Source organism: Kitasatospora sp. NPDC085895 (assembly GCF_040702125.1).
GTDB lineage: Bacteria > Actinomycetota > Actinomycetes > Streptomycetales > Streptomycetaceae > Kitasatospora > Kitasatospora arboriphila.
Map to the genome: position 1 here is coordinate 1 of NZ_JBFBJY010000068.1, position 47,763 is coordinate 47,763.

A 47,763-nucleotide genomic window follows, 5' to 3' on the forward strand; every position below is an offset into this window, starting at 1 on the left:
TCTTCGGCGGCCCGGACCGGCGACCCCGGATCCCGGCACCCCGCACCCCCGCACGGCCCGCTCCCCGCACCCGGGAAGCGGGCCGTCGCCATACCAGGACACGGCCGCGGGCCGTCAGCCGTGGCGGCCGGCGAGGACGGGACCGAGCTGCGTCCGGGAGCGGATGCCGAGGACGGCGAAGACGTTCCGCAGGTGGTGTTCCACCGTGCGGGGGCTCAGCGACAGCTGCCGGGCGATCTCGTTGTTGGTGGCGCCCTCGGCGGCCCGCCGCGCGATGTGCGTCTGCTGGGCGGTGAGGGCGGTCAGGCCGCGGCCGCGGGCGGAGCCGTCGTCGGCCGGACCGTCCGGTGCGGTGCCGGCGGCCCGCGGTTCACCCCGGGCCTCCTCCGCCCACGGCTGGGCTCCGCACCGCTCGAAGCCGTCCAGCGCCTCCTGCAGGTGGTGCCGGGCCCGCCCGGGGCGGTGTCGTTCACGAGCGCCGCCGCGGCGGAGTCGGGCAGCGGGCCGAGTGCGAGGTGCGGCGGCCCGGCGAGGTGGTCGGCCGGGGCGGGCGGGCCGCTCGCGTCCGGCCGGTCGGGTGCGGTGCCGTGGTGGGTGTCGGCCGTGAGCAGCAGGGCGGTCGCGCAGTGCGGGTTGAGGCGGCGGGCGGTTACGGCTCCTCCGAGCTGTACACACCTTCGAGCACGACTGGAACCAGTCCAACCGGACCAGTGCCGCGCAGCTCGCGGCCTACGTCGACCAGGTCCGCGCCAAGACCGGCGCCGCCCAGGTGGACCTGGTCAACCACTCGACGGGCGGCCCGGTCACCCGGACCCGCATCGGCTTCCTGACCGACCTGTCGGTGCTGGCGCAGGTGCGCGGATTCGTCTCGGCCTGACCCGCGCGCAGCACGTCCCGCCCCTCCGGGTGCCGCGGCGCCGGCCACGGCACCCGGAGGGGTGCGCCGCGCCGTCCGGGTGCCGGGCGGCGCGGCGGGTACAAGGGAGTGATGCGCGATCTGTGGATCAGGACCAGGAGTGCCGCCCGCCGGTGGATCAAGGACCCGACCGTCGCCCTGTACCTGCGGGCGACGGTCGCCGCCACGCTCTCCTACGCCGTCGCCGTGCAGCTCAGTGCCGAGCCGGCCCCGCTCACCGCGCCGCTGACGGCCCTGCTGGTCGTCCAGGTCACCGTGTACTCGACCCTCAAGACGAGCATCCGCCGGGTCAACTCGGTCATCGTCGGGGTGCTCATCGCGATCGGCTTCAGCGCGGTGGTCGGCCTCTCCTGGTGGAGCCTCGGGCTGATCATCCTGGCCTCGCTGGTGGTCGGGCACTTCGTCCGGGTCGACGAGTTCGTCAACGAGGTCGCGATCAGCGCCATGCTGGTGCTCGGCGTCACCCGCCTCGCCTCGCAGGCCTGGGACCGCGTCCTGGAGACCCTGATCGGCGCCGGGGTCGGCCTCGCCTTCAACGTCGTCTTCGCACCGCCCGTCTGGGTCGACACCGCCGGCGAGTCCATCGAGGACCTCGCCCGCCGGGCCCGTCAGCTGCTGCTGGAGATCGCCGAGGAGCTCGGCGGCCCGGCGCCGGTCGAGCAGGCGGCCGCCCGGCTGCACGAGGCCCGCCGGCTGGACCAGGCGATCGCCGACGTGGACGCCGCGCTGCGCCAGGCCGAGGACAGCCTGCGGCTCAATCCGAGGGTCAGCGAGGGACTGCTCTCGCGCATCGTGCTGCGCACCGGCCTGGACACGCTGGAGATCTGCGTGGTCGTCATCCGGGTGCTCACCCGCTCGCTCACCGACCTGGCCAAGCGCCGCAACGGCGACGAGCGGCTCTTCCCCTCCGACGTCACCGTCTCGCTGGGCGAGCTGCTGGAGCACGTCGGCGGCGCCCTGGTGAGCTTCGCCGTGCTGGTCACCACTCAGGTCAGCCGCAGCGCCGAGGAGGCCGAGGACCGCCTCACCGCCGAGCTCGCCGCCGCCTGGGCGGCCCGCGAGAACGTGGCGCACCAGCTGCTGCGCCACGTCCAGGAGGACCCGGAGGCCTGGCAGCTCTACGGGTCGGTGCTCGCCGAGATCGACCGGATGCTCGACGAGCTCGCCCTGGAGCACCGCTCGCGCCGTCTGATGGAGGAGCTCGACCGGGCGTCGATGGCCAACGCCGAGCGGATGGACCGGCTCGGCCGGTTCGCGGGGCTGCGCCGGCTCGCCCGCGGCGAGCGCCGCCGGACGGCCGGCCGGAAGGCCTGAACCGGCGCCCGAGGGGGCGGGCCGCGCGCCTTGAGGAGTTCTTAGGGTTCCGTTGAACCTCCGCTCAGACACGCCTTCTTGACAGGTATAGACCAGTTTGGTTGAGTCCTCGTCAACCCCGCAACGGCGGCCCGGCACCCCTCTTCCGACGGTGTCCGCAGGCCCGCGTGCGCGGTCCCCTCCGTCCTCGATCCCGTGCGGCCCCCACCGCACCAAGGGGTGATCACGTGTCAGTGAAGCACCGTCTTCCGGCCAAGCGCCGGTTCATCGCGGCCGCCGCCGCGGGCGCGGCCGCGATAGGCCTCGCCGTCCTGATTCCCACGTCCGCCTCGGCCGGCACCTGTGCCTCGGCGTGGAACTCCTCCTCCGTCTACACCGGGGGCATGTCCGCCTCCTACAACGGCCACAATTGGACCGCCAAGTGGTGGACCCAGAACGAGACCCCCGGCGGCGCCTCCGGCGTCTGGGCCGACAACGGCGTCTGCGGCGGCGGTGGCGGCTCCACCCCGACCCCGACCGGCGGCGGCAGCTGCGACTACCCGGCCTGGGTGGCCGGCCGCACCTACACCACCGGCACGGTCGTCAAGTACTCCAACGGCAACCTGTACCGGGCCACCCACGACAACCCGGGCTACGACCCGACGATCTCCACCTGGTACTGGGAGCCGTACGACTGCTCCGGCGGCGGCAGCACGCCGACCCCGACCCAGACCTCGAACCCGGGCGGATTCCCGGTCAGCGAGGCGCAGTTCAACCAGATGTTCCCGAACCGGAACTCCTTCTACACCTACGCGGGCCTCAAGGCCGCGCTGAGCGCCTACCCGGCGTTCGCCAACACCGGCAGCGACACGGTGAAGAAGCAGGAGGCCGCGGCCTTCCTCGCCAACGTCAGCCACGAGACCGGCGGCCTGGTGTACGTGGTCGAGCAGAACACCGCCAACTACCCGCACTACTGCGACTCCTCGCAGCCGTACGGCTGCCCGGCCGGCCAGGCCGCGTACTACGGCCGCGGCCCGATCCAGCTCAGCTGGAACTTCAACTACAAGGCGGCCGGCGACGCCCTCGGCATCGACCTGCTGCACAACCCCAACCTGGTGCAGACCGACTCCTCCGTCGCCTGGAAGACCGGCCTCTGGTACTGGAACACCCAGTCCGGCCCCGGCACCATGACGCCGCACAACGCGATGGTGAACGGCGCCGGCTTCGGCGAGACCATCCGCAGCATCAACGGCAGCCTGGAGTGCAACGGCGGCAACCCGGCCCAGGTGCAGAGCCGGATCAACGCCTACCAGAGCTTCACCCAGATCCTCGGCACCGTCCCGGGCAACAACCTGAGCTGCTGATCCACACGCACACGTGACACGGGCGGGGACCGTACGGTCCCCGCCCGTGTCACGTCCGTGCGTCCGTACGGACCGGCTCAGGCGCGGGCGTGGCGGACGTCGATGTTGCCCCAGCGGGTCCGGGCCCGGACCTCGACGGTGTCCTCGGCCTCCTCCGGCGGCGTCGCGTCGGAGAGCGAGTTGCGGACCTGCCCGCGCTCGGAGCTGACGTCCAGCCAGGCGGCGGTGCCCTTGCGGATGCCGACCTCGATGGCGCCGTAGGCCGTCTCCAACTGGACGGCGCCGCTCGCGACCTCGGCGACCCGCAGGGTGCCGTGGGCGGTGGTGGCGGTGACCGGGCCCTCGGCCCGTGCGATGTCGATGTCGCCGTTGGCGCCGCTCACCCGCAGCTCGCCGAAGGCGGCGCCGACGGTCGTGCTGCCGTGCGAGTTCTTCAGCACGGCCGGTCCCTCGACCGTCCCGACGCGCACGCTGCCGGAGCTGGTGGTGATCTCGGCGGCGCCCTGGACCCGGTCGACGGTGATCGAGCCGTGCGAGGCGGTCAGCCTGAGCGGCCCGGTGGTGTCCAGGCGGACGTCGCCGGCGGAGGTCTTGACGCGGACCTCGCCGAGCCGGCCCTCGCCGAGCACCTGGGTCCAGGAGCCGGTCACGTCGACGTGCGAACCGGCGGGCAGTTCGACCGTCACGTCGACGGCGCCGGTGGGCCCGATCAGTGCGCGCTGCTTCGTCCTGACGGTCAGGACGCCGCCGGCGAAGGTCACCTCGGCCTGCTCGGCGGCCCGCACGTCCCGGTCCTTCTTCGGGTCGAGGGGCAGCACCTCGACGACCGTCTCGGGGCGGTCGCCCGCGGTCAGCCGAACGGAGCCGGCGGCCACGTGGGCGTGGGCGGAAATCGGTTCGGGAGTGTCGTACGAAGGCATGGCTGTCCCGTCCTCCTGGCTCGTCAGGACGTCCCCGCTGGTGGGACGCGGTCTGGGTGAAGTGGTGCGGGTGGGGTGCTGCGGGGCGGTGCGGGGGTGGGGGCTGGGGTCAGCGCACCCAGCCCGTGAAGCTCTGCCCGACGCTGCGGGTCCGCTCCGCCGTGCGCGGCGGCGTGCCGCCGTCGAGCGCGGCCGAGACGGCCCGGACGAGCCAGGCGTTGACCGACAGCCCCTGGCGGGCCGCGGCCTCCTCGGCGCGCGTCTTGAGGTGGGCCGGCAGGCGCAGGTTGACCCGGGCGGTGCCGCCCTCGTCGCCGTCGGCGGGCGGCTGCGCCGCGAGCGGTTCGACGGGCGCGGCGGCCGGCTGCGCGGGGCCGCTGCCGGCGGGCGGCAGCGTCACCACGAAGTCCGGGTCCAGTCCGCGCAGCCGTACGTCGACCGAGCCGGGGGCGAGCTCGCGGGTGATCTCGTCCATCGCGGCGGAGAGCACGTTGAGCATCGTCAGGCGGGTCGCCGACTCCAGGGGGGCGGTGAGCCGCTCGGCCAGCTCGCGGGCCTGGTCGCCGCCGGCCTCGGCGGCCACCGCGAGTTCGCGCCGCAGGGAGTCGACATACGGAGTGAGGTCCATGACGCCATAGTGGCACCATCATGGTGCCATGTGCAAGTCCTCCTGGCCCCACCTGCGTGGTTGGTCGGCGTCAGACCATCCTGACCTGCGGGAACGAGGGTGGCGCGAGCCTGACCGCGGTGATGTCGCACGATGGTTGAGCCGCTTCCGTGGTGCCAGCATGGCGTCACATGGCGCCATTCGGCGTCACGCGCGAAGCGTCGGCCCGGATGTGGTGAGCTGGAGGGGCTGCCCGGCGTGGACCGGGCGGCCGTCGCCCCGCCGGGAGGCCCGCGTGAAGCCGCGCACCGTGACCGCACTCGCCCTGCTGCCCGTCCTCGGCGCGGCCCTCGCCGGCTGCGGCTCGTCCACCCCGGCCGCCAGCGCCACCGCCACCGGCTCCCCCGGGGCCTCGGGCGGCGCGGACGCCACCACGGTCGCCGACCGGTTGAACACGCCGTGGGGCGTCGCCCGGCTGCCGGACGGCGCCCTGCTGGTCGGCTCCCGGGACACCGGGCGGATCCTGCGCATCGACCCGAGGACCGGCGCGCGCACCGACATCGGGACCGTCCCCGGTGTGGACGCCTTCGTCGAGGGCGGACTGCTCGGCCTGGCCCTCGGCCCGAACGGCCGGCTGTACGCCTACTACACGGCCGCCGACGACAACCGGATCGTCAGCTTCGCCTACGACCCCTCGCGGCCGACCGGCGCGCAGCTGACCGACCCCGCATCCGTGCTCACCGGCATCCCCAAGGGCGACAACCACGACGGAGGCCGGATCGCCTTCGGCCCCGACGGCCTGCTCTACGTCGGCACCGGTGAGACCGGACGCTCCCAACTCGCCCAGGACCGCAACTCCCCGGGCGGCAAGATCCTGCGGATCACCGCCGACGGCGCACCCGCTCCCGGCAACCCCTTCCCCGGCTCCCCGGTGTACTCGCTCGGCCACCGCAACGTGCAGGGGCTCGCCTGGGACGCGCAGGGACGCCTGTGGGCCTCCGAGTTCGGCCAGAACACCTGGGACGAACTCAACCTGATCGAGCCCGGCGCCAACTACGGCTGGCCGGTCGTCGAGGGCAGGGCCGGCCGGTCCGGGTACACCGACCCGGTCGTCCAGTGGCGGCCGGCCGACGCCTCGCCGAGCGGCATCGCCTACGCCGACGGCGCGATCTGGACGGCCGGGCTGCGCGGCCAGCGCCTGTGGCGGATCCCGGTGAACGGCGACGGCACGGCGGGCACCCCCGCCGCCGTCCTCGACCACACCGCCGGGCGGCTGCGGACGGTGGTCGCCGAGCCGGACGGCACGCTGCTCGTCACCACCAGCAACACCGACGGCCGTGGCGACCCGCGCCCGGGCGACGACCGGATCCTGCGGTACCGCCCGAGCTGACGCCGGTGCGCCCCGTCGCGGGCGCTGCGCCGGCCGCTCCGCCGCGGGACCATCGAGTGGGGTCCGCCGCGGGGAGGTGCCGCATGGAGGAACCGGCCACCCGGGTCGCGCACCCGCCGGGCGGGCCGGTCCTGCCGTACGCCGAGCAGGGCGATCCCACCGGGACGCCGGTCGTCCTGGTGCACGCCGTCGGCGACTCCTGGCGCGCCTTCGGGCCGCTGATGGCCAGGCTGCCCGCGGCGCTGCACGTGTTCGCACCGAGCCGGCGCGGGCACGGCGGCGCCGACTGCCGGCCGGCGGGCTACCGGCCCGCGGACTTCGCGGCCGACCTCGCCGCCTTCCTCGACCTGCTGGGCATCGACCGGCCCGTGCTCGTCGGCGCGTCCAGTGCGGGTTTCACCGTCCGCCGGTACGCCGCCGAGCACCCGCAGCGCGTCCGCGGGCCGGTCCTCCTCGGCACACTCGCGCTGCTGGCCGACAGACCGGAGGCCGTCGCCGTCCGGGACGCCGTCTCCCGGATGACCGAGCCGCCGGACCCGGCCGCCGTCCGCGCGATGGTGGAGTCGGTCGTCGCCCGGGCGCTGCCGCCGGACTTCGCCGACCTGATGGTGCGGGAGGGCCTGCGGGTGCCGGCCCGGGTGTGGCGGACACCGTCGACGGGCTGTTCGGCGAGACCGGGCTCGACGGCTTGGAGCGGATCACCGCACCCGCCCTGCCGATCCGGGGCGACCGGGACGGGATCCTGCCGCGGGCCGACCAGGAGCGGCTGGCGGCCGCCCTGCCGCGCTCCGAGCTCCTCGTCCACGAGGGCTCGGGCCACGTCGTCCAGTGGGACGACCCCGGGCGCACCGCCGCCGACCTGGCCGAGTTCGTCGCGACCCGCTGCGGTGGCGGTGTCGTCGGCGGCGGCGGTCAGGACGCGGCGTAGCGGAACCAGTCGAAGTCGGCCCGGGTGGCCGTCGGGTGCGGCGCGGTGGCGTACAGGCCGAGGTGGCAGCCGGTGAACCCGCCCGCGTGCCGGCTGCTGAGGATGCGCCCGTCCACCGTGCCGAGCTCGGCGGCCGGGCCGTCGGCGGGCCCGCAGCGGAAGGTGTACTGCTGGCCGCGGGCGACCGCGCCCAGCACCAGCGGGCCCGAGGCGAGCGGCAGTTCGGCCCGGACGGTGTCCCGCGCGCCGTCCCGGACGGTCAGCCGGGCGACCCGGCCGCCCGCGCCGTCGCCGTCCACCAGCAGCCGGACGTGGTGGTCCGGGTCGTAGTACGCCACCAGGCCCGCCTGCTCGCCGGGTGTGGCCGGTGCGAAGTCGAGCGCCGCCTCGGCGGTGAAGTCGGCGTGCTGCTGGCGGCGGCCGACGAAGCTCGGCGTCACCCGTTCGGCGAGGGTCTGCGGCAGCAGTCGCAGCCGCAGGTGGCCGGGGCGTTCGTCCAGGCTGTGGAAGGCCGCCCGCGGGGTCCGCAACAGGCTCCAGTGCGGGCCCAGTTCCGGCGCGTCGAAGTGGTCGACCGGGCCGGGCTCCGGCCAGGGGTGCGGCGGCAGCGCGATCCGGGTGGACTCCTCCAGCCGGCCGCTGCCGGGGTTGACCACCGGCCAGCCGTCCTCCCAGGCGACCCGGGCGACGAAGGTCTCCCGGCCGAGGTTGGCGTGCCCGCCGCCGCCGTACGGCCGGGAGGCGAGCAGCAGCGCGTACCAGTCGCCGGCCGGGGTGCGGACGAGGTCGGCGTGCCCGGCGCCGGTGACGGGGTGGCCGAGCCCGAGGTGGCGGTGGGTCAGCACCGGGTTGCGGGGGTTGTTCCGGTACGGCCCGGTGAGCCGGCGGCTGCGGGCGACGGTGACGGCGTGGTCGTGCTCGGTGCCGCCCTCGGCGAGCACCAGCACGAAGTGGTCCTCGTGCCGGTACAGGTGCGGGCCCTCGGCCCAGCGGGCGTCGACCAGGGCACCGCGGAAGAGCACGTGCTCCTCGCCGGTGAGCACGCCCCGGTCGAGGTCGATGCCGCGCAGCCAGATCTCCGTCCGGCCCTCCTCGTCGGTCGGGCGGGTGCCGAGCAGGTGGGCGGAGCCGTCGTCGTCGAAGAAGAGCGACGGGTCGAAGCCGGGCGCCCCGGGCAGCCAGACCGGGTCCGACCAGGCGCCGGCCGGGTCGTCGGCGGTGAGCAGGAAGGTGCCGTCCTGCTGCAGCCCGTCGACCAGGGTGCACACCAGGTGGAAGCGGCCGCGGGCGTGGTGCAGCGAGGCGGCGTAGAGGCCGCCGGAGGGGCGGACGCCGTCCAGGGCGAGTTGCCCCGGGCGGTCCACGGCGTGCCCGATCGACCGCCAGTGCGCCAGGTCCCGGCTGTGGAACAGCGGGAGGCCCGGGAAGTACTCGAAGGAGGAGGTGACCAGGTAGTAGTCCTCGCCGACCCGGCAGACCGAGGGGTCGGGGTGGAAGCCGGGCAGGACGGGGTTGCGGGCGTCCTGGTGGCGCGGTGCGGTCCGGTCCCCGGGTGCGGACATGGGTGCCTCCGAGAGTTCGGGCGGACGGCGGACGGCGGACGGTGCCGTGGGTCATGGGGGTCATGGGGTCATGGGTCGAAAAGTTTCGGAAATGTTTCCGATCGGACCGGTCCGACCGTACGGCGGCGGTTTCGCCGCAGTCAAGGCCCGCCGGGGCGGGCCGGCCGGTCCCGGACGGAGCGCCGCCGGAGCCGGCCGAGCGTACGTTGGAGGTGCGGCACCGCTCGGCCAGCCGCCCCCGGTAGCAGGAGGTGCCCGATGGCCAACCCGGAGAAGGGCATTCCGGAGAACGGCGGCGGGGAGTTCGACCCCACGAAGGCCGAGGCCTTCGCCGGCCGGATGGTCGACGTCCTCAACGGAGCCGCCCTCGCCCTGATGACCAGCGTCGGCCACCAGGCCGGCCTGTTCGACGCCATGGCCGGCTCCCCGCCCGCCACCAGCCCCGACCTGGCCGCCCGCACCGCGCTCGACGAGCGCTACGTCCGCGAATGGCTCGGCGGCATGGTCGTCGGCGGCATCGTCGAGTACGACCCGGCCGACGGCACCTACCGGCTGCCGCCCGAACACGCCGCCTCGCTGACCGCGGCCGCCGGCCCCGACAACCTGGCCGGCATCATGCAGTACGTCGGACTGATGGGCGAGGTCGAACAGCAGGTCGTCGGCGCGTTCCGGCACGGCGGCGGCGTCCCCTACTCCGCCTACCCCCGCTTCCAGGCGCTGCAGGCCGAGGAGAGCGCCCGGGTCTACGACCTGGCCCTGGTGGACACCATTGTGCCCCTCGTCCCCGGCCTGACGGACCGCCTGCGGGCCGGCATCGACGCGCTCGACGTCGGCACCGGCCAGGGCCACGCGCCCGTGGTCCTCGCAGCGGCCTTCCCCGAGAGCCGCTTCCACGGCCTCGACCAGTCGGAGGAGGGCATCGCCGTCGGCCGCTCCCAGGCCGAACGCCGCGGCCTGGCCAACGTGACCCTCGCCGTCGGCGACTCCACCGGGATCGCCGGCACGTACGACCTGATCACCGCCTTCGACGTCATCCACGACCTCGCCGAACCGGCGGCCACCCTGGCCGCGATCGCCGCCGCACTGCGCCCCGGCGGCACCTTCCTGATGGGTGACATCGCCGCGTCCAGCCGGCTGGAGGAGAACGTCGGGCACCCCTTCGGCCCGGCGCTCTACTGCTTCTCCGTCTTCTACTGCATGACCACCTCGCTCAGCACCGGCGGCGCCGGACTCGGCACCGTGTGGGGCGAGCAGACGGCCCGCCGGATGCTCGCCGAGGCCGGATTCGGCGAGGTCGAGGTGCGGTCGGTCGAGGGCGACCCGCTCAACGTCTACTACGTGGCCCGCAAGGACTGACAGCCCGTCCGATCCGGCCCGACTCCCCCCGTGTGGCGGCGCGCCGCGCGGGCAGACGCCTCCCCGGGGCCGGCCGCCGCGGCGGCCCGACCTGCCCGACGCACCGTCAGCCGCCCGGAGGAGGGCCACCGATGAACCCGACCGTCCCGCAGCACCTCTCCGTCGCCGAACTCGCCGCCGAAGCCGCCGAACTGCTCCGCGTCGCCGCCGACGCCCCGCACCGCGGCGGCGGCCCCGGCCTGCTGCACACCGCCGAGGCCGCCGAGGCCGTCGGCGCGCTCGCCGGCCTCACCGCCCGGCTGCCCGAGCTCCTCGACCGGCTCGAAGCCTTCCTCAGCAGCGAACAGGCCGCCGGCCGGATCGCCCCCGACCCGGCAGGCACCGACGCCTACGACGCCATCCGCACCGCCCGGGACGCCCGCGAGCAGCTCTACGAGGCCAGCCGCACGGCCGCCCTGCTCGCCGAGTCCATGGCCGCCGCCGCCGGCACCCTCGCCCCGCTCGGCGGCCCCCGGACCGCCGGCGGCCCCACCCTCCCGCACGCCTGACCGGCGGGCCGCGCGCTGCCGTGCCCGGCCCTGCCGACGCAGGTGCCCGGTGCGCCCTCCGTCGTCAACCCCCGTCCGCGGAGCGTGCCGGGCGGCGGGCAGAATGGCCTGATGAACGGGGACGGGGACACCACGACCGCAGGACACGAGCCCAGACCGCCGCTGACGGCTGCGCTGAGCGGTGCCGAACTGCTGCGCTGGTACTGGACCCTCGAAGAACTCACCGCACTGGCGCGGGAGACGGGCGTCCGCCGGGGCGGCGGCAAGCCGGCCCTGACCGCCCGGCTGGCCGCCGTGCTGGACGGCGGGCTGCTGCCGGACGCGCCGCCGTCGCGCCCGGCCCGGACGGCACGGCAGCTCGCCGCGCCGGTCGACGGCGACACCGTGATCCCCGCCGGCCAGCGCTGCAGCCAGGTGCTGCGCGCCTGGTTCACCGAGCAGATCGGGCCGTCCTTCCACTTCGACGCGCACATGCGCGCCTTCGTCGCGGAGAACGCCGGCCGCACCCTCGCCGACGGCGTCGGCCACTGGTACGCGACCCGGGCCGAGGCGGCCGAGCCGCAGGAGGTCGGCGCCCAGTTCGAGTTCAACCGCTTCCTGCGGAGCTGGCACGCCGAGCACCCCGCCGGCACCCGCGCCGAGGCGCTGGACGCCTGGCGGGCGCACCGCTCCCGCCCCCGCGACGCCGCGGCCCACTGAGCGGCCGTCAGGGAGCCGGCGGGGAGGTCCAGTCGGCCGCCACGTGACCGAGCCGGACCCGCTGGGGGTGGTCGCCGACCGGTGTCGAGGCGGTCTTCCGGCCGGTGGCGAAGTCGATCGCGGTGATCCGGTCGGCCCCACTCTCGGAGATCACGCAGGAGGCGCCGTCCCCGCTGACCGTCGCCCAGTACGGCTTCGAGGCGGCGACCAGCGGGCCCTCCTTCAGGGTGGTGCGGTCGACGACCGTGGCGTAGTCGTCCATCGTCCCGGCGACGCACAGGTGCGCGCCGTCGGGGCTCATGGCCAGCCCGTGGTGCCGCGAGTCGTTGACCCAGGTCGTGCGGTCCGGGTTCGTCGCCGGGTTTCCGGGAAGGTCGGCGACCCGGGTGATCCGGTCGGCGGCGACGTCGTACTCCAGCACGCCGTTGAAGAACGACACCTGGAAGTAGAGCATCGAGCCGTCGGGGCTGAACGCCACCGGGCGGACGGCGTCCGAGAGGTCCTGGCGGCCGATCGCGTCCAGCCGCTGCCGCATGTCGATCACCTTCACCTGGCGGAAGGTCTGCGCGTCGACCACGGTGATCCGCCGGTCGCCCTTCGTCCAGTCGAGCCACGGTGCGTCGAGGGCGGTGGTGACCTCGCCGATCGCCATGTTCCAGATCCGGGTGCCGCCGTCGGTGAAGACGTTCTCGTGCGGCTTGTCGCCGGTGGCGAAGGAGCCGAGCTGCCGGCCCGTGCGGATGTCCAGCACGTGCACGGTGTCGGCGGTGGAGGCGGAGACCGCCACCCGGGTGCCGTCCGGCGAGACCGCCATGTGGTCCGAGCGGTAACCCGACACCGGGAAGCGCCAGTTGATCCGTCCGGTGGCCAGGTCGACGGAGACCACGTCGGCGAAGCTCGGCCGGGAGACCACCACGGCCGAGCCGTCCGGCGTCGAGTACATGTCGTCGACGAACTGGTCGTGCCCCTCGCCCGGGCCGAGCCGCACCCCGAGGAAGTACGCCAGCTTCACCGGGTTGAGGTAGATCTCGGCGAGCCGCTGCGCCTTGTCCGGTACGACGTCGATCCGGCCGATCCGGGCGAGTGCGCCGGTGGACTCCACCACGTCCGCGGTGCCGTCCCAGTTGTTGCCGACGAAGAGCACCTCGCGCAGTCCGTCCGCCCGGGCCGCGGCCGTGGCCGCGGTCGGCAGCGGGGTGGCGCCGGCGCTCGCCGCCCCGGCGGTCAGGGCGAGCGCGGCGCCGGTGGCGAGCAGGGCTCGGCGCAGTCCGGTGCGGCGCGGTGCGGTGGGGCGCGCGGGTTGGGCGGGGGAGCGGTGGGCGGGTCGGGGCATCGTCGTTCCTTCCGGGTGGTGGTCCAGGGAGGATCTGAAAACGAGCACATTCAGATTTGCTACTTGAAAGTAACGACGGGTGGGTGTCCCGACAAGACGGCGGGCGCGGGAAAATGAGGGACCGTCGACAACGGGGGGTGCGGTGACAGGCAGGCTGAGGCAGCCGACCGGGCGGTACGCGGGCCGGTCCGCGGAGGACCGGCAGGCCGAGCGCCGGCGGCGGTTCCTGGCCGCGGCGCTGCAGCTCTTCGGCGACGCGCCGGGCTACCGCTCCACCACGGTCGCCGCGCTGTGCGAGGAGGCCGGGCTGTCGAGCCGTCAGTTCTACGAGGAGTTCCGCACCCTGGAGGACGTGCTGGCCGAGCTGCACCTCCAGGTCAACGACTGGGCCGAGCAGGCCGCGCTGGAGGCCCTCGCCGAGGCCGGGGGGCTACCGGTCGCCGAACGCGCCGCGGCCGTCTTCGGCGCCTACGCGGCGCACGTCACCGGCGACCGGCGCCGGCTGCGGATCACCTTCGTCGAGATCATCGGCGTCAGTCCGCGCATGGAGCAGCAGCGGCTGGCCCGCCGCTCCCGCTGGGTCGACCTGCTGTGCACGGAGGCCGCGGCGGCCGTGGCCCGCGGCGAGGCGGTGCCGCGCGACTACCGGGTCGCCGCCGCCGCGTTCATCGGCGGGGTGAACGGTTTGCTGCACGACTGGGCCGAGGGCTGGGTGGAGGCCACCCTCGACGAGGTCGTCGCCGAACTGGTCCGGATCCTGCTGGGCATCCTGGACGCGCCGCCGCCGGCGGCCGGCTGACCGGCCGGCCGACCGCCACCGTGCCGGCCGCCGTCGAGGTGTGGCGGGCCTCAACCGTGTGCGGCCGCGTGCTCGGCCGGTTCGAGCAGGGTCTCCAGGTCGTGTGCGGCCTCCGCCGCGCACAGTGCGGTGGGCGGGGCCGGGCCGGCGAAGGCGGCGGCCGTCCTGCAGTTCCTCAACGGCATCACCGGGACCCATCGCGCCCACTCCCGTCGCCGGGTCCCCGGGCGGGGACGTCTTCGACGGTGAACCCGTACCCGGATACCGGATGCAAGCGTCGGCCGGCCGCCCGCACCGACGCCACCTCCGCTGCTCAGCGTGACAGTTGGTCGCCCATTGTCGGTCAATTGGGACATTTCAACCACTCTGAGCTCACCGTTTGTGATCGACATGGCCGGGTAGGCGGGCCAGAGTCTTCGTCGGACGGATCCTCGATGCCCGACGGATCGACGACGGGGACAACCACCTCCGTAGGACACACCATGAAGAACGCCAAGCTTGCCGCAGCCGTCAGCGCGGGCTACCTCCTCGGGCGCTTCCACAAGGCCCGGTGGGCGATGGCCCTCGCCGGGGCGGTTGCGGGAAAACGCCTGACCACTGATCCCGCAGCGCTGCTCGGCGGCCTGCTCGAGTCGTCGCCCCAGCTCCGGCAGCTGGCCGGCAGCGTCCGCGGCGAACTCGCCGACGCCGGACGCAAGGCGGCGGTCGCCGCGGCCGGCAACCGCGTCAACGCGCTGACCGACTCGCTCCAGCGCCGGACGGAGTCCCTGCGTTCCGGTTCCTCCGGCGACTCCGGTGACGAAGCGGACCACGAGGAACCCGAGGACGAGTACGAGGAGGAACCGGAGGACGAGGAGCCGCAGCACGACGAGCCGGACGAGGACGCCTCGGACGAGGACACGTCGGACGAGGACACGTCGGACGAGGACGACCAGGCCGAGGAGGCCAAGCCCGCCCGGTCGCGCAGCACGGCCAAGGCATCCACGGGCCGGGCCACCCGCAGCACGGCCTCGCGGGCGACCTCCGCAGCCTCCGAGGGCGGCCGGACCGCGCGCGGGACGGCACGCAAGACCGCCTCCGCCGCCAAGTCGACCAGGCCCGCCGCCAAGAAGACCGCTTCCGCGGCCCGCGGCGCCGCGAAGAAGACCGCCTCCCGGGCGAGCGGCACGGCCAAGAAGGCGGCCGCCTCGAAGAGCACCGCGCCGAAGAGCGCGGCCACGAAGACGGCGAAGAAGGCCACCGGTACGGCCCGTAAGACGGCGCGCAGCACCACAGCACGGAAGCGAGCGTGATGGCGATGGCCGGCACCTCCACGGACCGCGACGGCGGCGGCATCGGTGCGCTGCTCGACGAGCTGCCCACCGACCGCCTCAAGGACCAGGCCCGCGAACTCGCCACCGCACTGGGCGAACGCGCGATGGTCAAGGCCGGTGACAAGATCGGCGACGTCACCGACCGGCTGCTCGACTACGTCGAACACGGACCGGCCGAGAAGATCGGCGAGAAGCTCGGCGGGGGCGGCGGCGGTGTGTCGCCGATGAAGATGATGTTCGCCGCGGGAGCCTCCGGCGTGAAGCAGCTCGTCTCCAACAAGCTCACCGGCGGGGGCAAGGGCAAGGGGAAGGGCGGGGGCAAGAAGCTCAAGCTGACCAACATCGTCGAGGACGTCGAGGTCGGCGTGCCCGTCCGCGTCGCCTACAACCAGTGGACGCAGTTCCAGGACTTCCCGAAGTTCACCAAGCGGCTGGAGTCGGCCAACCAGGAGTCGGAGCAGAAGGTCTCCTGGAAGGCCGGGATCTTCCTGTCCCACCGCACCTGGGAGTCCACCATCGTCGAACAGGTCCCCGACGAGACCATCGTCTGGCGCTCCAAGGGCAACAAGGGCCATGTCGACGGCACCGTCACCTTCCACGAACTCGCGCCCAACCTCACCAAGATCCTGATGGTGCTCGAGTACCACCCGCAGGGCCTGTTCGAGCGCACCGGCAACATCTGGCGCGCCCAGGGCCGCCGTGCCCGCCTGGAGCTCAAGCACTTCCGCCGGCACGTCATGACGCACACCATCCTCGACCCGGACTCGGTCGAGGGCTGGCGCGGCGAGATCCGCGACAGCAAGGTGGTCAAGTCCCACGAGGACGCCCTCAAGGAGGAGGAAGAGGCCGAAGGCCGCGAGGGCGAGGAGGCTCCGGAGGACGACCGGGGCGCCGAGCAGGACGAGTACGAGGACGAGGAGCCCCTGGAGGGCGAGGAGAGCGACGAACCGGAGGAACCCGAGGACGAGTACGACGACGAGGAGGAGGACGAGGGGGACGAACCGGAGGAGTCCTACGACGAAGAGGACGAGGACGAGGACGAGGAACCGTACGAGGACGAGCCCGAGGACGAGTCCGACGCCGAGCAGGACCGCGGCGAGGACTCCTACGAGGACGAGCCCGAGGACGAGCCCGAGGACGAGGACGAGGACGAGCCCGAGGACGAGGAGTACGACGAGGACTCCTATGACGAGGAGGAGCCCGAGGAGGAGGAGCCCGAGGAGAACGAGGAGCCCGCTCCGCGGTCCCGCCGCAGGGTCCCCGCGGGGAGCAGGTGATCCACCGTGTCCGCCGTCGCCATGCAGACCGGCCGCTGTCTCGACCGCCCCCCGGCGGGCGGTCTGCCCGACGTCCTGGACCTGATCCTGGACAAGGGCCTGGTCATCGACGCCTACGTCCGGGTCTCCCTGGTGGGCGTCGAACTGCTGACGGTCGACGCCCGGATCGTCGCCGCCAGCGTCGACACCTATCTGCGCTTCGCCGAGGCGGTGAACCGGTTCGACCTGGCCGACGGCCGCAGCCCGGACCCGTCCGAGCTGGTGAACGGCATGCACGACGACGGGGCTCGCGACCGGTCCGCCGGTGCGCCGGAGGGCGCGCAGGAGCAGGATGGTCAGCAGGAGCGGCAGCACGAGCAGCGGCCGCGCCGCCGCACCCGCCCCGCCGCCCACCGGAGGGAGCAGGAGCGATGACCGCCCGGGCCGGCACCGGCAACCGCGGGGGCGGCGTCCCCGCTCGGGCCTGCTACGTCTACGGCATCGTGCCCGCCGGCACCCGGACGCCCGACGACCTGAGGGGCGTCACCGATCCGCCGGCGCGGATCGGTGTGGTCGGCCGCGGCCGGGTGGCCGCCGTCGTCAGCGAGGTGCCGGTGGACCGGCCGCTCGGCACCGCCGCCGACCTGCGTGCCCACGCCGACGTGCTGGACACCCTGGCCGCACGGCACACCGCCGTCCTGCCGATCCGCTTCGGCGCGGTCGTCCGCGACAGCCACGCGGTCGAGGAGGACCTGCTCGCGCCCTACGAGGAGGAGTTCCACGCCGCACTGGAGGAACTGGCGGGGCACGCCCAGTTCACCGTCCGCTGCGACTACCGGGAGGAGGAACTCCTGCGCGACATCGTCGCCGACCGGGCGGACATCGCCCGGCTCCGCGAGGACGTCGCCACCCAGGGCGAGGCGGCCGGCCACTACCTCCGCGTCCGGCTGGGCGAGCTGATCGCCGACGAGATCGCCGCCCGCCGGGACGAGGACGCCACCGTCCTCGCGGACAGCCTCGCCCGGCACGCCACCGCCGTCGCGCCCGCCCGCTCCGGCGTGGTCGAACAGCGCTTCAGCGCGGCCTTCCTGGTGCGGGAGACCGAACGGACGGCGTTCGAGCAGGCCGCCGAGGGACTGGCCCGGCGGTGGGCCGGCCGACTGCGGGTCCGTTTGCTCGGCCCGCTGGCGCCCTACGACTTCGCCGCCGCCTTCGCGGAGGCGGCGGAAGGGATCGGGTAGCGATGCGACCCCTGTCCGCACCGGCGGCCCCGCCGCTCGCCGCCGCCCGCGGGGAGTTCCCCGGCCGGGCGGCCCACCGCACCGGCGCGGCCGGGGCGGTGGGACACCCGCGTCACGCCGGATCCGTCAGGCACCGGGAGGTGTGAGCCGTGCCAGTCCGCAGATCCCGCCCCACCGAGGGCGACGAGCCGGAACGGCCGATCGAGCGCCGTTCCCGCCGGACACCCCCGGCCGACCCGCCGCGCGCCGCCCGCCGCCGGGCCGCGGAAGACCCTCCGGACAACCCGGAGGAGCGTCCGGTGCGTCGCCGCAAGCCCGCAGGGACGTCGGATTCGGGTTCGGGGGCGGACGAGCACCGGGTCGAGTCGGTCGACGGCCGTTCCCGCGGGGCGCCCCAGGAGGAGACCTCCCGGTCCGCCCCGGCGTCGGACGAGTCGGAGGAGCGTCCCGTGCGCCGCCGGGCCGGCGGCACGGCCGATCCCCGGGGCGCGGGAGAGGAGCCCCGGCGCCGTCCGGCGGGCGGGAAGCTGACGGCCCGTCGGGCCGCGGCCGTGGCCGCCGACGACGTCGACGACCTCACCGGCCGGACACCGGAGGGCATCACCTCGATCGACCGCACGGAGGACGGCTGGCGGATCGGTGTCGAGGTACTGGAGTCCCGCCGCGTCCCCGACTCCGCCGACATCCTGGCCGTCTACCTGGTCGCCCTCGACGACGACGGCGACCTCATCTCCTACCGCCGCGAACGCCGCTACTACCGGGGCAGGCCCGAGGAGGACTCGTCATGACCCAGCCGACCGTCCGGCCCGGCGACCGGTTCCTCGCCGCACAGTCCCGCGGGACGGGCGCCCAAGGCGCCAACCTCGCCGACCTGTTGGAGCGCGTCCTGGACAAGGGCATCGTGATCGCGGGTGACATCCGGGTGAACCTGCTCGACATCGAGCTGCTCACGATCAAGATCCGTCTGCTGGTCGCCTCCGTCGACCGCGCCCGGGAGATGGGCATCGACTGGTGGGAGCACGACCCCTCGCTCTCCTCCGGCAAGCGCGACCTCGCCCTGGAGAACCGCCGGCTGCGCGAACGCATCGGCGAACTCGAGGCGGGCCGCACCGGCCGGCGCACCATCAGCCGGGCCGACGACCGGGCCGACGACCGGGCCGACCACCGGGACGCCGAACCGGAGGACGACGAGGCGCCGCCCGTCCGGCGCCGCCGCACCGGAGGTGCATCATGACCACCCCGGACCTCACCTGGCTCTACGCGGTGGTCCGCGAGGTCGAGGACGGAACGCTCGCGGGCCTCACCGGGGTGGCGGGCGAGCCGTTGCGCGTGCTCACCGCCCCGGGGCTCGTCCTGGTGGTCGGCTCGGTGCCGCGCGGCGACTTCGACGAGCAGGCCCTGCAGCGCCGCCTGGCGGACCTGCCCTGGCTGGAGTCGGCCGTGCGGGCGCACCACCGGGTGATCGCCGAACTGGCCCGGGCCGGCCACACCCTGCCGCTGCGCTTCGCCACCCTCTACCGGGACGACCGCGGCGCCGCCGCGTTCCTCCGCGGCGCCGGCCCCCGTCTCCGGGCCGCCCTGGACCGGGTCGCCGACCACGCCGAGTGGGGCGTCAAGGTGTACCTGGACGCCGCCGCCCCGGACCCCGCCGACGTCGGAGCCCCCGCCGACCGGCCCGGCACCGCGTACCTGCTGCGCCGCCGCGCCCAACGCGACGCCCTCGCCCGCCGGTTCGAGGAGGCCGCGGCCGGTGCCCGGGAGATCCACGCGACGCTCGCCGCCCGCGCGGGCCGGGCTGCCGAGCACCCGCTGCAGTCCGCGGAGGCGAGCGGCCGGTCCGACCCGATGCTGCTGAACGGCGCCTATCTGGTCGAGCAGGACAGGGCCGCCGAGTTCGGCGCGGCCGTCACCGAGCTCGGCCGCCGCTTCACCGGGGTCCGCCTGGAGCTGACCGGCCCGTGGCCGCCGTACTCCTTCGCCGACATCCAGCCCGAGCCGGCACCGGAGACCGAGCCGGCACCGGAGACCGCAGCAGCACCGGAGACCGCAGCGGACCACGTGCCGGCGGGACGGGCCGAGCAGGGGTGGCCGGCCAAGACCCCGTCGGCCGAGGGCGGGTGAGCCGCCGTGACCGCCCCAGGCGCCGTGACCACCGCGGGCGAGGTCGCCCGGACGTCCCCGTACCCCGTGGACGACCGCAGGATCGCCCTGGTCGACCTGCTCGACCGGCTGCTCGCCGGCGGCGTGGTCGTCACCGGTGAGATCACCCTCGGCATCGCGGACGTCGACCTCGTCCGGATCAGCCTGCGCGCTCTGATCTCCTCGGTCGGCACCCTGGCCGCCCAGTACGTCGACTCCGCCGGGGGGTCCGCGCCGGACGCACCGGACGCGGGAGTCGCGGAGGGCGCGCCGTGACCGCACCGGGAGACGGCCGGGCGCCGCGCACCACGGTCCCGGGCCGCCGGATCGAGCTGGACCCGGAGGCGGTCGGTCGGGACCTCGCCGCGCTCGTCCTCACCGTGGTCGAGCTGCTGCGGCAGCTGATGGAGCGCCAGGCCCTGCGGCGGATGGACGCCGGCGACCTCACCGAGGACCGGATCGAGGTGCTCGGCCGCACGCTGATGGCGCTGGAGGAGCGGATGGACGAGCTCCGCGAGCACTTCGATCTGCGGCCCGAGGACCTCAACATCGACCTCGGGCCGCTGGGCCCGCTGCTCCCCCCGGAGTGACCCGCAGGCCGTCCGGGGGAGCAGCGGGCCCCGTCGGCGCGTTCAGTCGGCGCACTCCTTGCAGATCGGCTGACCGCTGGAGTTCTCGCCGGCGAGCTGGCTGCGGTGCCGCACCATGAAGCAGCTCGCGCAGGTGAACTCGTCCTGCTGCTTGGGCAGGACCTGCACGGTGAGTTCCTCGCCCGACAGGTCGGCTCCGGGCAGTTCGAGTCCCTCGGCCGCGTCGAACTCGTCGACGTCGACCTTGCCGTCGGCGCGTTCCGCCCGGTGGGCCTTGAGCTCCTCGATGCTGTCGTCGGAGCTCTCGTCGTCGCCCTTGCGGGGGGCGTCGTAGTCGGTGGCCACGGTGTCGTCCCTTCATGGACTGGTGGACTGGTTGACCTCGGGGGAGACCAGCCTCCCTCCGGAGCCGTTCCCGCGCACCCGCTGCGGAGCGTGCGGTACGGCGGGGCGGATCAGAGCCGGACGGCGACCAGCGCGATGTCGTCGGTGCCCTGACCGTCGTCCGCGCCCAGGTCGGCGAGGACGGCGTCCGCCAGTGCCTCCGGGCCGAGCCCGCGGTGCCGGGCGGCGCTGGCGGTGAGCCGTTCCAGCCCCACGTCGATGTCCTCGCCGCGCCGCTCGATGAGGCCGTCGGTGTAGAGCACCAGGGTGGCGCCCGGCCGGTACCCGGCGGCCGCCTCGGAGCGCGGGATCCCGTTCTCCCAGGCGCCGAGCGGCGGGTCGGTGGCCCCGTCGAGCACCTGGACGGAACCGTCCGCGTGGACGAGCACCGGCGGCGGGTGCCCGGCGCTGCTGTAACGGACGGTGCGGGTGGAGCGGTCGACGACGGTCTGCACCGCGGTCGTCGACAGCGCGCCCTCGACGGTCACCGCGTAGCGGGCCAGGGTCTTCAGCGCCTGCGCCGGCTGCCGGGTGGCGCGCAGGGCGGCGTTGAGCGCGCTGTGCAGCCGGCCCGTGATCCCGGCCGCCTCCAGTCCGTGGCCGACCACGTCGCCGACCGCGACACCGAGCAGCGACCGGTCCAGGTCGACCAGGTCGTACCAGTCCCCGCACACGTTCAGCGTCCGGGTCGCGGGCCGGTAGCGGACCGCCGCGAAGGAGCGGTACGCAGGAGGCACGGCGGGCAGCAGCGACCGCTGCAGGCTCAGCGCCACCTCGCGCTCGCGGGCGTGCGCCTGCCGCAGCTCCTCGTTGAGGTCGGCGAGCTCCTGCGCCCGGGCCAGCAGGTCCGCCGCCATGTGCGCCTCCCGGGTGAGGCCGGTCAGCACCGTGCCGTCTGCCGGGCCGCGGCCGTCGAGGATGCTCCGCACCAGGGCGGTGACCTCCTCGACCCGGTGCACGATCGCGACCACCTCGCCGTCCGGGCCCAGCACCGGTGCGTTCAGCGTGCTCCAGTACCGTTCCTCGAACACCCCCGGCCGGTCGGTGTGGTCGACTCCGTACCTCTGCAGCGGCATGCTGTCGCTCTGCCGGGTGGTGAGCACCCGCTGCAGCGAGGCGCGCAGCGGGACGGCCCCGGTTGCCTCGCCGTGCGCCGGGTCACCGGGGAAGACGTCGAACAGCAGGCGGCCCACCAGCTCCGCGCGGCTGCGGCCGGACACCCGCAGGTAGGCCTCGTTGGCGTCCGCCATCACCAGGCCGGGGGTCAGGACGAGCATGGGGCTGGGCGTCGCCCGGAACGCCGCCCCGTAGTCCACAGCCGGCGCGTCCACACCGCTCCTCGGTCGTGATCATCCCGTGGGGTGCCCTCAATCTACGCCCGTCATGTGGGTCCCGCCCGGTGCCCCGCCGCCGCCCGGACGCCGTGCCGGAGCCGGTGGAGCACCGTGGTCTGCGGAGCGCCGACGGTGCCGGGACCGGCGACACCCCTTGGTCGAGGGGCGCCGCCGGTCCCGGGCCGGTTCAGCCGGCCGCCGCGTCCGGGGCGTGCCAGGTCGCCCGGACGAGCTCCCGTTCCGCCGCCGTGAGGTGGAGGGCCGCAGCCAGCCACTGCTCGGCGTAGCGGTCGGCACTCGGGTCGCCGAGCCGGCCGAAGACGTCCCGCTGCCGGCGGTCGGCCTCCTCGGCGAGGGCCGTGGACAGCTCGGCCGCCGCCCGGAAGCCGGTGCGTCGCAGTGCCGCGGCGTCCGTCCGGGCGCCGCCGCTGCGGGCCGCCTCGGCGACCGCGCGTCGTCCGCCCGCGACCGCCAGCTCGACCTGGCGGCGGACCCGCCACAGCGGCGAGTCGCCCAGCGGGTCGGGCCCCGCGGACACCGGCCCCGGCAGCCGGGGTCCGTCCCCGTCCTGGGCGGGCACGTGCGTGCCCTGGAGCAGGTCGTAGCCGAGGTCGGCCCGGCCCTGCCACTCGGCCGGCAGCCGCAGCGTGTACGCGGCCCCGGCGACGGGTGCCACCGCCAGCGGACGCAGGGTGGCGGCCCGGTCCGGGTCGACCCGGGCGAGCACCCGCAGCCGCAGGCCGGGGTGGGCGCCGATCCGGGTCAGGTTGGCGGTGTGCGCCAGGTCCGGGTGGCGGTTGACGGCGACCAGGCGGACGAGCGGGCCGTGCGGCTCGCCGGTGCTCCCGTCCACCTCACGGGCGAGCACGCTGTCGGCGGACGCGCCGAGCACCACCAGCTCGCAGCCGACCGGCCGGCGCAGCAGCTCGGTCTGCTCCGGGTCGGCCAGCGGGCCGTCGGCGAGCCGCTCGGCGACGGCCTCCGCCAGCGGGCGGGCGAACAGCTCCGCGAGCGGGCCGGAGCCCCAGTCCATCCCGCCCACCGGATTGGCCCGGACCCCGCGGCCCGAGCCGAGCCGGCCGTCCGCGGACACGGTGGCGCCCGAGATCAGCAGGCCACCGCGGGACAGCTGGGAGTGGTCCAGGGCCGCCGCGCCGACCGAGACCGGTGCGGTGCCCGCGCCGCGGGCGCGGGACGGCCCGCCGGGCTTGATGTCGGCGATCGACACCCAGCGGCCGTCCTCGGTGACCAGGTGCGTCACCACGCCGCCGTACCCGGTGGCGGTCAGCACCGGCTCGCGGCAGACGCCGTGCACCCGCAGCGCGCCGCCCGGCTTGTACGCCCGGCGGGCGGTGCCGAGCACCGCCCGGTCGGCCGGGCTGGACCGCAGCAGCGCCGTGGTGAGCAGCAGTTCGCGCAGTGCCGCCGCGAGGTCGGCGGTGCGGTGGCTGCTGTAGCGGGCGCGGGCACTGCGCAGTCCGCGGACGACCCGCAGCGCGGCCGCCTCGGCCCGGTGCAGGTCGGCCAGCCGCGCGGTGTGCGCGGCCCGCAGCAGCTCCGCCTGCGGGACGGCCCCGGCCGCGGGCACGCCTGCGGCGAGCGCCGCCGCGGCGGCCGCCCACAGTCCGGCGGCGGCCTGCACCTGGGCGGGCGTCGGCTCGACGGTGGCGGGCAGCTCCGGGGCGGTGGCCGGGGCGGGTTCGGCCCCGGTCGTCCCCGCGGCCGCCGTCGCCGCCGGAGCCGCATCCGGCTCGGCCTGCTCCGCGGGCCCGGCCGGTGCCGCGGCCCCGGCGGCGGGCGGGTCGGCGATCGGGCAGCAGCCGAGCACCGCCGCCCGGTGCAGGCAGCGCGGGGCGAGCAGACAACTGCACCGCGCCTGCCCCTCCTCGGTCACCGTGCCGTCCGGGCCGGGCAGCAGGGTGACCACGGCGTCCTCGCCGCAGCGGACGCCGACGCCCGGTCCGTCCGCCGCGGGGGCGACGGGCAGGGCGGCGTACTGCTCGATCGCCGCGTCGAGCTTCTTGCGCAGACGGGACGTCAGCGACTCCACCGCGGCCGCGAGCACCTCGGGTGCGACGGGCGGCAGCTGGAGGTCCTCGGCAGCGGTCATCGCCTGTACTCCGGTCATCGGGCCTCCCCGCGGAGGCGGTCGCCGACCCAGCGGGCGAGGGCGAGGGGACTGAGGGCGGCCACCGGCATGCCGGCGGCGACGAGCTGACGGGCGACCGGCACCGAGTACCGCGGGGTCCCGGTGTCGTCCAGTGCCGCGCAGCCCATCAGGTGCACCCCGGACGAGGCCAGCGCCCGCACCTCCCCGAGCAGGCCGCCCAGCGGGTAGCCCTCCTCGAAGTCGCTGACGACCGCGACCAGCGTCCGGCTGGGCACGGTGACCAGGGAACGGGCGTGCGCCAGTGCGGCGGCGATGTGCGTGCCGCCGCCGACCTTGACCTCCAGCAGCAGCGACAGCGGGTCGGAGACCCGCTCCGTCAGGTCGGCGACCTGCGTGGAGAAGGCTAGGAAGTGCGTCGACAGGGTCGGCACGCCGCCCAGCACCGCCGCGGTGAGCGCGGACCAGATGACCGAGGCCTCCATGGAGCCGGAGACGTCGACCACCAGGATCAGCCGCCAGTCGGCCTCCCGCCGCGAGCGGGTGCTGAACACCGGCTGCTCGGGTACGACGACCGTCCGGCCGTCGTCCAGGCGGCGGGTGTGCGCCAGGTTGGCCCGCAGGGTCCGCGGCAGGTCGATCCGGCCGCCGGGGCGGCGGGTCGGCCGCGGGGTGGCCAGGCCGGTGAGGGCGGGCCGGAGCCGGGTGGCGAGCTCGCGGGCGAGCTCGTCGACCAGGCGGCGCACCAGCGGGCGCAGCCGGTTCAGCTGGTGCTCGGGCATGCCGCCGGCCAGGTTGAGCACCGAGGTCAGCAGCTCCATCGACGGCCGGACGGACGCCGGGTCGAGCTCGGCGAGCACGTCGGTGCGGCCGGAGTCCGCGGCGGCGGCGAGCACCTCCTCGCGGACGTCCGCGCCGAACAGCGCCTCCAGCTCCTCCGACCACTCGCGGGCGGTCGGGAAGGACGCCTCCTGGCCGCCGCCGCTGCCGGAGCCGCCGTCGAGGTCGGCGGCGCCCTCGCCGCGGCCGCGACCGTACAGCTCGTCCAGTGCCTGGGCGTAGCGGCGGGCGCCGTCGGGCAGCCGCTCCGGCTCGCGGCCGAGCAGCAGCCGCCACCGGTCGGCCGCCGACAGCCGGGCCTCGGCCGCGGCGTCGGCAGCGGTGCCCGCGGTCTCCACCGGGGGAGCCTCGGGCTCGTCGGGCGCCGGAGTGGCGGCCGGGGCCGGGGCCGGGACCGTGGTGCCGGTGCCGGGCAGGCCGAGGGCGGCGAGCGCCTCGGCGGCAGCGGTGTCCGCGGCCGTCCAGAGCGCGAGCAGTCCGGCCGGGGCGGCGAGCGTCAGGTCGGGGCGCTCGCCGAGCCGTTCGGCGACGGTGTCCAGCAGCCGGCCGCGGCCGGCGGGGCTGAGCGCGTCGAAGCCGGCCCGCAGGGCGGGCAGCCGGTCCAGGAAACCGCGGTCGGGCAGCGCGTCGATCCGTTCCAGCAGCGGGCCGAGCGCGTCCGGTGCGTACTGGAGCAGCGGCCCGCCGGCCGTCAGCAGGCCGGTGAGCAGCCGGGCGAGCCGGCGGCGGCCCTCGGGATCGGCGGCGGCGTCGACCCAGCCGGCGGCGCGGGCGCCGAGGCGGTCCGCGGTGTCCAGGTCGAGCAGCACCCGCGCGGCGAGCGCGGCGCCCTGGACGAGCGGGGAGCCGGTGCGGGCGAGTTCGGCGAGGGCGTCGTCCATCCGCAGGCCGAGCCGGTGGTCGCCGGCCCGGGTGGCGAGGGCGACCAGGGCGGTGGCGTCCGCCGGGTCCTCGCTGCCGGCCAGTCCGGGCAGGCCGCGGACGGCCGCGTCCAGCAGGACGGTGGCGAGTTCGGCGGCCCGCTCCCGGCTCCGCTCGGTGGTGCCGGGCAGGTGGGCGAGCCGCAGCGCCTCCAACAGGTCCAGCGCGTCGAGGAGTTCCGGCAGGGTCGCGGAGGCGGGCAGCAACTGCTCGGCCTCGGCGAGCCGTTCGGCGACCAGCGCGGGCAGGTCGCAGCGGGCCGCGGCGCGCAGCCCCTCCAGCAGCTGGGTGCAGGTCGGTCCGCCGTCCGCGGACTGCCGGCGGGCGGTCTCCCGCAGGGTGCCGGCGGCGGCGAGTTCGGCGGTGACGCCGCGGACGCCGGCCAGGTCGAGCCGGGCGGCCGCGGACGGCGTCCAGGCGATCCGCCAGCGGGTGCTGAGCGCGGAGCCGTCGCCGGTGCCGGAGACCTCGATCTGCTTGCCGTAGCCGATCCCGCAGACCGCGAGGCGCTGCAGCAGCACCTCGCGGCGCCCGTCCAGCGGGGAGCGCAGCGGGTCGAGGCGCAGCTCGCGGGAGTCCGGGTCCTCCGGGTCGGGCAGGCGCAGGGCGGCGAGCTCGGCCTCGACGGACGGGCCGAGGCCGGAGCGCGGGGTGCCCGGGGCGAGCCGGCCGCGGTCGGCGCCGACCAGCACCGCCTCCAGCGCCTTGGCGAGCGCCCGGCCGCGGCCGAGCGGCTCGCCCTGGCCGAGGACGGCGGTGACGGCCTCCAGCAGTTCGCCGCGGCCGGGCGCGGGCAGGCCGCGCAGCCGGGCGAGGTCGCCGGCCAGCCGCAGGGTCTCGGCGGCCTCGCCGGTGCCGGCCGGGTGTCCGGCCTTCCGCAGCTCCCGGCAGATGTCGGTGATCGCCCGGGCGGCGGCCGCCTCGACCTGCTCCGGGTCGCCCTGGGCGGTGAGCACGGCCTGCTGCCACTTGGGGTCGCGGATGCCCGCCGGATAACCGGAGCGGGCGTCCAGCAGGTCGAAGGTGTACGGGACGAGCGAGGTGACCGGACCGCCCTCGGCCGGGGCCTCGGGCGCGTCCTCCGCCACCTCCGCCGCGGTCTCCTCCAGGGCGGTCAGCGCCGGTCCGTGGAAGGCGCCGACGACCGCGGCGACCCGGCGTCCGCCGGCCGCCGCCGCGGCGATCACCCGGCGCATGTGCGCCTCGCGGGCGAGGTCCCCGGCGGGCACGCCGCCGCGTCCGGCGGCGTCGCGGCGCAGCGCCCAGCCGACGGCCAGGGCGGCACGGCGGACGGCCTCCGGCTCGCTGCCGGGGGCCCGCACCTCGACGGAGCGGTCCCACAGGTCGTCGCCCTCGCGGCCGGTGCCGGCCGCCTCCAGCGCGTCGGCGTAGGCCGGCGCGGCCGGACGGCCGCCGGGCGCGTCGGCCGCCCTGGACGGCGCCCAGCCCTTGTCGGCGAGCGGCAGGTCGCAGCAGCGCACCTCGACGCCGTGCTCGCGGGCCCAGCGCAGGGCGGCGAGCTCGGGCGAGAAGTCCGCGAACGGGTAGAAGCCGAGGTGCCCGCCCTCGTCGGCCCCGGCGAGGGCGACGGGGGCGACGGTGCCCGGGTCGGCGAGGTGCGGCAGCCAGCGCTGGAAGTCGGCGGGCAACTCGACGCAGACCACCTGCGGGTCGGCCTTGTCGAGCAGCGCCGGCACCACCGCGGCGAGCGCCGGGCTGTGGTGCCGGACACCGATCAGGTGGGGCCGGGCGGAGGCGGCGAGCGCCTCCACCGCCTCCCGCGGGTCCGCGGTGTCCGCCGGGGGGTTCCCGGCGGTGCCCACGGTGGTGTCCTCGGTGGTACGGGGGTCGGTCACCGCAGGTTCTCCCGCAGGTCCCACAGGCGGCGCCACATCGCGGAGCCGTCCTCGGCGCGGCGGCGCACCGGGCCGTCCCAGTAGCCGAGCAGGCGGCCGTGGTCGGCCGGGTCGTCCTTGCGGACGGCGCCGAGCAGGTGGCCCGGGACCAGGTCGAGGACGTCGCCGCCGGGCAGGTAGGCGCGGGCCAGGCCCAGCGAGGCGGCGACGTGCACGGCCTCCGCGGTGGACATCACGGTGCCGGGCCGCTCGACGTCCCAGCCCTCGGCGGAGCGGCCGGTGCGCAGGTCGCGGAAGACGGTGACCAGCACGTCGAGGACGGCGTCGTCGACGCCGAACGCGGCACCGGCGCGCTGCACGGCGGCGGTGGCCTGGGTGCGGACGAGTTCGGTCTCCGCGCCGGCGTCGGCGATCGGGTGCACCGTCTCGAAGTTGAAGCGGCGCTTGAGGGCGGCGGACATCTCGGAGACGCCGCGGTCGCGCAGGTTCGCGGTGGCGATCACGGTGAAGCCGGGGACGGCGGCGACGGTCGCGTCCGCGGTGCCGGCGAGCTCCGGGACGCTGACCCGGCGGTCGGAGAGGATCGACACCAGCGCGTCCTGCACCTCGGGCAGGCAGCGGGTGACCTCCTCGATCCGGGCCACCCGGCTGGTGCGCATCGCGGTCATCACCGGCGAGGCGACCAGCGCCTGCGGGGTGGGGCCCTGGGCGAGCAGCAGCGCGTAGTTCCAGCCGTAGCGGAAGGCGTCCTCGGTGGTGCCGGCGGTGCCCTGCACGGTCAGTTCGCTGGTGCCGCTGACCGCGGCGGACAGCAGCTCGGAGAGCATCGACTTGGCGGTGCCGGGCTCGCCGACGAGCAGCAGGCCGCGCTCGCCCGCCAGGGTGACCACGCAGCGCTCGACCAGGGCGCGCTCGCCGACGAACTTCGGCGCGACGACCAGCTTGGCGGGCAGCGCGCCGTCCTTGCGGCGCTTCGGCGGCAGGGCGAGCGCCTCGCCGTCGCTGCCGCACACGAAGGTGACCACCGCGGCCGGGGTCAGCGCCCAGCCGGGCGGGCGGGGGCCCTCGTCGTACGCGGCGAGGAAGGCGAGCTCCTGGGCGTACCGCTCCTCGGCGGGCAGGATCTGCCGGGCCTGCGGGGCGGCCTGATCGGTCGTCGGCTCGGAGAGGTCGGTCGGGGTCGTCGGAGACACGGTGTCGATCCTTCGGTCCGGGGAAAGGGGAACAACGGGTGGGGCCGGGGGCGCGGCGGTGTGCCGCACCCCCGGGGGCTGCCGGCGCTCGGTCAGCGGCGGCGGCCGCGGCGGGCCTTGGGCGCCTTCAGTTCGCCGAAGCGGGGCAGGTCGCCGTCGAGCAGGCGCTGCCAGGCCCGGCGGTAGAGCTCCGCGGCCGGCTCGGCCGGCAGCAGCACGCCGAGCGCGGTGGAGCCGCCGCCGAGCAGCGGGAGCTTCCAGGTCTCCAGCGGCAGGTGCGGGCTGCGCTGCTCCGTCCAGCCGCCGGGCAGGAAGAGCGTCCGGCCGGCACGGGTGCGGGAGGCCTGCACGACCAGGTCGGTCGCGGCGAGCTCGGCCCGGGCCGCCTTCAGCCGGGCCGGCTTCCAGCCCGTCCAGCGGGCGGTGTTGCGGTCCGTCGGGTCGGGCATGGCCAGCAGCATCAGGTACAGCGCGGCGGCGTCCGCGCCGAGGCCGTGCCGGGCGGCGGCCTCCTCGACGAGGTCGGGCACCGAGCGGGACGGGTCCTGCGGCCACCAGGTGCCGTCCGCACCGCGCTCGCCGGCCGCCGGGTCGCCCGGGTCGCCGAGCAGCGCCTCGAAGCCGGGCGAGCGGACGGCCTTCAGCGCCGCCTCCGCCGGGAAGGGCTCGCCGGCGTTCTCCCGCAGCGCGGGCAGGTACGGGTCCTCGCCGGCCGCGTCCAGCAGGGCGGTGCGGATGCCCGGCGCGGGCTGGCTGTCGTGGGTCGCCATGACGACCGCGCCGTACCGCTCGTAGCCCTCGCCGACCTCGGTCGGCGCGCCGGCGACCTTGCGGAAGCTCGGCAGGCTGACGTAGCGGCCCAGGTCGAGCATCAGCCCCGGGTGGGAGAGCCGGTCGCGGACGGCGGCCAGCGCGGCGGGCAGCGAGGCCCGCAGCGGGTCGCCGGCGGGCAGCCGGTGGGCCAGCCACCCGGCCATCGCCACCGCGCCGACCAGCGTCGCGGCGGTGAAGCCGGAGCCCGGCTCGACCGGCACCACCCGGTCCCGCTGCACGTGCCACTCCAGGTCCGTCGTCAGGTCCTTCGAAGCGGCCGGGTCCAGGACGGCGCCCAGCGCCGCACGGGACGCCCAGCCGGTGCGGACCGCGCGGACGGCCTCCGCGAGCAGCGCCTCCGGGACGGCGACGCGACGGCCCAGCTTCTCGTTCCACACCGCCGCGGCGGCCTCGACGTCCGGGCCCACCGTCCAGAGCAGCGCCGGGTCGGCGGGCACCAGGGCGGTGAGCAGCCGGCGCCGGGTGGCGGCGCCCAGCGAGCGCAGCTCGTCCCGGGCGACCGCCGCGTCGGCGACCTTCAGCCCGAGCAGCGCCCGGGTGTCGGCGGGCAGGAAGTTGCGCTCCCACTTCTCGACCTGCGGCAGGCCGGCCACCACCAGGGCGGCCATGGTGCCGGTGACACCGGTGAGTTCGGCGAACCGCTCGGCGGCCTCCGGGAACCACGGGGCGGGTTCGCGGTCCGCGGCGTACGCCAGCAGCGCGGCCGCCCGGTCGTTCCCGGCGCCCTCCAGCGGCTCGCAGGAGAGCAGGGTGTACGGCGCCGGCGCCTCGAAGCGGCCGGACGGGTCGTGGAAGAGCACGGTCGACTCGGTGTCGCCGTTGGCCGCCACGTCGCCGTCGACGAACAGCAGGAACGCGCCGCCGCCGAGCGGCAGCAGCATGTCGCGGTCGCCGTTGCGGGTCGAGCCGTCGCGGTCGGCCAGGTGGACGGCCCCGACGTGCAGCCTGGCGGTGCGCCAGTGCGCCGTCCCCGTCGGGTCGGTGAGGCCCACCCCGGACAGCACCTCGAACAGGCCGCGCAGCGCCGCGCGGTCCTCGGGGGTGCTGGTGGCGGACACCGCGCGCAACGCGGTCGCCGCGGTCAGCCGGGGCAGCTGCTCCCAGTCCACCCGCACGTACGGGGTCTCCGTGGCGTCCAGGTGCACCGTGCCCGGGGCCGCGGCCTCGGCGTCGGGGGAGGCCGCCCGGGCCAGGAAGCGCACCTGCTCGGCGGTGTAGCGGCTCTGCTGGGTGTTGTACCAGTTGGACGCCATGCCGAGACCGCTGAGCGCCGTCTGCAGCTCCTGGTCGCCGGGGCCGGGGGCCTCCTCGACCGGGGCGGCGCCGCCGGAGAGCTCCAGCTCCAGGCGCTCGGCGACGGCGGTGAGCCGCTGCTGCGGGGCGGCGGCGTAGCGCAGCAGTCCGGCGATGCCGGCCAGCAGCCGCTCGTCGGTGACCTCCGGCAGGATCGCGCGGATCGCCGCGGTGAGCTCCGCGGGGCGCTGAGGGTCGTCCTCGGCGGCGGCCTTGAGCAGGGCGGCGGCCGTGCCGTCGTCGAGCCGGCGCAGCGCGGCGGAGCCCTGCGGGTCGCGCGGCTGCAGATAGTGCCAGTAGCGCAGCGGCGGCAGGATCAGGGTGCCCTCGGCGAACACGCCCGGGACGTCGTCGGTGCGGACGGTCGCGGTGGTGGCGCCGTCCGCGTCGACCAGCCGGACGCCGTAGGTGCCGTCCCGGACGACGGCCTGCGGCCGGTCGGCGCCGGGGAACTGCACCAGGCGCAGCGGGCAGCCCCGGCCGGGCGGCAGGGTGATGCCGCGTCCGGCGAGGTCCTCGCCGCGGTGCGAGCCGTCGGGCAGGGTGAGGGTGCGCCAGCCGAGCAGGCCGTCCACCGGCGCGCCGGAGGGGGTGGTGTCACCGGTCGGCGCGGGCATCACCCAGCCGCCGCAGGCCTTGCTGCCCGCCGGGGCGTCCTGCAGCGCGTCGGCGAGGAAGGCGGGGTCGGCGGCCCGGCCGACGGTGTCGGTCGCCGGGTCGTACTCGTGCCAGGTGTAGGGGGCGTCGCCGCCCGGGTCGGCCCACACCCAGAAGGAGCGGCCGTCGCCGATGATCCGGCGCTCGCCGGGCAGCGCGGTGTCCCCGGCGTGCACGGCGCCCTTGCCACCGGTGCGCCCGCCGCCGTCGAGCGGCAGGCTGTGGCTGTTCAGCGAGCCCAGCCAGTAGGTGCGGGTGCCGCGCCGGGAGGTGTTCTCAGGCATGGTGAACACGCGGTCCGCGGCGGTGTGCCAGTAGCCGAGGAAGCGGCGGTTGTTGGCCTGCGACTGCCAGTGGACGAGCAGCGAGCCGTCCACGTAGTGGAAGCCGGTCTCGGAGGAGTCCCCGGCGGGGATCCGCAGGTCGTGGCGGAGCACGGTGCCGTCGGCGCCGAGCACCCGGGCCTGCGAGGGACCGGCCGCGATCAGGTGCGGCCAGGCGTCGGCGACGACGATGTCGTCGACGTCCTTGCGGGCGACGAGCTCCGCGGCGGCCTCGTCCCAGGCGGGCCAGCCCAGCTCGTCGATCACGCCGGCGCGCAGCGAACGGGCGACCACCGCCGACAGGTCGGTGGAGGCCGCGGCGCGGACCTCCTCCTCCGCCAGCACCAGCACCTCGCCCGGCAGCCAGCCGAGCTTCTGGAAGGCGTTCGGCAGGTCGGGCAGGCCGGCGGCGCGGGGCTGCCGGGCGACGCCGGCCATCCACTCGGCGAGCATCGGCCGGCCGCCCGGCGAGCTCGCCAGCAGGGCGAAGGCACGCCGGCCGTCGACGTCGTTGTTGATCCGGTCGGCGCCGTTGCGGAACGCCGGCCGGAAGCGCGGGTCGGCCTCCAGCGCGGTCAGGTCGCGCTGCTCGTCCTCCTGCGCCCAGACGTCCAGCCGCAGCGCGGTGTGCTCGGCCGGGTCGGCGACCGGCACGCCGAGGGCGAGCAGGGTGTCCAGCAGGTTGACGTCGGTCTCGGTGACGCGCACGGCGGTGCCGGCCGCCAGGTGCTCGGCGCGCAGGCGCTCCGCGGCCCGCTCGACCAGCGGCAGCAACGCGGGTATCCGGGCGCGGGTGCCCCAGCGGTGGTTGCGCCAGCCGAGGAAGCGCTCGAACCAGCCGGCGGTGCCGTCCGCCGGGCGCTCCTCGTCCGGCACGTCCTCGTAGAGGCCGGCGGCCGCGCCCGACTCGACGAGGACGTCCAGCCACAGGCCCGACAGCTCGGGGTCGTACCCGGTCGGCATCAGGTCGAGCAGCCGGCCGCGGGCGGACGGCGTGCGGCCGAGCGCCACCAGGGCGTCGCGGTGGCGCTTCCACCAGCCGGCGGCGGCGCGCAGCGTGGCGGGCAGCGTCAGCAGCTCGTCCAGGTAGGCGGCCTCGGCGGCCTCCGGGTCGGCGCCGGCCGCGCGGGCCAGCCGGCGCAGGTCGGTGGCCATCACGGCGGACGGCTCCAGGCCGCCCGCGGTGCGCCGCACGCACAGCCGGCGGAAGCGGTCGAAGGCCTCCGCGGCGGGCACCCGGGCGCTCAGCTCCTTGGCGTACCCGGACAGCACCTTGACGGGCAGTGCGCCGGCCAGCGCGAACTCCAGGAAGACCGCGTCGAGGCGCTGCTCGTCCAGGACGAGGCCGTGCTGCGCCTCGGCCTTGCGGGCGCGGGCGAACATCTGGGCGGCGAACTGGCTGTTCTCGGCGCCGAGGAAGACCCGGCCGGCCTGCTCGTAGTAGGTCGGCAGGAAGTGCGGCACCGCCTCGGCCAGCCGCTCGGCGAGCTGCTGGTAGGCCTCCAGGGCGGCCTTCGGGCGGGAGGCGGCCTGCTTGGCGATCCGCTCCAGCTCGGGCACGATGCCCAGCGCGTGGTGGCCGTCCTCCGGGTGGTGGGCGAGCACCCACTCCGGGAAGCCCAGGGCCTGGCGCAGCCCGAGGCCGACCTCGGCCGGCTCGGCGTCCGGCTGCAGGCCGAGGAAGCCCACGGCCTGGTCCTCGGCGGCGCCCAGCTCGGCGGGCACCAGCCGCACCACGATCCGGCCGTCCAGGCCGGGGTGGCGGTAGGTGCGGGCGGTCAGCGGCACCGCCCGCTCGCCGGCGCCGGCGGTGCCGGGCGGCAGCACGGCCCCGGCCTGCAGCAGCTCGGCGGCCTGCTCCTCGGTCATCGTGCGGCCCGTCCCCGTGTCCTCGTGCGTGCTCATGCGTTCTTCCCCTCCTGGACCGTGCGGCCCGCGTACAGCGCGGCGGCCATCCGCATCCCCTCCGACCAGGCGACCGGCCCGACCTCGGGCAGCGTCAGCGCCCGGCCCTCGGTGTCGCGCCAGCACAGCGCGCCGGTCTCCGAATCGCCGTCCCAGTAGGGCTCGCCGATCCACACGGCCGGCTCGACCGTCCGCTCGCCGTCCCGGACCCGGATGGTGGCGTAGCCGCCGGAGACCCGGTAGCCGAGCGCGGTGGCGCGGGCGGCCAGGCCGAACCGCGACGGGAACCTGCCACCGGCGAAGTCCTTCACCTCGGTGGCCTTCTCCGCCACCTCGTCGGGCTTGCGGAAGGTCGCCCGGTGGATCTGGTCGACGCCCTGGACGACGCCGAGCTCGGCCGCGAACTCCCGCAGGTCCTCCAGGTCCTCCAGCAGCACCGGGTGCGGCAGGGTGACCGTGGCGGGGGAGATGCGGACGGTCTCGCCGTCCAGGTCGACGAGCCGCAGCTCGCCGTCGGCGGTGGCGTCGCGCAGGAAGCCCACCTCGTCCTCGCCGTCGCCGACGACCACCAGGTCACGCAGCGCGGCCTGCCAGGCCTCGTCCGGCCAGACCCGGGCGAGCAGCCCGGTCGGCACCGGCAGCGAGGACACCATCCAGGCGTCCACCTGCTCCCGGCAGGACGCCGCGTGGCGCTCCAGCCAGGTCGCGAACCGGCGCAGCCGGTCCGTCTCCGGGTGCTCCCGCACCGCCTTCGGCAGTGACTTCAGCTGCCTGCCCGCGGAGCGGCCGGACGTCGACCGCGCCGTCACCCGGCCCTCCACCAGGGCGACCTCGTACCCGTCGCCCGCCGCCACCCAACCCATTACGGCCCCACCTCGTGCTCTGCCAAGTCGTCGGAAACCCCCGCAGCCGACCGGGGGTCACAACACCCCGCCGCGGTGATGTCGGAAACCTAGCGCCACCCGCGGACAACGCGTCCCGCCGGGCGGTGCACGGGCCGCCGGGCGGCGCTCCGGCAGGGGTCGCGGAGGGAGACGGCGGGCCGGTCCGCGGGGTTGCGGCCGGCCGGCCGCGGTGTGCGGCGGGCCCGCGCACGGCCCGCGTCCGAGGGTTCGTCGCTGCACGCACCAGGCGGTCGCCGCCGCGCGGAGAACCCCGCCGCCGCCCGGCGCGCCGCCCGGCTACTGTGCCGCAGATCACATTGAACGGGGGGTGTCTGACGGCCCGTCACCCAGGGATCCCGAGGAGGGAACCGTGCACGCAGGACTCGACTCCGCGCGCCTGCTGCGCCTGATGGCGCGCACCGACGCCAGGCTCTGGGAGGTCCTCTTCCCGCACCTGCCGCTCACCGCCCGCGCCGTGTCCGACCTCAACCCGCAGCCGCTGCCGCCGGGAAGCTGCTCGGCGCCGCACTGAACGGCGGCTGACGCCACGCTGAACGGTGGCTGACGCCGCGACGGCCGCACGCCGCCCCGCGGGCCGGCCGTACGGCGCCCGCGCGGGCCGGTCAGCCGCTCGGAACGCGCCCGGCGGGCTCCCCGCCGGGTTCCGCCTGCCGGCTCAGCTCGGCGAGCTCGCGGCGCAGTTCGCGGACCTCGGCGGTGAGGTCCTGGATCGCCCGGTGGTTGAGGTGGTCCAGCCGGTCCTCCGCCTCGAACCGGGCCACGAACCAGGCCGCGATGTTGGCCGTCACCACACCGAGCAGCGCGATCCCCGACAGCATCAGCGCGACCGCCAGCAGCCGCCCGAGACCGGTGGTCGGCGTCAGGTCCCCGTAGCCCACCGTCGTCATGGTGGTGAACGACCACCAGAGCGCGTCGCCGAGGGTGCGGATGGACGCGTGCGGCGAGCTCCGCTCGATCTCCAGGATCGCCAGCGAACCGAACACCAGCAGACCCAGCACCACGCCCGCCACGTAGGTCGTCAGCCGCACCTGGGAGGCCATCCGCACCCGCTGGCCCGCCAGCAGCAGCGTCGACACCAGCCGCAGCAGCCGCAGCGGCTGCACCAGCGGCAGCAGCACCGAGGCGAGGTCCAGCGGGCTGCGGCGGACGAACTCCCAGCGGCGCTCCGCCAGCACCAGCCGGGTCGCGTAGTCCAGCGCGAAGACCGCCCACACCGCCCACTCGGCCCAGGCCGCCCCCTGCAGCACCCAGCCGGGCGCCTGCGGCGCGAGCACCGGCACCGCGTAGGCGACGGCGAACAGCACGGACAGCGCGATGAGCGGGAGCTGCGTGTGCCGCTCCCAGCGTTCGCGTCGGTTCGTCATGGCCGGCCTCCTCCACGGGCACGAGCTGCGGGGCCCGGGCCGGACCGCCGTGCCGCCCCGCGACACCGCACGGCGCACCCCCGGACGCCGGCGGCCGCCGCCGTGCCGGACGAACACCCTGGTCAACAGCCCCACAGGCATCCTCCCACGGCAGCGCGCCGCCGATCACCGCGATCGTCAGGGCCGAGCCGTCCCCGACTCCTGCACCCGCCCCTGCAACGTCCGGGACAGCTCCGCCACGCACGCCGCCAGCTGTGCCGTCGTCAGCTGCGTCGGATCGCCGCCGCACCCGCCGCCGGGCGCGGGCGCCTGCGCGGTGGGCGCCGGTGCGGACGGCGCGGGCGCCGTCGCCGAGGGCGCCGGGGTCGCGGGGGCCGGGGTCGGCTGCCCGCCGGGCGCGGTGATGCTGCCGTTCAGCGACACCAGGTTCGGCTTCACCGTGGCGTCGCCCGACAGGTCGATGTAGTCCTGGGTCTGCCCGTTGAAGTCCACGAACCCGCGCCACATGTCCCGGCCGAACGGGACGATCTCCTGCAAGGCCCCGCCCGCGCCGGCGCTGATGGTGATCGAGGTCTGCTGCGCCATGTACGACACCATCCGGCTCGCCAGCACGTCCAGGTTCACCGACGGGGCGTCGTCGCCGCGCACGTACACGTGCAGGTCGTTCAGGCCGCCGCCGGTCCGGTCCGCCTGCAGCACCGCGAAGGCCACCACCAGCTGCGAGGAGCTCTCCCGCGGCACCAGCGGCGTCACGTAGTACAGGTGGCCGTCCTTCTTCGACCGCAGCAGGAACTCGCCCGGGTTGTCCGCGTTCGTCGAGGCGGAGGTGTGGGAGTAGCCGAAGCCGCGGTCGTCCTTCGCGCCGCGCCCGCCCAGCCACTGCACCTCGTGGATCTGCGCGCGCACCACCGAGCCCGGGTACACCGCCCCCGGCAGCTCGCCCGGTGCGACCTCCTCGCGGTACGTCATGTCCGGCCTGCCGTCCGCCGAACCGCGCAGCACCAGCACCCCCGCCGGCTCCACCACGGTGCGCTGCATCCAGCCGATCTGCCGGGCCACCGAGATCACCACCACCGGTCGGGCCGTCCGCGGGTCCGGGCCGTCGCAGTACCCCCAGACGTCCTGCTCGCTGTAGACCAGCCCGGGGAACCGCTCGGCGAGCAGGTTGCGCAGGCTGTTGGCGCCCGTCCCGGAGAAGGCCCGGCCGAAGGCGCGGTCGCCGCCGAACGCGCAGGTGGCCACCGTGTTCGAGCGGCCGTCCCAGACCGCGACGCCCTCCATCGGCTGCTCGCCGGAGCCGTCCAGGAGGGCCGTCCACACCCCGCCGCCCTGCGAGGCGTCCGGCAGGTAATGCAGGCTGTGCCCCATCAGGTGCACCCCGGAGGCCAGACCGGCGCTGTCGGTGAGCGCCTTGGTCGCCGCCGCGTACGAGGCGGTGCGCGCCTCGAAGTCGAAGTCGGGCATCGGCGCGGTCTTCACGCAGGCCGGCACGTCGGCGGTGCCGACCAGGTCGCAGCGGCCGCCGTCGCCCGAGCGGGTGTGCTCGGTGACCGCCAGCACCGAACGCGGCACGGCCGATCCGCCGGCCGGGACGTCCAGCACCGTCGCCCGGGCGTAGTACCGGCCGGCGTCCTTGTCGTCGTCCCACATCCCGGTGCCCGCCCGCACCAGCGAACCCACCGTCGCGAGCACCACCACCGCCACTACGAGCCGCACCCGCCACCCGCGGAACCCGGCCCCCGACTCGTCCGCGACGAAGGCGACGCCCCACACCGTGCCGAGCAGCCCCACCGCCACCCACAGCCAGAACAGCGGGGCCGCGTCCAGCAGCCCGCCGTGCGGGAACAACTCCTGGTCGACCAGCAGCACGTAACTCTGGTCCTGCTGGCCGAACCCGCCGAACAGGAAGTGCTTCACCACCCACACCAGCAGGGCCACCAGCGGCATCCACAGCCACCAGGCGGCCAGCGCGAGCACCCCGCGCCGCACCACGCCCTTGCGGACATCACGCTTCGTCATGCCGTCCCCCCGTTCGTCCCCGTCGCCCGCCCCCGGTGCACGGGCCCCCGCAGCGTCCCTTCCCACCCCGCCCGCCGGGCAAGCCCGTCCGCGGAACGGACCCCCGCGCCGCCCGCCCCGCACGGTTGGTACGCTCCCGGTGAGCCGTGACTGGCGCGCAGGGATGGATTCGACCATCGGGGAGCGGCTCCGTGTCTCACGCTGTCGCCGTGCGCCTGGGCCGTCCGAGTCGTCACGAGGAGACAGCCTTGGCCACGCCCGGCTACCCCGCCGCACCCCACACCGCCGTCGACCCCACCGCGGGCACCGCCTTCCGCGCCGCCGTCGATGCCGTCCGCGCCGTCGAGCCCCGGGTCGCCGACGCCATCGGCGCCGAGATCCAGGACCAGCGCGCCTCCCTCAAGCTCATCGCCAGCGAGAACTACGCCTCCCCGGCGGTGCTGCTCGCCATGGGCAACTGGTTCAGCGACAAGTACGCCGAGGGCACCGTCGGCCGCCGCTTCTACGCCGGCTGCCGCAACGTCGACACCGTCGAGGCCCTCGCCGCGGAGCACGCCCGCGAACTCTTCGGCGCCGAACACGCCTACGTCCAGCCGCACTCCGGCATCGACGCCAACCTCGTCGCCTTCTGGGCCGTGCTCTCCCAGCGGGTCGAGAGCCCCGCCCTGCACCGCGCCGGCGTCCGCCAGGTCAACGACCTCACCGACGAGGACTGGGCCGAACTCCGCCGCGAACTCGGCAACCAGCGCCTGCTCGGCATGTCCCTGGACTCCGGCGGCCACCTCACCCACGGCTTCCGCCCCAACATCTCCGGCAAGATGTTCGACCAGCGCAGCTACGGCACCGACCCGGCCACCGGCCTCGTCGACTACGACGCGCTGCGCGCCACCGCCCGCGAGTTCCGCCCGCTCATCCTGGTCGCCGGCTACTCCGCCTACCCGCGGCTGGTCAACTTCCGCCTGATGCGCGAGATCGCCGACGAGGTCGGCGCCACCCTGATGGTCGACATGGCGCACTTCGCCGGCCTGGTCGCGGGCAAGGTCCTCACCGGCGACTTCGACCCGGTGCAGCACGCCCAGATCGTCACCACCACCACCCACAAGTCGCTCCGCGGCCCGCGCGGCGGCATGGTGCTGTGCACCTCCGAACTCGCCGAGCACGTCGACCGCGGCTGCCCGATGGTCCTCGGCGGCCCGCTCTCGCACGTGATGGCCGCCAAGGCCGTCGCCCTCGCCGAGGCCCGCCGCCCCGAGTTCCGCAGCTACGCGCAGCAGGTCGTCGACAACGCCCGGGCCCTCGCCGACGGCCTGCTGCGCCGCGGCGCCACCCTGGTCACCGGCGGCACCGACAACCACCTGGTGCTGATCGACGTCTCCGGCCACGGCCTGACCGGCCGCCAGGCCGAGGCCGCCCTGCTGGACTCCGGCGTGGTCACCAACCGCAACTCGGTGCCCGACGACCCGAACGGCGCCTGGTACACCTCCGGCGTCCGGATCGGCACCCCCGCGCTCACCACCCGCGGCCTCGGCACCGCCGAGATGGACGAGATCGCCGACCTCATCGACACCGCCCTGCGCGGCACCGCCCCGGCCACCACCGCCGCCGGCGCACCCTCCAAGGCCCAGTACGTGCTGGACCCCCAGGTCCGGGACGCCGTCGCCAAGCGCGCCGCCGACCTGCTCGCCGGCTTCCCGCTCTACCCGGGCCTCGACCTGGCCTGACACCCATCCTGCCCCGCGGCGGCCGGCCGTTGCCCGTTCCGGCCGGCCGCCGCGGGGTCCCGTGTCAGAGCTCCCCGTCGTCCACCGCGCCCGGCGCCATCGGCACCGTGCACCCGATCCACGCCCTCGGAGCCCGGTCGGCCGCCCACGGCGACGCCGTGCTGGCCGTCCAGGACCGCTTCGACCGTGCCCGCTCCGACCGGTCCGGCCCGGGCGGCGGAGGCCACCAGGACGTCCGGCCTTAAGCTGTGCCGACCGACGAAGGGGTGGTGGCCGTGCACAAGCAGTGGCCCGAAGGGCCGATGACCGAGCCCGCTGCGGTGCGGGTACTGCGCGACCGCGAGGCCGTGCGCACCGACCTGCCCGCCGCCCACCTCGGTCTCGCCGTGGTCCTCGCCGCAGCCGTCGGCGCCGGCCTGCTCGCCGGACCGCCGGCCGCGGCGGCGGTCCTCGGCCTCGTCCTGGCCCTCTTCCTGACCGCCCTCGCCACCTCCGCCGCCCGCGGCCACCGCCGCCGCGAGCTGCTCCGCCGCAGCTACCTCCGCACCTTCGGCTGGGCGACCCGGCTCTGACCGCCGACCCACGGATCCTCAGCTCCAGGTGTCGCCGGTCTCCAGCAGGACGGTGACCCCGTCCTGGGCGCTCTCCAGGGACAGGCAGAGCTCGTGGCGGTCGAGCAGCAGGCCGCGGGCGCGGCAGCCCTGCCATTTGCCCGGGTCGCCCGGGACGAGTGGCCAGCCGGTGGCGATCAGCCGGTCGTGCAGTCGGCGGGCCACCTCGTCACCGCCCTGGCCGGCGGTGCCCCGGACATGCAGTCGACGGCCGCAGTAGGTCGAGGAGCCGCCGCCGCAGCCCAGGTCCTCGTCGCCGGAGAGGGCCAGCCCGGTGGGCAGCGCGGGCAGTTCCGCCGCCGGGGGCACTTCGGCCGGGGGCCCTCCCAGCCCCAGGGCGAAGGCCCCCAGCACGCTCACCGTCCCCACCAGCACGGCGCAGGCCGCCGTCGCCGCGGTGCCGGCCGCCCTGCGGGGCCCGGTGGTACCCCGCCACGGCCGGTCGACCGCCAGGCCGGCCAGGAGAACCGCCGCGACGGCGATCCCGCCCGCCACCAGCGCGGTCAGCCGCAGCCCTGTCGGCGTCCACCGCTCCACTGCCGCGATCTGCAGCCCCGCGCACGCCGCCAGTGGCGCCGCCACGGACCACCGCACCCGGCCCGTCCCGGCGGCGGGCAGCCAGCACGCGAGTGGCACCAAGAAGATCATCAGCACGGTGGGCACTCTGCCCGATCGGGGGACGACAGGGAAGGGCTCCCGTGCCGGGACTCCCCCGGTGGGATGCGACCGGCCGTCAGGCCGGGGTCACCGGTGCCTGGAGTTCGGTGACCCAGTCGTTGCGGTCGGCCGGGCACTCCAGGGTGACTTCGCGGGGGTAGCCGGGGGCGTGGTGGCCGGTGGCGTCGATCCAGCGGGCGAGGGTCTGGGCGGTGGGGAGGACGGTGTCCATCGGGCCGCGGTGGACGATGGTCGCCGCCCGTTCGAGGGGCGGCAGGTCGAGCACGGTGACCTCGCCGTCCTGCAGCGGGGCGGAGACCTCGACGGCCGCGTGGACGACGATCCGGCCGCCGCCCTCCGGGGCGTCCTCGTAGTGGGCGATGCCGGGGCCGGTGGGGGTGATCCCGGCGACGGCCAGGCGCCGGAAGAGCTCGTCGTAGAGGGGGCCGATGACGGGCCCGACGTCCTCCGGCTCGTAACTCGCGGCGACGGCGGACAGTTCGGCCACCCGGACGGCCGGGACGTGCTTCAGGACGACGTCGTCAGTGGGCATGCGCCCCTCGCTCTCGATCGCTCGGAGCCTCGCCTCGACCTGGACCAGCCGCGCCGCAGCCGCGGTCACGGCGGCCTCGAGTTCGGCCCGCCGCAGCCGGAGCATGGCCCTCAGCTCCTCGGTGCCGACCTCCTCGTCCAGGATCGCCTGGACCTGCTGGAGGGTGAGACCGAGGTCCTTGAGCGCGATGACGCGGTTGAGGCGGGCGAGCTGCGCGGCCGTGTAGTGGCGGTAGCCGGTGACGGGGTCGACCCGGGCCGGGCGCAGCACGCCGATCGCGTCGTAGTGCCGCAGCATCCGGACCGAGACGCGGCCGTGCCGGGCGAAGTCTCCGATGGTGAACATGGTGTCTCCGAGTGCACCGCCTGACACGGTGTGAGGGTCAAGGCGTCGCCCGGCCCGTGGCGACGGGGGCTTCCGGCGGGCTCAGCGGCCGCCGGTGAGGGCCCGGCGGACGAGCGGGGCGTCGGCGGCCGTCGTCTCGATCCAGACCGGCCGCCCGGGGGAGGACTCGTAGCGGAGCACCGTCCGGGCCACCGCCGATGCCCAGCGGTCGGGTTTGGCCGCGGTGGCCACGACGACCGGGCCGCCGGTCGGGATCTCCACCGGGGGCGCCGCCCTGCCGAAGTCGAAGCGGACGGCCGCACCGCCCGGCTCGACGGTGAGCCGACCCGTGGAGGCGTCGTCCAGCAGCTCCAGCCGCGAGCGCAGCGCGAGCCGTCCGGGCACCCGGACGGGCGTGCCGCCGCCGAGCAGCGCACGGCGCCGCCGGGCACGGAGGCGGACGGCACCGGGGACCACCCGGTCGCGCACCAGGTCCACCACGAGCCGCACCGGAACGTCCACGGCCGGCACCTCCTCTCCGAGCCGCCCACCGTAGGACACCGGCCCGGTGGCCACGGCGGCGGGGCGGTGGTCCCTCATGGGCCGGATGACCGATGCGTTCCCCCTGCTCCCGGTCGGCGACCTGCTCGCCCCGAACGAGAGCGCCGTCCCCGGAGGCGGCGCGAGGGTACTCGGGATCGTCGCGCCGTTCCGGGCCTGAGGCGGGAATCGACAGGTCGGTTCGTCGACGACCTTTCAGCTCGGGCCCCTCTGTGCACGGTTCCGTGCGGAAGCGGTGATCGTTCCGTGCTGGATCGGAGCCCTCGCAGGGTGTGGGATGTGTGCCGTGGCGGCAACCGGCCGTCCGCGGTGCGCGTCCTTCCGGGCGGTGGCGTCCGGCGGGCTCCGACGGGCGCCGCGGGCCGGCGCCGTCCCGGTGGCCGGACCGACCGAACGAAAGGCCCTGTCGTGGACACTCGCCGTCGAGCTCTCGCCGTGCTGCTCGCCCTCGCCTCCCCGTTGGTGCTGGCCGGGTGCAACGGCGACGGCACCGGCACGGCCGGGGACGCCGTGGGGACGACCGCGGTCTCCGCCGCCCCCTCGGCCGCGGCCTCCGCTTCCACCGCCACCGTCTCCGCCTCGCCCGGGAAGAGCACCGGCGCGGTCACGCCCCCGGCCAAGACCTCCGCCAAGCCCACCCCGACGGCCACCCCCGGCGGGGGCGGGGGAGAGGTGGAGCACTGCGTCAACCCGATGCTGAGCGTGACCGCCTCGACCTCCGACGGTGCCGCCGGCACCATGGTGCAGCGCTTCGTGCTCACCAACGTGTCCTCGGCGCCCTGTTCGCTGACGGGACGGCCCACCCTCGCGCCGTACGCGCCCCCCGGCGCGCCGGCGCTGTCGGTGGCCGTGGGGGCGATCCCGGCCGGCTTCGGCGGGCTCGGCGGGAGCGGCGGCACACTGGTGCTCGCTCCGGGCGGCACCGCCGCGTTCTTCCTCAAGTGGAGCAACGTGCCGACCGGTGACGCGCCCTGCCCGAAGGCGGCCGGCTTCGCCTTCCGTGCGCCGTTGGACCCGCTGGCGGACGCCGACAAGAAGGTGCCGTTCGCCTTCCAGCCGTGCGGCGGGTCGGTGCAGGTCTCCCAGGTGCTGCCGGCCTCCGTCACCTCCTGACACCCGCGCCCGTCGGAACACCCGGAACACCCGCGGCCCCCGGCCTGCCCGGAGCGCCCGGCGTGCCCCGGCACGTCCGCGCGCTGTGCCACGGCATGGGGGGCTCCCGGGGGTGCGTCGACGGTGGGCGGTGGACGGCTCCGCCGCGAGGCCGGCCGAACAGGTGTGGACCACCGTGGCAGCGGCGGGCGGAGCCGGTCAAGACGTACCGCCGCGTAGCCTGCATCACATCCGCGACCGGCCGCAGTGCGCCCAAGGCCGGTAGCCCGAAGCATTTCTGACACCCCGTCGCATACCGACGGCCCGGCGTCCGCAGGGGCGGGCGCCGGGTTCCGGGCCGCTGCGGAGCGCGTCGGGGTGGTCACGCGGGGCAACGATTCGGTAACCGCGCTGGAGTCCGCGGTCGGGACTGGTCGAGACTTTCGCCCATTCGCCCGGCCGTCCCTGCACGTTTCGCCGCCCTCCTCGACCAGGAATGCGCGTGGCCGACCGGTTGTGGACTCCTCGCCGACACCCGGCGGGATTCCCGGGCGTCGCCCTGTCCCCGGCCCTGCCGCCCGTGCGGCACCACTCGAAGGCGATTCCCCATGGAACGACATCTGCCGCGCGCCTTAACCGCGGCGCTGGCCTGCTCCCTGACGCTCACCGCCTGTTCGGCGACGGGATTCGGATCCGGGGCGGCGGTCACCATCCGCATGGTCGCCGCCGATTACGGCGACAAGGACGCGAACAGTTCCCAGCACTACTGGAACAGGCTCGCCGCGGCCTTCACCGCCGCGAATCCCGACGTCCGGGTGGACGTCCGGGTGGTGAACTGGAACGACATCGACAAGCAGGTCAAGGAGATGATCCGCAGCGGCGACGTCCCCGACCTGCTGCAGACCGGCGGGTACGCCGACAAGGTCGCCGACGACCTGCTCTACAAGGCCTCCGACGTCCTGTCGATCGGCACCCAGGCGAATTTCCTGGATGGTTTCTCCAAGGCCGGACAGGTCGAGGGGATCCAGTACGGCATCCCGTTCGTCTCCTCGGCCCGCGCCTTCTTCTACAACAAGGCGATCTTCCGCCGGGCCGGCATCACCGAACCGCCGACCACCTGGGACGAACTGCGCAAGGACGCCCGGCGCATCAAGGACAAGGTGCCGGGCACCGTTCCGTACGCCCTTCCGCTCGGCCCGGAGGAGGCGCAGGCCGAAACGCTGATCTGGGAACTCGGGAACGACGGCGGATTCACCGACCGGTCGGGCCGCTACGCACTGGACGCCCCGCAGAACGCCGAGACCTTCAGCTGGCTGCGGAACGATCTCGTCACCCCCGGCCTCACCTATCCCGATCCCGCCCGCACCGACCGCCGGACGGCCTTCGCGGACTTCGCCGCCGGACGGGTGGCGATGCTCAACGGCCACCCGTCGCTCATCAAGCTCTCCGAGGACGGCGGGATCGACTACGGAATCGTCCCGATCCCCGGCCGGACGGGCCCGCTGAAGTCCACGCTCGGCGTCGCGGACTGGATGATGGCCTTCAAGAAGTGGGGGCACCGCAAGGAGATCAAGAAGTTCCTCGACTTCGTGTACACCGGCGAGAACACGCTGGAGTTCGACGAGGCGTACAACCTGATGCCCGTCACCCACGACACCCTGCAGGAGATGACCACGGGCGGCCGGCACCGCGACCTCGAACCGTTCCTCGCGCTGCTCCCGCAGGCGACCTTCTACCCCCTCGGCGACACCGGCTGGGACGCGATCTCCGCCGAGATCAAGAAGAACGCCGGCCTGGCCCTGCGCGGACCCGAGGACGTCCTGGGCGACCTGCAGAAGCAGGCGCTGTCGACCGGGCACCGGTAGGCCTTTGCGGGCGGCGCGCCCGGGGCGGGGACGGCGGAGGCCGCCCGGTCCGGGGTTCGGTCCCGGGCCGGGCGGCCCCGAACGGGTCGGGGAGCGGGCCTCAGACGAGCTCGATCTCCTCGAACAGGTCGTTGTCGGTCGCCGCGCCGGACAGCCACGCGGTCACGTAGGCCGTGCCCGGCTGCCATTCCGAGACGCCCGCCACGTAGGGGGTCGCGGCGAGGCGCACGACCACGTCCTGCGGCTCGCCGGTGCAGGTCACCATCGGAAGCTGCGGACCGGCGGCGTCCACCGAGCCGGTCACGCCCTGTATCGCGCGGACGAGCACGGCGCGGACGTCGCCGGCGGGGCAGGAGACCGAGACGGTGACGTCGACGGCGGCGCCGTCCTCGACGATCCGGCCGTCCACGATGCGGATGCTGCCCTCTCCGAGGGCGGAGGCCTGGGGAGCCGCGGCGGCGAGCGCACCGGTGGCGAGGACGGCCGCGAGGGCGGCCGTGCGGAGGGTCCGGGTCACGGACATGGGTCGATCCCTTTCATGATCGCGGAGACGGCCGCTCCGGGGAGGGGCGGCCCGCCGACCACCCTGGTCCGGGCCCCCGCCGGCGGCAACTCAGGCCGCACACGCTCTCACCCAGCGTGACTGAGCGGCGGAATGCGGGCGCCCGCACGGAAGCAACGTGTGCGGACTCCCGTCACCGGGCGCCCCGGCGGTGCAAGGGGATTGGAAGCGGCAGCGAAAGTTGCTGAAAAGCGTTGCCAGGGCGGAGGGGCGTTGCTAACTTCTGCGCACGCCGGCTCGGCGGATGCCCCCACCCTCATCGACCCGGAGCGACGCGTGCGCAGAAGCCTCCCCCTCATCGCGGCCACGATCTGCCTGTCCCTCAGCCTGACCGCCTGCGGCTCGGGTTCGTTCTTCGGCTCCGCCTCCGGCGCGACCCCGAACGGGACACTGGTGATCTGGGCCGACGAGAAGCGCGCCGAGGCGCTCAGACCCTTCGCGGACGCCTTCGCCGCCGCCCACGGCGCCAAGGCCGAGATCGTCGCCGTCACCGAGAACCAGCAGGAGAGGTTCGTCGAGGCGTCCAAGGCCGGCACCGGCCCGGACGTCATGATCGGCGCGCACGACTGGATCGGGAACCTCGTGCTGAACGGCTACATCGACCCCGTCCTGGTGCTCGACAACAAGATGGAGGACTACCTGGACGTCGCCCGCAGGGCGGTGATGTACAACGGCGAGTTCTACGGCATCCCCTACGCCGTCGAGAGCCTGGTGCTGTTCCGCAACACCGCGCTCGTCCCCGACGCCCCCGCGACCTTCGACGACCTGGTGGCCACCGGGGAGGAGCTCAGGAAGGCCGGCAAGGTGTCCCAGGCGGTCGGATACACCGTCAGCCAGGCGGACGGGAAGTCCGGCGACACGTACCACATGTACCCGCTGTTCAGCTCCGCCGGCGGCTACCTGTTCGGCGACGACGGGCGCGGCAACCCCAATCCGGCCGACCTCGGGGTCGGGCACCCCTCCTCGGTCGCCGCCATCGAGAAGATCGCGTCGCTGGGGGAGAAGGGGAAGGGGGTGCTGCGCCGCTCCTCCACCTCCGACAGCACCGCCGCCGCCTTCACCTCGGGGAAGACGCCCTTCCTGGTGTCCGGCCCGTGGCGGCTGGCGGACGTGCGGGCCGCCGGGACCAAGTACGCCGTCTCCCCGGTGCCCGGCTTCGAGGGCAACGGCCCCGCCCGGTCGTTCGTCGGCGTCCAGTCGTTCTTCGTCGCCAGCAAGGGGGCGCACAAGGAGCTCGCCCAGAAGTTCGTCCTCTCCACGCTCGGCTCCGTCGAACTCGCCGACGCCCTGTACAAGGCCGAGCCCCGCATGCCGGCCCTCAAGGAGGCCCTCGCCCACGCGCGCGCCGCCGACCCCGACCTCGCCGCGTTCGAGCAGGCCGCGAAGACCGGTGTGCCGCTGCCGTCGCTCCCCCAGATGTCCGCCGTCTGGGGACCGTTCAACGCCCTGCTCTACTCGGCGGTCAAGGGCGATCCGGTGGAGCCGGCCGTCGCCACGGCCGACCGGGCGATCCGGGCCCAGTTGCCCAGGTGACGGGCGCCCCTGCGGGGCCGGCCGGCCGGTCCTAGCCTGGTGGGGCGGGCGGCCGTCGACGGCCGCCCCCCCCCGCCGCACCCCCCCGGGCCCAC

Annotated in this window: 43 protein-coding genes, 1 pseudogene and 1 riboswitch; of the genes and pseudogenes, 25 read left to right on the top strand and 19 right to left on the bottom strand. The window is 75.5% G+C overall.

Features of this window, described 5'->3' with window-relative positions; genetic code table 11:
- Positions 1-114: 114 nt before the first annotated feature.
- Positions 115-450, bottom strand: a pseudogene (locus AB0442_RS31390) (helix-turn-helix transcriptional regulator); the annotation flags it as partial.
- 319 nt (positions 451-769) lie between these two features.
- On the opposite strand from AB0442_RS31390, the gene AB0442_RS31395 reads away from it, so the two are divergent.
- The 3 genes from AB0442_RS31395 to AB0442_RS31405 all read left to right on the top strand — a co-directional run bounded on the left by AB0442_RS31395 (position 770) and on the right by AB0442_RS31405 (position 3,573).
- Positions 770-877, top strand: coding sequence for a hypothetical protein (locus AB0442_RS31395; RefSeq protein ID WP_366167005.1), 108 nt, complete (start codon positions 770-772; stop codon positions 875-877).
- A gap of 111 nt (positions 878-988) precedes the next feature.
- Entirely contained in the window at positions 989-2,230 is a 1,242-nt protein-coding gene (locus AB0442_RS31400) for an aromatic acid exporter family protein (RefSeq protein WP_366167006.1), read from the top strand.
- A gap of 296 nt (positions 2,231-2,526) precedes the next feature.
- On the top strand, positions 2,527-3,573 hold the full coding sequence (locus tag AB0442_RS31405; RefSeq protein ID WP_366167044.1) for a glycoside hydrolase family 19 protein: 1,047 nt from the start codon (positions 2,527-2,529) through the stop codon (positions 3,571-3,573).
- Between the two features lie 77 nt (positions 3,574-3,650).
- Here AB0442_RS31405 and AB0442_RS31410 read toward each other — a convergent pair whose 3' ends face one another.
- Together AB0442_RS31410 and AB0442_RS31415 are read right to left on the bottom strand one after the other, a co-directional pair.
- Positions 3,651-4,493, bottom strand: a complete 843-nt coding sequence (locus AB0442_RS31410; protein ID WP_366167007.1) for a DUF4097 family beta strand repeat-containing protein — start codon at positions 4,491-4,493, stop codon at positions 3,651-3,653.
- A gap of 109 nt (positions 4,494-4,602) precedes the next feature.
- Positions 4,603-5,121: a toxin-antitoxin system HicB family antitoxin gene (locus tag AB0442_RS31415; RefSeq protein ID WP_366167008.1), complete on the bottom strand. Its 519-nt coding sequence runs from the start codon at positions 5,119-5,121 to the stop codon at positions 4,603-4,605.
- Between the two features lie 274 nt (positions 5,122-5,395).
- Between AB0442_RS31415 and AB0442_RS31420 the strand changes: the two genes are divergently transcribed.
- Both AB0442_RS31420 and AB0442_RS31425 read left to right on the top strand, forming a co-directional pair.
- The gene (locus AB0442_RS31420; RefSeq protein ID WP_366167009.1) at positions 5,396-6,490 is read left to right on the top strand and encodes a PQQ-dependent sugar dehydrogenase; all 1,095 of its coding nucleotides are present in this window, start codon (positions 5,396-5,398) and stop codon (positions 6,488-6,490) included.
- An 83-nt stretch (positions 6,491-6,573) separates the two neighbouring features.
- Positions 6,574-7,494, top strand: a complete 921-nt coding sequence (locus AB0442_RS31425; protein WP_366167010.1) for an alpha/beta fold hydrolase — start codon at positions 6,574-6,576, stop codon at positions 7,492-7,494.
- Here AB0442_RS31425 and AB0442_RS31430 read toward each other — a convergent pair.
- Positions 7,403-8,980, bottom strand: coding sequence for a glycoside hydrolase family 43 protein (locus AB0442_RS31430; protein ID WP_366167011.1), 1,578 nt, complete (start codon positions 8,978-8,980; stop codon positions 7,403-7,405). The two genes, AB0442_RS31425 and AB0442_RS31430, sit on opposite strands and share 92 nt — an antisense overlap.
- A 258-nt stretch (positions 8,981-9,238) precedes the next feature.
- On the opposite strand from AB0442_RS31430, the gene AB0442_RS31435 reads away from it, so the two are divergent.
- The 3 genes from AB0442_RS31435 to AB0442_RS31445 all read left to right on the top strand — a co-directional run bounded on the left by AB0442_RS31435 (position 9,239) and on the right by AB0442_RS31445 (position 11,583).
- Positions 9,239-10,336 carry a methyltransferase domain-containing protein gene (locus AB0442_RS31435; protein ID WP_366167012.1) on the top strand — a complete coding sequence of 366 codons (1,098 nt, stop codon included), beginning with the start codon at positions 9,239-9,241 and terminating at the stop codon, positions 10,334-10,336.
- Positions 10,337-10,467: 131 nt separating this feature from the next.
- Positions 10,468-10,884, top strand: coding sequence for a hypothetical protein (locus tag AB0442_RS31440; protein WP_366167013.1), 417 nt, complete (start codon positions 10,468-10,470; stop codon positions 10,882-10,884).
- 111 nt (positions 10,885-10,995) lie between these two features.
- Positions 10,996-11,583: a DUF6434 domain-containing protein gene (locus AB0442_RS31445; protein WP_366167014.1), complete on the top strand. Its 588-nt coding sequence runs from the start codon at positions 10,996-10,998 to the stop codon at positions 11,581-11,583.
- A gap of 7 nt (positions 11,584-11,590) precedes the next feature.
- Here the strand turns inward: AB0442_RS31445 and AB0442_RS31450 are convergent, their stop codons facing one another.
- Positions 11,591-12,916 (bottom strand): YncE family protein, encoded by a 1,326-nt coding sequence (locus AB0442_RS31450; RefSeq protein WP_366167015.1) that lies wholly within the window; start codon positions 12,914-12,916, stop codon positions 11,591-11,593.
- Positions 12,917-13,058: 142 nt separating this feature from the next.
- On the opposite strand from AB0442_RS31450, the gene AB0442_RS31455 reads away from it, so the two are divergent.
- Positions 13,059-13,715: a TetR/AcrR family transcriptional regulator gene (locus AB0442_RS31455; RefSeq protein ID WP_366167016.1), complete on the top strand. Its 657-nt coding sequence runs from the start codon at positions 13,059-13,061 to the stop codon at positions 13,713-13,715.
- A 50-nt stretch (positions 13,716-13,765) separates the two neighbouring features.
- On the opposite strand, the gene AB0442_RS31460 is transcribed toward AB0442_RS31455, so the two are convergent.
- The gene (locus tag AB0442_RS31460) at positions 13,766-13,900 is read right to left on the bottom strand and encodes a hypothetical protein (RefSeq protein WP_366167017.1); all 135 of its coding nucleotides are present in this window, start codon (positions 13,898-13,900) and stop codon (positions 13,766-13,768) included.
- A 297-nt stretch (positions 13,901-14,197) separates the two neighbouring features.
- Here AB0442_RS31460 and AB0442_RS31465 point away from each other — a divergent pair, with 297 nt between their 5' ends.
- The 9 genes from AB0442_RS31465 to AB0442_RS31505 all read left to right on the top strand — a co-directional run bounded on the left by AB0442_RS31465 (position 14,198) and on the right by AB0442_RS31505 (position 20,254).
- Complete coding sequence (locus AB0442_RS31465) at positions 14,198-15,007, top strand: histone protein (protein ID WP_366167018.1); 810 nt, start codon at positions 14,198-14,200, stop codon at positions 15,005-15,007.
- A gap of 5 nt (positions 15,008-15,012) precedes the next feature.
- A complete protein-coding gene (locus AB0442_RS31470) occupies positions 15,013-16,305 on the top strand; it encodes an SRPBCC family protein (RefSeq protein ID WP_366167019.1) in 1,293 nt (430 codons plus the stop codon).
- 21 nt (positions 16,306-16,326) lie between these two features.
- Positions 16,327-16,719, top strand: coding sequence for a gas vesicle protein GvpJ (gvpJ, locus tag AB0442_RS31475; RefSeq protein ID WP_366167045.1), 393 nt, complete (start codon positions 16,327-16,329; stop codon positions 16,717-16,719).
- Positions 16,716-17,525, top strand: coding sequence for a GvpL/GvpF family gas vesicle protein (locus AB0442_RS31480; protein ID WP_366167020.1), 810 nt, complete (start codon positions 16,716-16,718; stop codon positions 17,523-17,525). The genes gvpJ and AB0442_RS31480 overlap by 4 nt, the downstream gene beginning before the upstream one ends.
- Positions 17,526-17,674: 149 nt before the next feature.
- Positions 17,675-18,313: a gas vesicle protein GvpO gene (gene gvpO / locus AB0442_RS31485; protein WP_366167021.1), complete on the top strand. Its 639-nt coding sequence runs from the start codon at positions 17,675-17,677 to the stop codon at positions 18,311-18,313.
- The gene (locus tag AB0442_RS31490) at positions 18,310-18,759 is read left to right on the top strand and encodes a gas vesicle protein (protein ID WP_366167022.1); all 450 of its coding nucleotides are present in this window, start codon (positions 18,310-18,312) and stop codon (positions 18,757-18,759) included. The genes gvpO and AB0442_RS31490 overlap by 4 nt, the downstream gene beginning before the upstream one ends.
- Positions 18,756-19,646, top strand: coding sequence for a GvpL/GvpF family gas vesicle protein (locus tag AB0442_RS31495; RefSeq protein WP_366167023.1), 891 nt, complete (start codon positions 18,756-18,758; stop codon positions 19,644-19,646). The genes AB0442_RS31490 and AB0442_RS31495 overlap by 4 nt, the downstream gene beginning before the upstream one ends.
- A gap of 6 nt (positions 19,647-19,652) precedes the next feature.
- Positions 19,653-19,940, top strand: coding sequence for a gas vesicle protein (locus AB0442_RS31500; RefSeq protein ID WP_366167024.1), 288 nt, complete (start codon positions 19,653-19,655; stop codon positions 19,938-19,940).
- Complete coding sequence (locus AB0442_RS31505; RefSeq protein ID WP_366167025.1) at positions 19,937-20,254, top strand: gas vesicle protein K; 318 nt, start codon at positions 19,937-19,939, stop codon at positions 20,252-20,254. Before AB0442_RS31500 ends, AB0442_RS31505 begins: the two co-directional genes overlap by 4 nt.
- Positions 20,255-20,296: 42 nt before the next feature.
- Here the strand turns inward: AB0442_RS31505 and AB0442_RS31510 are convergent, their stop codons facing one another.
- The 7 genes from AB0442_RS31510 to AB0442_RS31540 all read right to left on the bottom strand — a co-directional run bounded on the left by AB0442_RS31510 (position 20,297) and on the right by AB0442_RS31540 (position 34,764).
- A complete protein-coding gene (locus tag AB0442_RS31510) occupies positions 20,297-20,599 on the bottom strand; it encodes a DUF4193 domain-containing protein (protein ID WP_344628380.1) in 303 nt (100 codons plus the stop codon).
- A gap of 110 nt (positions 20,600-20,709) precedes the next feature.
- The gene (locus tag AB0442_RS31515) at positions 20,710-21,969 is read right to left on the bottom strand and encodes a SpoIIE family protein phosphatase (protein ID WP_366167026.1); all 1,260 of its coding nucleotides are present in this window, start codon (positions 21,967-21,969) and stop codon (positions 20,710-20,712) included.
- A gap of 190 nt (positions 21,970-22,159) precedes the next feature.
- On the bottom strand, positions 22,160-24,100 hold the full coding sequence (locus AB0442_RS31520; protein WP_366167027.1) for a hypothetical protein: 1,941 nt from the start codon (positions 24,098-24,100) through the stop codon (positions 22,160-22,162).
- A complete protein-coding gene (locus AB0442_RS31525; protein WP_366167046.1) occupies positions 24,097-27,663 on the bottom strand; it encodes a DUF5682 family protein in 3,567 nt (1,188 codons plus the stop codon). Before AB0442_RS31525 ends, AB0442_RS31520 begins: the two co-directional genes overlap by 4 nt.
- A gap of 29 nt (positions 27,664-27,692) precedes the next feature.
- A complete protein-coding gene (locus AB0442_RS31530; protein WP_366167028.1) occupies positions 27,693-28,889 on the bottom strand; it encodes an AAA family ATPase in 1,197 nt (398 codons plus the stop codon).
- A 92-nt stretch (positions 28,890-28,981) separates the two neighbouring features.
- Entirely contained in the window at positions 28,982-33,901 is a 4,920-nt protein-coding gene (locus tag AB0442_RS31535; protein WP_366167029.1) for a DNA-binding protein, read from the bottom strand.
- Positions 33,898-34,764, bottom strand: coding sequence for a DUF4132 domain-containing protein (locus tag AB0442_RS31540; RefSeq protein ID WP_366167030.1), 867 nt, complete (start codon positions 34,762-34,764; stop codon positions 33,898-33,900). The genes AB0442_RS31535 and AB0442_RS31540 overlap by 4 nt, the downstream gene beginning before the upstream one ends.
- Before the next feature lie 391 nt (positions 34,765-35,155).
- On the opposite strand from AB0442_RS31540, the gene AB0442_RS31545 reads away from it, so the two are divergent.
- Positions 35,156-35,317 carry a hypothetical protein gene (locus AB0442_RS31545; RefSeq protein ID WP_366167031.1) on the top strand — a complete coding sequence of 54 codons (162 nt, stop codon included), beginning with the start codon at positions 35,156-35,158 and terminating at the stop codon, positions 35,315-35,317.
- A gap of 91 nt (positions 35,318-35,408) precedes the next feature.
- On the opposite strand, the gene AB0442_RS31550 is transcribed toward AB0442_RS31545, so the two are convergent.
- Together AB0442_RS31550 and AB0442_RS31555 are read right to left on the bottom strand one after the other, a co-directional pair.
- Positions 35,409-36,170 carry a potassium channel family protein gene (locus AB0442_RS31550; protein ID WP_366167032.1) on the bottom strand — a complete coding sequence of 254 codons (762 nt, stop codon included), beginning with the start codon at positions 36,168-36,170 and terminating at the stop codon, positions 35,409-35,411.
- 177 nt (positions 36,171-36,347) lie between these two features.
- Entirely contained in the window at positions 36,348-38,189 is a 1,842-nt protein-coding gene (locus AB0442_RS31555; RefSeq protein WP_366167033.1) for a hypothetical protein, read from the bottom strand.
- Positions 38,190-38,325: 136 nt separating this feature from the next.
- A riboswitch (ZMP/ZTP riboswitch) is annotated at positions 38,326-38,417 on the top strand.
- Between the two features lie 20 nt (positions 38,418-38,437).
- On the opposite strand from AB0442_RS31555, the gene AB0442_RS31560 reads away from it, so the two are divergent.
- The 3 genes from AB0442_RS31560 (at position 38,438) to AB0442_RS31570 (ending at position 40,482) form a co-directional block, all read left to right on the top strand.
- The gene (locus AB0442_RS31560; protein WP_366167034.1) at positions 38,438-39,910 is read left to right on the top strand and encodes a glycine hydroxymethyltransferase; all 1,473 of its coding nucleotides are present in this window, start codon (positions 38,438-38,440) and stop codon (positions 39,908-39,910) included.
- A gap of 107 nt (positions 39,911-40,017) precedes the next feature.
- Positions 40,018-40,155: a hypothetical protein gene (locus AB0442_RS31565; RefSeq protein ID WP_366167035.1), complete on the top strand. Its 138-nt coding sequence runs from the start codon at positions 40,018-40,020 to the stop codon at positions 40,153-40,155.
- A gap of 3 nt (positions 40,156-40,158) precedes the next feature.
- Complete coding sequence (locus AB0442_RS31570) at positions 40,159-40,482, top strand: hypothetical protein (protein WP_366167036.1); 324 nt, start codon at positions 40,159-40,161, stop codon at positions 40,480-40,482.
- 18 nt (positions 40,483-40,500) lie between these two features.
- Here the strand turns inward: AB0442_RS31570 and AB0442_RS31575 are convergent, their stop codons facing one another.
- The 3 genes from AB0442_RS31575 to AB0442_RS31585 form a co-directional block, all read right to left on the bottom strand.
- Positions 40,501-41,175, bottom strand: a complete 675-nt coding sequence (locus AB0442_RS31575) for a hypothetical protein (protein ID WP_366167037.1) — start codon at positions 41,173-41,175, stop codon at positions 40,501-40,503.
- Positions 41,176-41,254: 79 nt separating this feature from the next.
- Positions 41,255-42,076: a MerR family transcriptional regulator gene (locus AB0442_RS31580; RefSeq protein ID WP_366167038.1), complete on the bottom strand. Its 822-nt coding sequence runs from the start codon at positions 42,074-42,076 to the stop codon at positions 41,255-41,257.
- An 81-nt stretch (positions 42,077-42,157) separates the two neighbouring features.
- Complete coding sequence (locus AB0442_RS31585; RefSeq protein ID WP_366167039.1) at positions 42,158-42,655, bottom strand: hypothetical protein; 498 nt, start codon at positions 42,653-42,655, stop codon at positions 42,158-42,160.
- Positions 42,656-43,024: 369 nt separating this feature from the next.
- Here AB0442_RS31585 and AB0442_RS31590 point away from each other — a divergent pair, with 369 nt between their 5' ends.
- Both AB0442_RS31590 and AB0442_RS31595 read left to right on the top strand, forming a co-directional pair.
- Entirely contained in the window at positions 43,025-43,729 is a 705-nt protein-coding gene (locus AB0442_RS31590; protein WP_366167040.1) for a DUF4232 domain-containing protein, read from the top strand.
- Between the two features lie 587 nt (positions 43,730-44,316).
- Complete coding sequence (locus AB0442_RS31595) at positions 44,317-45,573, top strand: extracellular solute-binding protein (RefSeq protein ID WP_366167041.1); 1,257 nt, start codon at positions 44,317-44,319, stop codon at positions 45,571-45,573.
- A gap of 100 nt (positions 45,574-45,673) precedes the next feature.
- Here AB0442_RS31595 and AB0442_RS31600 read toward each other — a convergent pair whose 3' ends face one another.
- Positions 45,674-46,096: a hypothetical protein gene (locus AB0442_RS31600; RefSeq protein WP_366167042.1), complete on the bottom strand. Its 423-nt coding sequence runs from the start codon at positions 46,094-46,096 to the stop codon at positions 45,674-45,676.
- A gap of 315 nt (positions 46,097-46,411) precedes the next feature.
- On the opposite strand from AB0442_RS31600, the gene AB0442_RS31605 reads away from it, so the two are divergent.
- Entirely contained in the window at positions 46,412-47,668 is a 1,257-nt protein-coding gene (locus AB0442_RS31605; protein ID WP_366167043.1) for an extracellular solute-binding protein, read from the top strand.
- The last annotated feature ends 95 nt before the right edge of the window (positions 47,669-47,763 follow it).

Coding starts and splice junctions, on each gene's coding strand:
- AB0442_RS31415 (WP_366167008.1), bottom strand. CDS start 5,121: ATGGACCTCACTCCGTATGTCGACTCCCTGCGGCGCGAACTCGCGGTG.
- AB0442_RS31445 (WP_366167014.1), top strand. CDS start 10,996: ATGAACGGGGACGGGGACACCACGACCGCAGGACACGAGCCCAGACCG.
- AB0442_RS31465 (WP_366167018.1), top strand. CDS start 14,198: ATGAAGAACGCCAAGCTTGCCGCAGCCGTCAGCGCGGGCTACCTCCTC.
- AB0442_RS31555 (WP_366167033.1), bottom strand. CDS start 38,189: ATGACGAAGCGTGATGTCCGCAAGGGCGTGGTGCGGCGCGGGGTGCTC.
- AB0442_RS31425 (WP_366167010.1), top strand. CDS start 6,574: ATGGAGGAACCGGCCACCCGGGTCGCGCACCCGCCGGGCGGGCCGGTC.
- AB0442_RS31430 (WP_366167011.1), bottom strand. CDS start 8,980: ATGTCCGCACCCGGGGACCGGACCGCACCGCGCCACCAGGACGCCCGC.
- AB0442_RS31585 (WP_366167039.1), bottom strand. CDS start 42,655: ATGAGGGACCACCGCCCCGCCGCCGTGGCCACCGGGCCGGTGTCCTAC.
- AB0442_RS31535 (WP_366167029.1), bottom strand. CDS start 33,901: ATGAGCACGCACGAGGACACGGGGACGGGCCGCACGATGACCGAGGAG.
- AB0442_RS31480 (WP_366167020.1), top strand. CDS start 16,716: ATGACCGCCCGGGCCGGCACCGGCAACCGCGGGGGCGGCGTCCCCGCT.
- AB0442_RS31435 (WP_366167012.1), top strand. CDS start 9,239: ATGGCCAACCCGGAGAAGGGCATTCCGGAGAACGGCGGCGGGGAGTTC.
- AB0442_RS31440 (WP_366167013.1), top strand. CDS start 10,468: ATGAACCCGACCGTCCCGCAGCACCTCTCCGTCGCCGAACTCGCCGCC.
- AB0442_RS31580 (WP_366167038.1), bottom strand. CDS start 42,076: ATGTTCACCATCGGAGACTTCGCCCGGCACGGCCGCGTCTCGGTCCGG.
- AB0442_RS31600 (WP_366167042.1), bottom strand. CDS start 46,096: ATGTCCGTGACCCGGACCCTCCGCACGGCCGCCCTCGCGGCCGTCCTC.
- AB0442_RS31450 (WP_366167015.1), bottom strand. CDS start 12,916: ATGCCCCGACCCGCCCACCGCTCCCCCGCCCAACCCGCGCGCCCCACC.
- AB0442_RS31520 (WP_366167027.1), bottom strand. CDS start 24,100: ATGACCGGAGTACAGGCGATGACCGCTGCCGAGGACCTCCAGCTGCCG.
- gvpJ (WP_366167045.1), top strand. CDS start 16,327: ATGCAGACCGGCCGCTGTCTCGACCGCCCCCCGGCGGGCGGTCTGCCC.
- AB0442_RS31540 (WP_366167030.1), bottom strand. CDS start 34,764: ATGGGTTGGGTGGCGGCGGGCGACGGGTACGAGGTCGCCCTGGTGGAG.
- AB0442_RS31400 (WP_366167006.1), top strand. CDS start 989: ATGCGCGATCTGTGGATCAGGACCAGGAGTGCCGCCCGCCGGTGGATC.
- AB0442_RS31490 (WP_366167022.1), top strand. CDS start 18,310: ATGACCCAGCCGACCGTCCGGCCCGGCGACCGGTTCCTCGCCGCACAG.
- AB0442_RS31595 (WP_366167041.1), top strand. CDS start 44,317: ATGGAACGACATCTGCCGCGCGCCTTAACCGCGGCGCTGGCCTGCTCC.
- AB0442_RS31550 (WP_366167032.1), bottom strand. CDS start 36,170: ATGACGAACCGACGCGAACGCTGGGAGCGGCACACGCAGCTCCCGCTC.
- AB0442_RS31495 (WP_366167023.1), top strand. CDS start 18,756: ATGACCACCCCGGACCTCACCTGGCTCTACGCGGTGGTCCGCGAGGTC.
- AB0442_RS31470 (WP_366167019.1), top strand. CDS start 15,013: ATGGCCGGCACCTCCACGGACCGCGACGGCGGCGGCATCGGTGCGCTG.
- AB0442_RS31410 (WP_366167007.1), bottom strand. CDS start 4,493: ATGCCTTCGTACGACACTCCCGAACCGATTTCCGCCCACGCCCACGTG.
- AB0442_RS31460 (WP_366167017.1), bottom strand. CDS start 13,900: ATGCCGTTGAGGAACTGCAGGACGGCCGCCGCCTTCGCCGGCCCGGCC.